The following is a 57,671-nucleotide window of genomic DNA, read 5'->3' on the forward strand; positions in this document are numbered from 1 at the left end:
CGGTCATGAATTCCTCACTCTTTCCGGTCACGGACACCGGTCACCGGTGTCCCCACGACAACGCTGTCGATGTTACTCGGCGGTAGGTCCGACGCCGAACTCGCCGCCGATCAGTAAATTCTGGCATCGAGCGATCAACGCCGAGCGTAGAGGTGCCGCTTCGCTGGACAATTCCCCCTGCGCGCGCACGTATTCTGCTCGACCGGCCGCGGTCTCGATCCGAATGGGTTCGAGGTCGTAGTCGCTCAAGTCGTACGGACTCGCCCGCATGTCGATCGTTCGGGCATGCAGAGCGAGCTCGAAGCAGTCGGTGAGGAACTCGGAATCGATCAGCGGCCCCAACTTGTAGCACCACTTGTACAAATCCATCGAGGCATGAATGCAGCCGGGTTGTTCGGATGTCAGACGCGACTCCGAGGACAGCGCGAGAGCATTGCGCGGCGCGGCATCGGGGGTGAAGAACCGAAAGGCGTCGTAGTGGGTGCACCGCAACGTCATCGAATCGACCACGGCATCGGTCCCGTCGTGTCCGAGCCGCAGCGGCACCTGCTCGTGCCGTTGCGCCGAGGTGCCCCCGCGGTAGACCATCGCCCACTCGTGCAGTCCGAAGCAGCCGAGAACGGGTGGTCGCTCTCGGGTGGCAGCGAGCAGTCCGAGGGTGAATTCGATGCTCGATCGGCGTCGCTCCACCAGGTCCGATCGCACTCGGTAGCCCGGTCCGTCGTCGGTGTCCACGTGTTCGTAGGACGCGAACTCCGCGAAATCTCGCGCACGTTCACCGGTGAGGACGATGCCGTGACCGGGATTCCACCGGCGCAGCTGGCCCGGGCGGTGACTGTAGTAAGTGAACAGGAAATCGAGCACAGGATGAACGCCGCCGTGGCCCCGATCGGTGAGATAGTCGCCGACGAGGTTCTCCACCCGTGCCGCGTGCGCGGCGCGCCGAGTGGTCCACTCCGCCTCGGTCAGCAACGTCGAGCCGTGCATTCACGCGTTCCGTGGGGGAGCGGTCACGGACTCGACGCTCGGCGAGGATTGACCCGGGCGAGGACCGGCCACCCGGTGCGTACCGTCGCGAACCGTGCCGACGAATTCCTCGACCAGGTCCTCGAGCGCGACGATGCCGACCGTGGCACCCGTCGCGTCGTGTACGGCACCCAGATGGCTGCTGGCACGACGCAGCTTGGTGAGGGCGTCGTCGAGCACCGTGTCGATGGAGACCATTGGCAGGGCCCGCACATCGCTGCGGGGAATGACCGTGTCCGGTCCCGCCGCTTCGTCGGCCATGTCGTCGAGTACGTCCTTGAGATGCAGGTAGCCGACGAGCGCGCCCGAGGCGTCGCGCACTGGATAACGGGAGAATCCGGTTTCGATGACAGCGCGTTCGACGGAGCCGAGAGTGGGTCCGAGGGTGTGATCGGGCCCGGACAGCTCGATGCTGCGAACCTGCTGGGAAGGAATCAGAACCTCACCCACCGTTCGCCCGGACGTCTCGAGCGCCTGCCGCAGCCTGCGATGTTCCTCGGCATCGATCAATCCCTCGGATCGCGATTCGCCGATCATCTGCGACAACTCGACCGCCGAGACCGAAGAACTCAGCTCGTCCTTCGGCTCGATACGCAGCAGCCGAAGGGTCAGGTTGGCGCACAGGTTGTAGAACGAGATCAGCGGCCGCGCCACCTTGATGAACAGGAGATGGATCGGCACCAGAATCATGGCGGTGCTTTCCGGACCCGCGATCGCGATGTTCTTGGGCACCATCTCGCCGACCAGAATGTGCAGAACGACCACGAGGGTCAACGCGATGGCGAAGGCGATCGGGTGCAGGAACGACTCGGGAATGCCGACCGCTTCGAGCGGAACCTCGATCAAGTGTGCCACCGCAGGCTCGGCCACACGACCGAGAAGAATCGAGCAGATCGTGATGCCGAGCTGGGCGGCGGCAAGCATCTGCGAGAGGTTCTGACCGGCCTCGATGACGCTCTGGGCACGCTTCTTGCCCTGTGCAAGTAGCGCCTCCAGGCGATCGCGGCGGGCCGAGATCAGGGCGAACTCGGCACCGACGAAGAACGCGTTACCGGCGAGCAGCAGAACGGCGAGAGCGACTCCGAAGACATCACCCATCGATCTCACCTTCCGATCTCATCCGAGCCACAGCCGCCGCGTCGACGGGCAGGAGCACCACCCGGTCGATGCGACGACCGTCCATCCGAATCACTCGTGCCACCCATCCGCCGTCCCGTTCCAGCGGATCCTCGTTCGCCGGGGGAGGCAGCAGAACTGCGTCCCCCTCGCTCGGGATCCGACCCAACTCCGTCAGGACCAATCCACCGATGGTTTCGTACTCGCCCTCGGGCGCGGAATATCCGGTGGCCGACGCGACCTCGTCGATGCGCAGCAGTCCGGCGCAGTCCCAGCCGTCTCCCGAGCGGGCGACATCGAGCTCCGGCTCGTCGTGTTCGTCGCGCACATCACCGACGATCTCCTCGATCAGATCCTCCATCGTGACCATGCCCGCTGTGCCGCCGTACTCGTCGACGACGAGCGCGACCTGCATACCGTCGGCGCGTACCCGTTCCATCACCGCGTCACCGTCGAGGCTGGACGGTACGACGGGAACGTCGCGCGCAAGGGACTCGACCGTCGTCGTGCGACGGTTCGCTCCCGCAACGGTGAACGCATGCTTGATGTGGACGACGCCGACGGTGTCGTCCAGGTCGCCGTCGACCACCGGAAAACGCGAGAATCCGGTGCGTGCAGCCGTTTCGATCAGATCGGCCACGGTTGCGTCCGTGGCGAGCGTTTCGATCTTGACTCGCGGCGTCATCAGCTCCTCTGCCGTGCGGTCGCCGAACTGCAACGAGCGATCCACCAGTCGGGCGGTGTTCTCGTCGATCGATCCCTGCCTCGCCGACGTGCGAACCAACGAACCCAGTTCCTGCGGAGAACGCGCGGATCTCAGCTCCTCGGCCGGCTCGATGCCGAGTCGGCGTACCAGCCAGTTGGCCGAGCCGTTGAGACCGTTGATGGCCCACTTGAAGATCAGCGAGAACCCGGCCATCGCACCGGCGGTGACACGAGCGGTCGACATCGGTTTCGCGATGGCGATGTTCTTCGGGACCAGCTCACCGAAAATCATCGAGAACGACGTGGCCAGGATCAGCGCCACCGCCAGAGAGATGCCGGCCGACAGGGTCTCGGAGGCACCGAGCGCGTCGGCCACCGGCCGAATGAAGCCGGCCAGTACCGGTTCGGCCAGATATCCGGTGATCAGTGTCGTGATGGTGATGCCGAGCTGCGCGCCGGACAGCTGAAAGGACAGCGTCTTGTGGGCGTGCAGAACCTGGCGCGAGCGCAGGTCTCCGTTCTCGGCCTGTGACTCGACCGCGCTGCGTTCGAGAGCAGTGAGGGAGAACTCGGCAGCGACGAACAGCGCGGTGCCTGCAGTCAGGGCGACGAAACCCAGCAGGCTGACGATGGTGATGATGGTTGCCACGGCTCAGCGCCGCCGAAGTTGAGACAGGAGTACGGCACCGCCGGAATGCACGTGGCTGTCGAATCTGGTGTCGCCGGGTTTCTCTCCCGGCTCGATAGAGGATCCCTCCGAAGTGGAACCGTCGTCGTGCTGCTCTGCAGTTGCCGAAACGGCAACCGAAATAGTGGGTGCCTCGGGCACCTGATTCCCTTCTGTCGGTTCGCGTTGCGGTCCCACTCGCCGTGGATCCGACCGCTCGGCCGGCCATGGAGAATCGAATGCTCGATTTTTGATGGCCGGCCCGCGCGAACTGCTGTGTCTGCTGTAGGAGAGTCTAACCGTGCGTGCCCGTCACCACCCGGAGGGCAGGGGCCGTCCCTCGGCGAATCCGGCCGCGGACTGAACTCCCAGAACTGCTCGTTCGGCCAACTCCGGGAGGGAACGGGCTCCGGCATACGTGCAGGTGCTGCGAACTCCGGCGCAGATGTGGTCGATCAGATCCTCGACACCGGGCCGATCGGGATCGAGGCGCATCCGAGAACTGGAGATTCCTTCCTCGAACAAGGCCTTGCGAGCCCGGTCGAACGCTCCGTCGGTGGCGGTACGGGCGGCAACGGCTCGCTTGGACGCCATGCCGAAGCTCTCTTTGTACCGATTGCCGGACGCGTCGACACGCAGGTCACCGGGGGACTCGTAGGTGCCGGCGAACCACGACCCGATCATGACGTTCGCAGCACCGGCAGCCAGTGCCAACGCAACGTCACGCGGGTGGCGCACACCGCCGTCGGCCCACACCGAAGCACCGAGTTCGGCTGCAGCAGCGGAACAATCGGCGACAGCCGAGAACTGCGGGCGCCCGACGCCGGTCATCATTCGTGTCGTGCACATCGCTCCTGGACCGACGCCGACCTTGACGATGTCCGCGCCCGCCTGCACCAGATCGCGCGTGCCCTGGGCAGACACCACGTTGCCGGCCGCCAGGGGAACGCCGAGATCGAGTGAGCGCACAGCAGCGAGGGCTTCGAGCATCTTCTCCTGATGCCCGTGAGCGGTGTCCATCACGAGCACGTCGGCACCGGCCTCGACCAGCGCAGTCGCCTTCTCCGCCACGTTGCCGTTGATGCCGACGGCCGCCGCGATTCTCAGCCGCCCCGACGCATCGACTGCAGGTGCGTAGATACCGGTCCGAACCGCGCCGGTCCTGGTCACGACACCCGCCAGCGTGCCGTCGTCCTCGACGACGACGGCGAGGTGTGCATGTGCTGCCTCGATCTGCTCGAACACTTCCTTGGGGGACGCATGGCGGGGGACGCGGACGAAGTCGGTAGACGCCACGGAACTGAGCCGGGCGAATCGGTCGACGTCGGTGCAGGCGCTCTCGGTGACGACTCCGATGGGCTTGCCGTGTTCGACGATGACGACCGATCCGTGTGCGCGCTTGTGCACCAGCGCCAATGCGTCGGACACGGACGCATTGGGGCCGAGGACGACAGGTGTGTCCGCGATCAGGTCACGACTCTTGACGAATGCGACGGTCTCGGCGACGGCCTCGGTGGGGAGGTCCTGCGGGATCACGGCGATCGCTCCGCGGCGTGCGACGGTCTCGGCCATCCGCCGGCCCGACACAGCGGTCATGTTGGACACCACGATCGGGATCGTCGTTCCCGAGCCGTCGACCGTACCGAGGTCGACATCGAACCGCGACGTGACGTCGGTTCGGCTGGGGACGAGGAAGACATCGTCGTAGGTGAGGTCGTAGGGCGGATGATGACCATCGAGGAACTGCACGTTGATCGAGACTACCGGTCGGGCGCAGCCGACGGTGCCGACGCCCCGGCCACCGACTCCGATTCGATGCGCGTCGACGCCTGGGTCCGCGACAGCAGAATCGTCGTGACGAGCATGACGGACACCGCCACGGCAATGGTGGGGAGTGCAGCCCCCTCGGTTCTGATTCGCTCGTCCAGGACCGTGATGCCGATGAACGCCGCACCGAGAGGCTCGCCGATCGTGACGGCCGGCAGTGACGCCGACAGCGGCCCGACCTGAAATGCGCGCTGTTGCAGATAGAACCCGATGACTCCTGATCCCACCAGCGCGTAGGTCTGCCAGGCACCCAGTGCTCCGAGCAGGTCGCTCTCGACGAGATCGGTGACGAACTTCGTCAGAGCCGCAGCCAGACCGAACAGCAGACCTCCCGCAGCCCCGAGCAGCAGAGCTCGCGCGCCGGGATTGCTCACCAGCAGCCCGACCACGGCAGCGTTGCCGATCACCACAGCGGCGCAGATCAGCGGCACGATCCAGTCGGAGAGAGGGGCGTCGGCAGTGCCCTCACTGGGATCACCGACGACGATGAACACCGCAAGGGCGGCGGCCAGAAGGACAGCGAGCGCCCATGTGGAACCAGGCAATACACGGCCCGCCAGTTTCGCCGACATCGGGAGTGCGAACAGCAGGGCAGTCACGAGCAAGGGCTGCACGACGAGAACGGAACCGACCCAGAGCGCAGCGATCTGCACCGCAAAGCCGCCCCCGTCACCGAGTACGCCCACCCACCATCGCGGACTACGGATCAGCGCCGAGAACAAGGACGTCCCCTCGGGAACCGAGGCTGCGGCGCTCTGCTGCGCCACCGACGCGCAGGCGAACAGGAATGAAGACACCAGGGCGAGCGCGACAGACAGCCACGAGGCGGTCACCCGCGTCGTCCTCTGCTTCCGCCCCGCCTGCCCCCGGTCCGGCCGCTCCGCTCGTGGCGGACGGAGCCTGCGCCGCGCCGTGAACCGCGCGGCGGCGGTGGTTCCGCTGCCTGCGGCGGCAACGGCCGGCCGATAGGGGTACGCGCGCCGGTCAATCGACGCCAGGAGGTGGGATCGGTCTCGGTATCGACCACCGTTGCCGAGACACCGGCATCGTCGGCCATGGCGCACACGTGCTCGACCTGTTCGTCGGTTGCCAGCGTCACGACGATTCCGCTGGCACCGGCGCGTGCAGTTCGGCCTGCGCGATGCACGTAGTCCTTGGAGTCGAGCGGAGGGTCGACGTGCACCACGAGGGTGACGTCGTCGACGTGTACCCCCCTGGCTGCGACGTCGGTTGCGATCAGTGCAGTCGATTCGCCGTCCCCGAAAGTGGCGAGCGAACGTGTTCGATGCGCCTGAGTCTTGTTGCCGTGCAACGACGATACCGGTACACCCAGCCGTCGACAGTCATCGGTGAGTCGATCGACCGCATGGGTCGTGCGGACGAACAACAACGTGCGACCGTCTCTGTTGGCAAGTGCGGCCGCCACGTCGGTCTTGCGTGCAGCGTCGATCCTGAACACGTAGTGCGCAATGTCGGGCTCACTGACCGACTCCGCTGTGGAATGCTCGGCCGGATCGGTCAGGAACTTCTCGACCAGACGGTCGACGTCCTCGTCCAGGGTCGCCGAGAACAGCAACCGCTGGCCGACGGCCGGTGTCGCGCCGAGAAGCGACTCGATCTGAGGCAGAAATCCCATGTCGACCATGCGATCCGCCTCGTCGATCACCGTCACCTCCACGCGATCCAGAGCGATCGAACGTCGCTCGAGCAGATCGTTGAGACGACCGGGGGTGGCGACAACGATGTCGATTCCGCGCTGAATCTCTCGGACGTTGCGCTCGAGCGGAACCCCGCCGACCACACCGACGCTGCGCAGGCCGAACGTCGCACCGTGGACGTCGAGGACTTCGTGGATCTGGAGCGCCAATTCACGAGTGGGTGCCAATACCAGTCCGCGCGGTGCACCGGGCTCGCTGCGACGGCCGGCAAGCCGAACGAGAAGCGGGAGTCCGAACGCCAGCGTTTTCCCCGACCCGGTCGGAGCACGTCCGAGTACGTCGCGACCGGCAAGCGCATCGGGCAGGGTTGCGGACTGGATCGGAAACGGCTCGGAGACACCCGCTTTCCTGAGCGAGTGGACGAGAACCACAGGCAGTCCCAGGTCTGCGAACGATCGAACGGATTGACCCGGCATGGCTGTGACCCTACCGCTGCGTCGATCACGCGTCGGAATCTTCTTGTCGGTACCCGACGCGATACTCCGTGTAGAACGCACGTTCGAGTCGCGTTCGACATCGCGATTGCCGAGGGGGCGATCGCACGCAGAGGGTGGGGGAGCTATGTGCAAGATGTGTCAAGGCTTCGGCGTCGACGAGTACATCGGTGACGTCAGGCGCACCATGGAGCAATTCGGGTGGGCTCTGCAGTACGTGGAATCCGAGGTCGACCGGGAGGGTATCCACCCGGCGTTCTGTTACACCGTCGGCCTCACCGACTTCGGGAGTCCGGAAATAGTCCTGACGGGGCGTGGGCCGACCGAGTCCTCTCGAATACTGAACGCGCTCGGCGCGTCGGTGGCTTCGGGGATGCTGGAACTCGAAGCCGGAATCGGTTGCTCAGCAGCAGGATTCGAGTTGTTCACGATCGATGTACCGGAATGTGCAGACATCCTGTACACGGCATCCGACGTGTACGGCAAGGGCTGCTTCAGCGCCGTGCAGGCGGTGTGGATGGATCTGGAAGGTTCGTTGCCCTGGGAGGGCATTCCGTCGACGGTGGTCCAACCGGTCCTCGGGCCGGTGCCCATCTGACCGAATTCCCGGTGGTGCATCGGGGGCGCTGCGTACTGCACGCAGCGCCCCCGATGGACAACGGTGGGTCAGGCTTCGACCTCGGAACGATCGCCACTCCACAGAGTGTGGAACTTGCCTTCCGAGTCGGTTCGCTCGTAGGTGTGCGCCCCGAAGAAGTCCCGCTGTCCCTGCGTCAGAGCGGCCGGTAGACGCTCTGCCCGCAATGCGTCGTAGTAGGAGAGCGAGGACGCGAACGCCGGCACCGGAATGCCCAGCGAGGCCGCGGTGATGACGACCCGGCGCCAGCTGTCGATGGCGTTCTCGATGGCATCACGAAAGTACGGAGCCAGGATCAGGCTGGGAAGTTCGGCGTTGTCCTCGTATGCATCCTTGATGCGATCGAGGAACCGAGCGCGGATGATGCACCCACCACGCCAGATGGTGGCGAGGTCACCGGGGTGCAAGTTCCAGTCGTATTCTGCACTGCCCGCCGCGATCTGGTCGAAGCCCTGCGCATAGGCGACGATCTTCGATGCGTACAGAGCCCGGCTGATGTCGTGTGTGAACTGCTCCGCGTCGGTGGGCTTGTCGGCAAGCGATCCCGAAGCGAGTCCGACGGCTGCCTTGCGCTGAGCCCGTGACCCCGACAGCGCCCGAGCGAACACCGCCTCGGCGATGCCGGTGACGGGAACACCCAGATCCAGGGCCGCCTTGACGGTCCACCGGCCGGTGCCCTTCTGTTCCGCAGCGTCGACGATCACATCGACGAGAGGCTGACCGGTCTTGGCGTCGACCTGGCGGAGCACCTCGGCGGTGATCTCGACGAGGTAGCTCTCGAGGTCCCCGTTGTTCCACTCGGTGAACACGTCTGCCACCTGGGCAGGCGTGTAGCCGAGGGCGTCGCGGAACAGGTTGTATGCCTCGCCGATGAGCTGCATGTCGGCGTACTCGATGCCGTTGTGCACCATCTTGACGAAGTGGCCGGAGCCGTCGGGGCCGATGTGGGTGCAGCACGGTGTGCCGTCGACCTGTGCCGCGATGGATTCCAGCAGCGGACCGAGTGCCTTGTAGGACTCGGCCGGACCACCCGGCATGATCGACGGGCCGTTGAGCGCGCCTTCTTCACCGCCCGAGATGCCGGCACCGACGAAGAGCAGCCCGCGCTCCTTCATGGCCGCCTCGCGGCGAATGGTGTCGGTGTAGAGAGCGTTGCCACCGTCGATGATGATGTCGCCCTCCTCCATCGCGCCTGCAAGCTCCTCGATCACCGCGTCGGTGGGGTCTCCTGCCTTGACCATGATGAGCACTCGGCGCGGCTTCGCGAGAGCGGCGACGAACTCTTCGATGGTTTCGGTGCGGATGAAGGTGCCTTCGGAGCCGTGCTCGGAAATCAAGGCATCGGTCTTGGCGACACTGCGGTTGTGCAATGCGACGGTGTGGCCGTGGTTCGCGAAGTTGCGGGCGATGTTGGAGCCCATGACGGCGAGTCCGGTGACTCCGATCTGAGCCAGTTCTGTCGGTTCTGCTTCTGAGGTCATACAGACAGCTTTCCCTGCCGAGCAATTTCGCGCGAGCCAACCCCCCGGGTCTGCGTCGAACCCAGTCCGACAGAACGACAACGGGTGCCGCATTCGCGAAGAATGCGGCACCCGTTGTTGCAGTTCCGGTCGGATCACGACCTCACGGTGACGAACCGATCAGTGGCTGCGAGCCGGACCGTCGAAACCGTCGTACGAACGGCGTTCCGTGCGGCTGCGGAAGCCTCCGGAGCGGTGCTCGTCCTGGCGGGGGCCGGACGCGGGACGACGGTTGTCGGAGCCACGGTACGAGCTCGAGTCGGAGCGACGCGGACGGTCTCCCTGGTAGCCCTCGCCGCTGCGCGGGTTGGAGCCCTGGTAGCCGCCGCCGCTGCGGGGATTGGAACCCTGGTAGCCCTCGCCACGCGGGTTCGAACCCTGGTAGCCGGTGCGGGGACGGTCTCCCTGGTAGCCCTCGCCGCTGCGCGGATTGGAGCCCTGGTAGCCGCCACTGCTGCGGGGGTTCGAGCCCTGGTAGCCGCCACTGCTGCGCGGGTTGGAGCCCTGGTATCCGCCGCCGCTGCGTGGGTTCGATCCCTGGTAGCCGGGACGGCTGTTCCGGTCACGGGGAGCGGACTCGGCGCGCAGGGGCTCACCGGTCGGCTTCTTCGCCCCGGTGATGCTGTTCAGCTCGGCCGAACCGGGCGAGACGTTGACGGCGGTGGCCTTGACGCCGGCCATACCGGTCAGACGCAGAACCTGACGACGCTGGTTGGGGAGCACGATCGCGACAACGGTGCCCTTTTCCCCGGCGCGTGCTGTGCGTCCTGCGCGGTGCAGGTAGTCCTTGTGGTCTGCGGGCGGGTCGACGTGAACGACCAGGTCGATACCGTCGACGTGGATTCCGCGAGCAGCGACGTCGGTGGCGACGAGAACGGGGGTACGGCCGTTCTTGAAGCGCTCGAGAACGCGGGTGCGCTGATTCTGTGCCTTGCCACCGTGGAGTGACTCCGCGGCGATACCGAGCGCACGCAGACGGTCGGTGATTCCGTCGCAGCCCAGCTTGGTACGCGCGAACATGATGGTGCGGCCGCCTTCGCGGGCACCGATCTCGGAGAGAACCAGATCCTTCTGACCCCGGTCGACCATGAGTACGTAGTGATCCATGGTCCGGACGCTGGCTTTGCCGTCCTGGGTGGAGTGCTCGACGTGATCGGGCAGGAACTGGCGAACCAGCGACTGAACCTCACGGTCGAGGGTTGCCGAGAACAGCATGCGCTGTCCGTCTGCCGGAGTGTCGGCGAGGACGGCACGCACCTCGGGCAGGAAGCCCATGTCGGCCATCTGATCGGCCTCGTCGAGGGCGGTGATCTCGATGGAGTCCAGGATGCAGGTGCCCTGACGAAGGTGATCGGCGAGGCGGCCGGGGGTGGCGACGAGAACGTCGACTCCGCGTCGGAGCTGCTCGACCTGCTTGTTGAACGGGGTGCCGCCGACGGCGGGCATGACTCGCAGGCCCTGCGCATTGGCGTAGGGAGCGAGAGATTCGACGACCTGGAAGGCGAGCTCGCGGGTGGGAACCAGCACCAGTGAACGCGGGCGCTTCGCGGCCGGTCGGTCGGTGTGCAGCGACAGTCGTTGCAGGATCGGCAGGCCGAAGGCAAGGGTCTTGCCCGAACCTGTCTGCGCGCGACCGAGGACGTTCTTGCCGGCGATCGCGTCGGGGAGCGCCTTCTCCTGGATGGGGGAGGGCACGGTGATCGAGTTGCGCGCCAATGCGGCGACGACTGCCTCGGGCAGTCCGAGATCGGCAAAGGTGAAGGCCGGTGCCGCTACGGGCGTCGGGACTGCCGTGGCGTCGGAAGTGGTGGAAACGGGTGTGTTGGAAACAGCGTGGGTCACGCAGTAAAGCCTCTCCGGATTACGGGCACGCCAATAAGCCCGAAGCTGAGAGCACCCGAAGAACCGGGAAACACGAAAAACAGCCAGAACACATTGATACGAGCCAGGGCACTGTCACCTGGCCATCAGAATGCAGCTGAGAACTGCATAAAGTGGGGCTGTTTGTGCCATTTCGATTGCTAGGTCGCGATGGCGACCGGTCTCTACTGTACGGGACGTATCGCGAATTGTTCGACTCGAGTAGATGTGACCTGTGCGACCCCGATCGCGTGCCGACTCACCCGACGAGCTTGCTCAGTTCCTCCAGCCACGGCATGGCGACGTAGATCGTGGGGAGAACGAGGATCACCACGGCCGCTGCGTAGGCAGCCGCGGCAATGCGTACATCGCTGCCCGGTCCGCTCAAGCGTTGAACACGGATCAGGGTGTGCGGTCCACCGGCCGCCATCGCACCACGCGGTGCGGTGGACCCGGCACACGTGACCAGTGCCCTGGCCAGCGGAGTGGGGCCGGTCACCTTGACCGCCGAATCGTCTGCGAGCAGCTCGACCAGCAATTGCACGCTGCCGAGGGCGGATTTGCTTCGGACGATCCGCGGAAACGCTTCGTTGACCGCGGTGAACGCCTCGAGGACCAGGTCGTGGCGGGCCCGAAGATGGGACCGCTCGTGACTGAGTATGGCGGTCACTTCTGCCTCGGAGAGGCTGGCCAGTGTTCCTCGACTGAGGACCACCCGCTGGCGCAGACCGGGCAAGCAGTACGCAATCGGTTCGGCCGCGTCGATCACTCGAATGTCGGCATCCCGAAGACCACGAAAAGGGTTCTCGCCCAAGTCACTTCGATCCAGGAGATCTACGAGTACGCGGTGCCTGGACCGGCGGCGGCGAGTTCTGATCGCTACCTGAACGACAGAGAACATCAGTTTGGCGCCGATACCGAGCGTGATCGCGAGGACGACGACGTAGAGGATCCACAGAGGGAGACCCAGTGCGTCGATCTCGTCGGTCGGGGCCGTCGTCGGACGGCCGTCCGGACCGGGAACCAACAGCAGTCCGCCGATGGCGAGGCCGGAGCTGAATGCAGAGAGAACAGCAGCGAGAGCAATCGCCTGCCACAGCACGAGGGCGGCGCGGGGTGACCGGTACGGCCACGTCGCCCGAGCGAGCACCGCTGGAACCGGCCCCGCCAGAATCAGCGCGAGTACCGCAAAAACCAGGGCAGTCGTCGAGTTCATGTCCTCACTTACTACGGCGAGCGTCAGTCCCTCGGACGGCTATCTCCAGCCGAAGGGGACTCTGTAGTCGATTGTGCCACTTCCAGCGCGGCAAGTGCCTCACGGAGTGCGGCGGCCTCGTCGGCCCCCACCTGCCCGACGAAGTGCACGAGAGCCGCTGCGCGTCCACCCGATGCCGGTGCCTGCGACAGAGCGTCGACCATGAGGCTTGCTACCAACTCGTCGCGGCCGTGCAACGGCGCGTACCGGTGTGCTCTGTCGTCGCGTTGCTGGACGACCAACTTCTTCTTCGCCAGCCGCTGCAGCACGGTCATCACCGTCGTGTACGCGAGTTCGCGATGCGTCGCAAGCGCCTCGTGGACCTGTCGAACGGTCTGGGGATCCGACGACTCCCACAGATGGTCCATCACTGCGCGCTCTAGTTCACCAAGACCAGCCATTCGTCCGAGTCTACGGCTACTCCGACGCTGATGCGTACTACTCGTAGTAGTACCGACCTGTCGGGTGGTGTGGGATCGGTCATAGTCGCTGCCGCCCGATTTCGGCGGGTCCCCACCGGCGAGGTGTCGTGGACGAATATTCTGACGACAGTTCGTGCCGCATCTCGGTCCGAATCCGTCAGACGAGCGGAGCTTCACGTGGATTGGTTCGATTCCCTTTCTTTGATCGACGGACCGTTACCTGTCATCGTCGCAGTGGCCGGAGTTCTGGGCGGTGTCTGGCTGCTCGTCTCTCGCTCGCGGCGATACATGACACGTGGGCTACCGATAGTGGCAACGGCGGCCGTTGTGGTCACCGTGATCGGTTACGTGGTCGTCGAAAAGGTGTGGCGACCGCTCCCGGATCCGATCGAGACGTCCATCTATGTCTGGATCGGGGTCGGCCTCGCGGCCCTGATCGCGGTGATCCCACGTTCGATGGCGGCGCACGGGGTTCTCGGTACGCTCGCGTCGTTGGTGGCGGCCGTGCTCGTCGTGGCAGTCTCTGCGCTGAACGTCAACCTGAAGTTCGACGCGTATCCGACCGTGGGTACTGCGCTGGGGGTGGAGTCCGCGACCCGCATTCAGTTCTCCGACGTTCCTCCAGCGGTTTCTCGAACCGTCACCGGAACGCCGCTCGATTCCGTCTGGACCGCACCAGCGGGAATGCCGTCCGCGGGTCGCCTCACCTCGGCTGCCATCCCTGCTACGGCATCGAACTTCTCTGCCCGAGACGCTCAGATATATCTTCCCCCTGCATATTTCTCGGATCCACGTCCTTTGCTGCCGGTACTCGTACTCCTCGCCGGGCAGCCGGGTGACCCGGAGGACTGGCTCAACGGCGGCAAGCTCGCCGAGACGATGGACAACTTCGCCCGCGACCACGCCGGCCTGGCACCGGTTGTGGTCGTGGCCGACGGCACCGGTTCGCCGATCGACAACCCGCTGTGTGTCGACTCTCCGCTCGGCAACGTCGACACGTACCTGTCGCGCGACGTACCGGACTGGATCGACAGTGCTCTTCAGGTCGATCCGGATCGCGCACAGTGGGCGATCGGTGGACTGTCCTACGGCGGAACGTGTTCCATCCAGATGGCGACGAATCATCCCGACGTCTATCCCACCTTCCTCGACCTGTCGGGTCAGACCGAGCCCAGTCTCGGCGACAGGGATCGCACCATCCGCGAGGCTTTCGGCGGAAATCCGGCAGCGTTTGCTGCCGTCAACCCACTCGACCTGCTGAAATCGCGTCAGTACCCCGATTCGGCCGGTATTTTCGTCGTGGGGTCGGACGACAACGACTACAAATCCGGTCAGCAGGAGATGTACAACGCTGCGAAGGCCGCCGGGATGGACGTGCAGTACGTGGAGGTACCGGGCGGGCACAGCTTCGCGGTGTGGTCGGAAGGGCTCCGCCGTGAGCTCCCATGGCTGGCAACGAGAACAGGGTTGATTTCGTGAACGTGACCGATCCGGAACGACCGTCTGCGGCGGACGCCGAACCACCCACGCACGCCGAACCGTCCTGGGTGTCCGAGCGCACGGAATCCCTGAGGTCGGGTGCGTCTGCAGTCATGCGCCAGCTTCGGCGGGTGTGGGCGCTCATCGTGTTCGGTGCCGTGGGAGCACCGGTGAGTTTCACCTTGCTCGCCCTCGTCTGGGTGATGGGCATCGTCGCTGCGGTCGTGGACAACCGGGGCGAGATGGACAAGTACTTCGCCGTGGGCATCATGCCGTTCGAGCACTGGCACCTGTGGACCCCGCTCACCTCGGGTCTGACGGCGCCCAACATCGCCGGTTGTGTGGTGGCCACAGTCGGGGTGCTGCTCGCCGCCGCACCGATCGAGCGCCGGATCGGATCCCGTCGCTTCGCCGTCGCAGCATTCGTGACGCAGGTGGCCGGCTCGCTGCTCGGTCTCGGTCTCGCGGCCCTGGCCAAGACCTTCGACGCGGACTGGGGCTTCCGGTTGCACGTCGGAACCGCTGTGGGCCCGACGACCTGGATCTTCGGCGTGGTCCTGGTCGCGACCTCGCGAATGGATACGTTGTGGCGCAGGCGAATCCGCGTCGGCGTGCTGGCCCTGCTGGTGACGTTGGCCTTGTTCGGTGGACACCTGCAGGACGTCGTTCGGCTCGCTGCGGCGGTGATCGGTCTGATCGTCGGACCATGGATCGTCGGGCGATCTGCCCGCGGACCTCGATTGGCGGGTACCCAACGCGAAGGTCGGGTGTTGGTTGCGCTGATCGTCGCCGCGAGTGCCCTCGGCCCGGTGCTGGCTGCCCTGAGTCCCAACGCTGTCGGGCCGTTCGCGGTACTTCGTGATGTAGTGCGGGGAGTGCCGTACACGGCGGCCGAGGTGCGCGAAATCTGCTCCGACGCGACCACCGACCCGGTCGAATGCCGTCGTGGTCTGCTCGATCTCAGACTCGGGGGAGTCGGCCCGACGATCCTGAGCATCATGCCGTCCTTGTTCCTGCTCGTGGTCAGTGACGGCCTACGTCGAGGCAGGCGTTTCGCGTGGGCGATGGCGGTGGTCTCGCAGGGAATTCTGCTCGCACTGTCGGTGGCCAACTTCGCAATCCGGTTCCTCGAGTCCGGTGACGATCAGTCCCTGTTCTACGGATTGGAATCGCCGACGGCGTACCGCACTGCGGTCCCGTTCCTGCTGCCACTGATCGTGCTGCTGGTCCTGGTCGTCACGCGCAAGTTCTTCGACGTCTCGGCACCTTCGGGTACCTACCGTCGATGGGCGGCCTCGGTGGTCGGAGTGGCGGTCGGACTCGCCCTGATCTACTCGATCGGTGGGTATCTGGCCCGCGACGGGTTCGCCGATTCGGCGTCCTTCGGCGGGTTACTGGCGGACTTCCCGCAACGATTGATTCCCCCGGTCTATCTGCAGTGGCTCGAACCCGCCCTGCTACCTCAGAGCACGCCGACGACCCTGCTCTTCGAGTGGACCGGCGTGGTGTTCTGGGTGGTGGTGTGCGTGCTCGCCGCCAGCACGTTCCTCACCCCGGTGTACGGCACCGAGACCGATGCCACCGAACGCGCGCGCGGATTGCTGATGTCGAGCAGCGGGTCTGCTCTGTCGTGGATGACGACCTGGCGCGGCAACAAGTACTGGTTCGGTCCGGACGGCCGTAGCTACGTCGCCTACCGAGTCATCTCCGGTGTGGCACTGACCACCGGCGATCCCGTCGGTCCACGGGAGTCCCTGCGGGACAACGTCGTCGACTTCGCGGAGTTCGCGTCGAGGAACGGATGGATTCCATGCTTCTACTCCGTCACCCCCGACGTCCGCCGCAGCACCGATTCCCTCGGCTGGGGCGGAATTCAGGTCGGTGAGGAAACGGTCCTCGACCTGGACGGAATTGCCTTCACCGGCAAACGATTCCAGGATGTGCGGACTGCACTGAACAGAGCGAAAAAAGCCGGCGTCGTCGCAGAGTGGATTCGTTTTCCTTCTGCTCCGCTGGCGATCACGGACCAGATCACTGCCATTTCGGAGGAGTGGGTCGCAGACAAGGGCATGCCCGAGATGGGCTTCACCCTCGGCGGTCTCGAGGAGGTCGACGACGAGAACGTGCGGTGCCTGATCGCCGTCGACGAGCAACGGACCGTGCACGGCGTGACCTCGTGGATGCCGGTCTACGAGGATGGAGTCATCGTCGGTTGGACGCTCGATTTCATGAGACGGCGATCCGAAGGGTTTCGACCCACGATGGAATTTCTCATCGCATCGGCCGCTCTGCTGCTCGAACAGGAGGGGGCCAGATTCCTCAGTCTCTCGGGAGCGCCCCTGGCCAAAGTCGACGAGAAGCAACCCGAACACGTGGCCAGTGCCGAGCAATCGACGCTGTCGGGACTGTTGGAGCGGCTGCTCGATGTCCTCGGAAGCACCCTCGAACCCGTCTACGGATTCCGTTCCTTGTTGGCGTTCAAATCGAAGTTCCAGCCTCGCTACGAACCGATGCACATGACCTTCGCGGATCCGGCCGCTCTGCCCAGTATCGGCAACGCGATCGGCCGCGCATATCTGCCGGACGTGTCGATCGGTCAGGGTGTCAAGCTGGTGCGCACCATGATCGAGCGGTGACGCCGGCTCGTCAGTTGGTGGTGAACGGTTCTGCAGCAGAACGGTGCAGTGACTTCACCGGCCCGCCGACCGACCCGTACACGTGCCGAGTGCCGATCGGAACGACGAGTGGGCGATCGGACATCGGGTCCTCGATCACGGCGGCTTCGAGGCCGAATACGTCGAGCAGAAGCTGCTCGGAAATGACGTCCTGCGGCCGACCCGAGGTGACGATCTGTCCCTGCTTCATCACGATCAACCGGTCGCTGTAGCGAATTGCCAAGTTGAGGTCGTGCAGCACCATCACGATGGTGCGGCCGAGTTCGTCGTGCAGCCGGTCGACGAGGTCCAGGACTTCGATGGAGTGCGCCAGATCGAGGTACGTGGTCGGCTCGTCGAGGAGCAGAATGTCGGTGCCCTGGGCCAGCGCCATCGAGATCCATGCGCGCTGCCGTTGGCCGCCGGACAGTTCGTCGACGGGCCGGTCGGCGAGATCTGCGACTCCGGTCAGTTCCAACGCGTTCGCCACCTCGGCCTCGTCGTCCGAGCTCCACTGCCGGATCCACGACTGGTGCGGATGGCGACCGCGCGACACCAGATCGGCGACAGTGAGCCCCTCGGGAGCGGTCGGTGCCTGAGGCAGCATTCCCAGTGTGCGAGCCACCTCCTTGGTCTTCATCGACGAGATCGCCCGACCGTCGAGCGTGACGCTGCCGGCCTTGGGCTTGAGCAGGCGGCCGAGCGAACGAAGCAGGGTCGATTTTCCGCAGCCGTTGGGACCGATGACCGTGGTGATGACACCGGTGTGAATTTCGAGATCGAGGTGCTCGACGATGATGCGATCGCCGTAACCGAGGCTGAGGTCTTCCGCGATCAGGCGCGAGGTGTGGCCGATTGTCATATGGAAGCCTTTCGATTACTGCGAACGAGAAGGTAGAGCAGGAAGGGCCCACCGAGGGCGGAGGTGACGATTCCGACCGGGAGCTCCACCGGCAGAATGGTGCGCGCGATGAGATCGCTTGCCACCACCAGCAATCCACCCAGTAGTGCCGAGGCGATGATCGGCGGGCCCGGCGTTCGCAGAATCCTCAGCGCGATCTGGGGGGCGGCCAGCGCTACGAATCCGATGGGTCCGGCCGCGGCGGTGGCGATCGCCGCGAGCGCGACAGCAGCGAGCAGCATCATGGCTTGGCTGTGTTGCAGGCGCACGCCGAGCGATCGCGCGTTGTCGTCACCCAGGCGTAGCGCGCCGAGGGTGAACGTCGCGATGACGGTGCCACCGCCGACGAGTACGACAGCCGCCGCGACCGGCCAGACCGAGGCCCAGTTGGCACCGTTGAGCGAGCCGTTGAGCCAGACCTGAGCGCGCGAGACGTCGTTGATGTCGGCGCTGATCAGTAGCCAGCCGATCACGGCCGTGAGCATGGCGTTGACGGCAATTCCCACAAGAATGAGCCGGAAGCCGTCGACACCTTTTCGCCAGGCGAGGGTGTAGATCGCGATTGCGGTGAGCAGACCGCCGATCAGGGCCGCGAGTGGCAGGCCAAGAGTAGCGAGCAGACCGCTGAAGCTGCCGCCTCCGCCGAGCACGATCAATGCGACCGCTGCGGCACTGGAACCGGCGGTGATACCGAGGATGTCGGGGCTGGCGAGCGCGTTGCGGGAAATCGACTGGGTGATGGCCCCGGATATACCGAGTGCGGCTCCGACCAGCAGCCCGGTCAGAGATCGCGGCAGGCGCAGGTCCATCACGATGAAGCGCTCGATCCTCGAGCCACCACCGAGCAGGACGTCGAGGACCTGAGCTATCGACAGCGGAAAGTCGCCCCGGCCGATGTTCACGCACATGACCAGCACCAGTGCCACGGCCAGCAGGGCGGTGGTCAGAACCATGAGCGGCCGTCGGACGGTCGAGATCGGGCCGAGGCGAAACGGAGGCCGAGTGCGAACCGCGCCGGTACCGGACGGGGGCGCGGGGGACCGTACATCGGCGGTCACAGGCCGACCAGCTTTCTGCGTCGAACGAGGGCGATGAAGAAGGGCGCTCCGATCAGGGCCAGAACGATGCCCACCTGTAGCTCGCCCGGGCGCACCACGACGCGTCCGATGACGTCGGCGATCATCAGCATCACTCCGCCCATGAGCCCCGCGTAGGGGACCAGCCAGCGGTAGTCGGGTCCCGTCACCGCCCGAGCGATGTGCGGCACGACCAGGCCGACGAACGCAATGGGTCCGCACGCGGCAGTCGCTGCGCCGGTCAGCAGCGTGATGGCGAGGATTCCGACAGTTCGGGTGATCGCGATGTTGGTCCCGAGCGAGCGTGCGACGTCCTCACCGAGGCTCATGACATTCAGGCCGGGAGTGCTCGCGAGTGCGATCAGAACGCCGATCACCAGGAAGGGCAATACCTGCCACAGCACATCGAGGCCGCGTCCTGCGACCGATCCGACCACCCAGAAGCGGTAGCCGTCGAGGCTGGTCTGATCGAGCAGTACGACTGCGTTGGTCATCGCCGAGAGAAAGAACGCGACGCCCGCTCCGGCCAGGGCCAGATTGATCGGACTCGATCTGCCCGATCCGATCGACGACAGTCCGAACACGACGACGCTCGCCACCGCAGAGCCGGCGAACGCGAACCACAGGTACTGACTCGGTGAGGTGAATCGGAACAGGTAGATGGCCATCACCACGAAGAACGCCGCACCGGCATTGAGGCCGAGCAGGCTGGCGTCGGCCAACGGGTTGCGCGTGTGCCCTTGGATGAGGGCACCTGCGATACCGAGCGCGATGCCGACGACCAGTGCGAGCACCGTGCGGGGAATCCGCAACGTGCGCACGATGATGTCGGTGTCGGTGCCCGTCGAATTCAGCAGGGCGTGCGCGATCTCGGCGAACGTCAGTGGCCGGGCACCGATGGCGATGCTCGCGAGTATCCCGGCCACGAGAGCTGCGACCAGGACTGCCAAGCCGAGCAATCTCCGCCGTCGAATGGCTGCGACCGAACCGTCCTTGGGGATGGGCTCGAACCCGTCCGCGACAGCCGTCTTGTCACGCACCACCTCGGACGATGCAGCACCTATGCGGAACTGGCGTCCGAGGGCACGCCGCGCGCCGATCGGGTCGTGCGTGGTGCTGTCACGCAGCGTCAGGCCCATCCAACGTCGACCGGTGCTCTGGCCTTCGTTGCCGTCGCGGTATCCGCGGTTCCAGACGAACAGAGCCAGCGCGACGCATACGGCGATCGTGCCGAACACGAATCGGTCCGCCTGGCCGCCACCGTTGTCGTCACGGAGCGCGTCGACGATCGACCAGCCTACGAAGAGCGGGAGCAGCACGATCAGGGCATCGATCGCAGCAGCGGCGATGCGAGAACTCCGCGGCGGCGGTCCCGCGGGCACGTCCTGGGTCCCGTACTGCTCGTCGGGAGACCGGCGAGCGCCGTGGGGGCCGAGTAGCGGAGCAGTTGTCACTGTGGTCGTGACTCCTCGCTGTATCGAAGGGACTCGGTTTAGGTTACGGAACCCTTGCTCGCCGCGTGAGGCGAGGTAAGGATAGCGGTACCTGTCCCGTTTTGAGATCTGGTTAGGCTAACCTACACACAGGGGCCGAGGTGCGATGCGTGCACCCGCCACGAACTGCGAGGAGATTTCAGGTGTCAGTTGCAACCGCGGAATTCACGGGCTGGGCCGATATGCATCGATTCTCGAATCGATCCGGCGCGGCGACGTTGTTGGCCGACTCGTGTGCAACCCTGCGCGCGCTGAATCCCGATTATCCGCGGATGTACGCGGTGGCAGCGATGGCGAACGAGGGAAAGCGACGCTGGTGGCAGTTGGCCGTGGGCCTCGACGACGGCCGCGTGGAGCAGATGTACCGACGGTCGCTCGAGGATCTCGATGTTCCGGAGGCCGCGGCAGTGCAGGTCGCGACGGCCTTGATCCACGCCGTCGTCGGCCGCGTGACCGCGCTGCTGGTTCTGGAGGCACGCGCCTGGGATCCGGGCATCGACAATCTGTGGATCCACATGGACAGCGACGGCGGAATCGATTGGGCGGGAGTAGGATCGCCGATCCTGAGAGTCCTACCGGAGGACCCGGCTGCGGGTGAGCCCGGCACGGTCACGCTCCCATGCGAACGGGCCTTGTTGGTCTGGACGGCGCACCGCTGCACGACCTCGCTCGGTGCGGTCCACCGCGCGGTGTCGGAGCGCGCACCGCTGGACGCGCGAGTCTTCTGGGCTCTGGTGGGCGACGCCATCCTCGGGGCCTCGACGTACGTGCCGATTCTTGCGGGGGCGGGCGCATCTGCCGGTGCGCGCAGAGGTCAGATGTTGCTCGACGCGATGGTCGCTGCGGGGGCTCCCGTCCGGTCACGCGTCGGGGTGCCTGGCCGGGTGCGGCTGCGGGCGTCGTGACTCCCTTGCGCATCAACTAAGGTTTGCCTATGCTTACTTGGTACCAACGGACCGCGCCGGAGTCCTGAGGGCTGCAGTGACTCCCGGTCCTTGCCACGGTGGGCCTCTCGTTCTCAGCGAACGAGAGGCCCACCGATTTTCGTGGGTCGATCGTCGTGTATCTCTGAGTCGGAGTCGACAGTCGAGTCGGCCGGACCATTTCGACGCCACCGGAGGCAGAGCTATGACGGACTCGAACGGCATTACTGGGGAGAGCACCTTCGACACCATGACGCCGGAGCAGCTCACAGAACTGTGTGCACGAGGATTCGACGGGGTAGTCGGCCTGCGATACCTCGAGGTGTCCGGCGACGAGGTGCGCGCGGAATGGACCGTCACCCCGCAGCTTCATCAACCGGCCGGAATCATGCACGGGGGCGTGCTGTGCTCGGTGGTCGAATCGGTGGCCAGTATCGGTGGATCGGCGTGGTTCGGCGCGCGCGGACACGTGGTCGGAACCAACAACAACACCGATTTCCTGCGCGCAACGCGCTCGGGAACCCTGACCGCGCATGGACATCCGATTCACCGGGGTCGCACCCAGCAGCTCTGGCAGGTCGACATGACGGACGAGAACGGACGCCTTGTCGCCCAGGGCAAGGTCCGGCTCGCGAATGTCGAAAACACCGCGCATCTGGGACAGTGAGGCCCATGACCGGACACAGCGACAACGCCGAATCCTCCTCCGAGTCCAGGGGCACCGCATTGACCCCCGACGCGTTCGATCGCCTGGAGTCACTGTTCGGTCCCATCGATGACGAACTGGCACAGCACTATCCGGGTGACCGAATCGGCGGTCAGCCTTCGCACACCGTCTACGTATCGGCCGCGGACGCTTCGGCTGCCGTGCCGGACGAATGGGGCGCGGCCGCCCTGGCCATCCTGGACGCCAACCCCGAGGCATTCGCGGGACTCGACACCGCCGACGCACTGCCCCTTGTGCGTGACCGGCTCGGCAGTGCTCCCGTTCAAGATCTCAGATTCGACTTCGAGGACGGCTACGGGTGGCGGTCGGACGCCGTCGAGGACGGTCATGCGCGCGCAGCCGGTGCCGCGCTGTCGGCGTTGGCGCTGGATCCAGCGGGCCCGACATGGCTCGGAGTACGCGCCAAAGGGCTTGCTGCACATGAGCGTCGGCGTGGTATTCGCACCCTCGAGCTCGTTCTGGAGGGAGCCGGGGGAGTGCCCGACGGCTTCGTGTTCACCGTACCCAAGCTGCGCGCCGTCCAGCAGGTGGCCGCAGTGGTGGCTGTGTGCGAGGAACTCGAGCGGGCCCATGGTCTACCGGATCGCGCGCTTCGGTTCGAGTTGCAGATCGAGAGCCCACAGGCGGTGATCGGGGCCGATGGCACGACGACGCTCGCGCGGGCGATCGCTCGGGCGGACGGCCGCTGCACCGCCCTGCACTACGGGACCTACGACTACAGCGCCGCCTGCGGAATCACTTCTGCGCAGCAATCATTGGCGCATCCGGTGGCAGACCATGCGAAGAACGTCATGTTGGTGGCGGCGGCGCAGACCGGGGTATGGGTGTGTGACGGCTCGACCCAGGTGGTGCCGACCGGCGATCCCGATCAGGTCGCGTCATCCGCTCGGCGGCATTTCGATCTGGTCACCAGATCCCTCGAGCGCGGTTTCTATCAGGGGTGGGACATGCATCCTGGGCATCTGGTGACACGGTGGCTTGCCACCTTCTGCTTCTTCCGTCAGTCCATGCCGGTCGCTGCTGCTCGGTTGGGCAGCTACCTCGATCGTCAGGGTGGTGAGGTGATGGACGAGCCGGCGACGGCGCAGGCGTTGGCAGGCGTTCTGGTGCGGGGTCTGGATTCGGGCGCGTTCGGCATCGCCGAGCTGCAGAACGTTGCTGCCGGCATCGACCGAGACGTGCTGCGCGGACTGCTCGATCGATCGGTGACCGTGCCGCTCGGATGAGGTGCGTCGGCGCACTCCGCTGCCGACGGGTCGCAAGCGTGTCAGAATTGCCGGGCACCATCACCGATCGGGACGGAGAACTCCAATGCGGTTGTCTCCGCACGAGCAGGACCGACTGCTCGTCAGTTACGCGGCCGAACTCGCTCGCCGTCGTCAGGCACGCGGCCTGAAGCTCAACCACCCCGAGGCGATCGCGGTCATCACCGATCACCTCCTCGAGGGTGCCCGCGACGGCCGATCGGTCGCAGACCTGATGTCCTCGGGTCGTGAGGTTCTCGGTGCCGACGACGTGCTCGACGGGGTTCCCGAGTTGCTCCCCGAGGTGATGGTGGAAGCGACTTTTCCGGACGGTACGAAGCTGATCACGGTGCACGAGCCGATCTCGCCGACGCGGGGTGACGGCCACCTGATCCCGGGCGAGATCATCACCGTCGCAGGCGACATCGAGATCAACGAGGGTGCCGAGGTGATCTCGATGATCGTCGTGAACGCGGGAGATCGACCGGTACAGGTGGGTAGCCACGTGCATTTCCCGCAGTCCAATGCAGCTCTGCAGTTCGACCGTGAGCGGGCATACGGTTGCCGGCTCGACATACCCGCAGGCACAGCGGTGCGTTTCGAGCCCGGCATCGAACAGACGATTCGGCTCGTGCCCCTCGGTGGCACGCGCGAGGTACACGGATTGAGCATGACACCTCCCGGAAAGTTGGACAGCTGATGGCGCGCATGAGTCGCAGTCGATACGCCCAGTTGTTCGGCCCCACCACGGGTGATCGAATCCGCTTGGCGGACACCGATCTTCTGATCGAGGTCACCGAGGACCGCAGCGGCGGACCCGGCAACGCCGGTGAGGAGGCCGTGTTCGGCGGCGGGAAGGTGATCCGTGAATCGATGGGTCAGTCCCGAGCCACCCGCGCCGACGGTGCTCCCGACACGGTGATCACCGGGGTGGTGGTTGTCGATTACTGGGGAATCATCAAGGCCGATCTCGGTATTCGCGACGGACGCATCGTGGCGCTCGGCAAGGCGGGCAACCCCGACACCATGACCGGCGTGCATCCCGATCTCGTCATCGGCCCGTCCACCGAGATCATCGCGGGCAACGGGAAGATCGTCACAGCAGGCGGCATCGACTGCCACGTCCACCTGATCTGCCCTCAGATCAAGGAAGAAGCTCTCGGCGGAGGCATCACCACCGTCATCGCAGGAGGAACCGGCCCCGCCGAAGGCAGCAAGGCCACCACCGTCACTCCTGGCGCGTGGCACCTCTCCCGAATGCTGGAATCGCTGGACGACTGGCCGATGAACATCGTGCTCCTCGGCAAGGGCAACACGGTCAATCCGAACTCGATGTGGGAGCAATTACGAGCGGGCGCATCGGGATTCAAACTGCACGAGGACTGGGGATCGACTCCGGCCGCGATCGACGCGTGCCTGCGAGTGTGCGAGGACGCAGGCGTTCAGGCAGCACTGCACTCGGACACCCTGAACGAGGCCGGTTTCGTCGAGACCACCCTCGATGCGATCAATGGACGCGGAATTCACGCGTACCACACCGAGGGTGCGGGCGGTGGGCACGCACCCGACATCATCACGGTGGCGGCGCAGCCACATGTGTTGCCCAGCTCGACCAACCCGACGCGTCCCCACACCGTCAACACCCTGGACGAACATCTCGACATGCTGATGGTGTGCCACCACCTCAGTCCTTCCATTCCGGAGGATCTCGCCTTCGCCGAAAGCCGCATCCGACCGTCGACCATCGCGGCCGAGGATCTGCTGCACGACATGGGTGCGATCTCGATGATCGGTAGCGACGCCCAGGCGATGGGCCGGATCGGTGAGGTGGTTCTGCGAACCTGGCAGACGGCACACGTGATGAAATCTCGCCGTGGGTTCCTGGCCGGTGACAACGGAGCCGACAACAACCGTGTCATGCGCTACGTCGCGAAGTACACCATCTGCCCGGCCGTCGCACACGGCCTGGATGACGAGATCGGTTCGATCGAACCGGGGAAGCTCGCCGACCTCGTGCTGTGGGATCCGGCGTTCTTCGGCGTACGTCCCCACATGGTGATCAAGGGCGGCATGATCGCCTGGGCTGCCATGGGCGATGCCAACGCGTCCATCCCGACCCCGCAGCCCGAACTGCCGCGTCCGATGTTCGGGGCGTCGCCGAAGGCGGCCGCCGCGACCTCACTGCATTTTGTTGCCCCACAGGCGATCGAGGACGGACTCGCTGGACGTCTCAACTGCGATCGACGGCTGGTTCCGGTCAAGAACGTGCGCGGCGTCAGGAAGTCGGACATGGCACACAACGACGCTCTGCCCGATATCCGAGTGGATCCCGACACCTTCACCGTGCGGATCGACGGTGACGTGTGGACAGAGCAACCGGCCACCGAACTGCCGATGGCGCAGCGATATTTCCTCTTCTGATGTCCGATGCCCGACTACGAGTGACGACGCTTCTCTCGCTTGCCGATTCCCGCCTGCCCACCGGTGGCCACGTGCACTCCGGGGGAGTCGAAGAAGCCATCGCCTCGGGCTTCGTTCGAGACATCACGACGCTCGAGGCCTTCCTACGACGGCGCATCAGGACTTCCGGTGCCACCACGGCGTCCATTGCCGCATCATTGGTGCACGGGTCGTCGAGCACGGACGAGGCCGATGCCGAATCCGACGCACGAACTCCGTCCCCGGCAGCCAGGTCTGCCTCGCGTGCTCAGGGCCGTGGATTGCTTCGGTTGGCCAAATCGGCGTGGCCGCATCATGATTGGGCGTCGATCGGGCGGAGGCCACACCTGGCGGTTGCCGCTGGGCACGTCGGACTCGCGGCGGGCCTGTCGGTTGCCGACACGGCCGCGGTACAGGTGTACATCACCATGACCGGGTCGGCGATTGCAGCACAGCGTCTCCTCGCGCTCGATCCGGCCGAGGTCGCGGCGTGCACCATCCGGTTGGGCGAGTTCTGCGACGACGTGACGGCCGCGGTGTGTCGATGTCTGCCGGAGCTGATGGAGTTGTCGGATCCGTTGCTGGACATGTTCGCCGAAGCCCACGCCGTCCGCGATCGGCCGTTGTTCGTATCCTGATTACGGTTCCATTTTTTCTCTAGTGACAAGGAGTTCGACATGCCCCCGCACCTGATCGACGGTGAGCCCCACGACCACGGTTTGGATCGGCCCAAGCGCGCACGGGTGGTAGGCGATGCGCTGCGCGTCGGGATCGGTGGTCCCGTCGGGTCCGGCAAGACGGCGTTGGTGGCTGCCCTGTGCCGCGAGCTGCGCGACGAACTCTCACTGGCCGTACTCACCAACGACATCTACACCACCGAGGACGCGGATTTCTTGCGTCGGCACGCGGTATTGCCCGACGAGCGCATCACGGCGGTGCAGACCGGTGGCTGCCCGCACACCGCGATTCGAGACGACATCACGGCCAATCTCGACGCCATCGACGATCTGATCGAGAACAACCCGCCCCTCGATCTGATTCTCGTGGAATCCGGTGGCGACAATCTGACGGCGACGTTCTCGTCCGGTCTGATCGATGTACAGATCTTCGTCGTCGACGTTGCCGGGGGAGACAAGGTGCCGCGGAAGGGCGGTCCCGGTGTCACGTTCTCCGACCTGCTGGTCGTCAACAAGACGGACCTCGCCCCGTACGTCGGAGCCGACCTCGGTGTCATGGAGCGCGACGCGGCCCAGGTGCGCGAGGGACGACCGACTGCGCTGATCTCCCTCACCGACGATCCGGCGGCGACCATGGTGCTCGAGTGGGTGCGGGAGCAGCTGAAGGTGATCGCCGACGCCGACGCGCATGCCCACACGCACTGAGCGTCGATGCACACCGAGCTCTGCATCGACGCGAGCCGCACCCGGAGCCCACGCATCACCTCGGTGGGAGGGCTGGCCGGCCGACAGACGGGACCGGACACGGTTCACCTGATCGGAACGGCGGCAACGCCTCTGGGCGGTGACACCATCACCGTGAGAATATCGGTGGCGGCCGGCGCCCACCTGGAGGTGCGCAGTGTCGCTGCCTCGTTGGCGATGCCCGGTGGGCTGCATCGTCACTCCTCCGCGCGGTGGCACTTCGAGGTCGGAGCGGGCGCGTCGTTGATCTTCGATCCCGAACCGATGGTCGTGGTATCCGACGCCTCGCACTCGGTGGTCAATACCGTTGCACTGGAGCAGGATTCGATCCTGTGGCTACGTGAGCGTACGCAGATCGGCCGCTTCGAGGAAGCGTTGGGACACTGGAGCAGTGCGATGCGATGCGACGTCGGCAACAGCCCGTTGTTGCGTCACCGAGTGGAACTGGGTGCGGGATCGGTTGCGCACGACGCGCTGTCGGCTCCGCTGTCGATGTCCAGCACCTTGCAGTATCCCGATGACCGTTCGTCCGAGGTCGATCTCGCCGACGGAACCGTCCGGCTGTCGCTGGCAGGAGGCGGTTCGCTCAGCACCTCGGTGGGACACCGACTGCAGCCCGCCGGAGCCGATCTGTGAGACCCGCACACTTCGAAACGAACAACGCATCGGCCGACGGTGTCCCGTCGGCCGATGCGTGTTCTCGAACACTTCGGTCGGTGGCCGATCAGCCCGCTGCGTCCTCGCGTTGCCGTTCCACCTCGGCGGTGCGCTTGTCCACGTCACCAGCACGTTCGATGGAGTTGAGTTGCTCGATGGCCAGTCGCGCGAACACCTGCTGCTCGGTCGACGCCATCTGAGCCCGACCGCGGCCGAGGAACGTCACGAACCACGAGATGACGGTCGTGATGCGGCTGCGGTAGCCCACGAGGTAGTAGAGATGTAGAGCGAGCCACATGAGCCAGGCGATGAAACCGCCGAATTCTAGCTTTCCGACCTTGGCGACCGCGTTGAAGCGCGACACCGTTGCCATCGAACCCTTGTCGAAGTACTTGAACGGGGCCCGCTGGGCGGGATCGTCCTGGCCCTTGACCGACGCCTTGATCAGTTTGGCCGCGTAGGTCGCTCCCTGAATGGCGCCCTGCGCCATGCCGGGAACGTCCTTGACCGACATCAGGTCGCCGATCACGAACACGTTCGGATGGCCCTTGACGGTGAGGTCCGGTTCGACCAGCACGCGTCCGGCGCGATCGGTTTCCGATCCGGATTGGTCGGCGAGCTGCTTGCCGAGGGGGCTGCCCTGCACGCCTGCAGACCAGACCTTGCACTGCGACTCGATGCGACGCGTCGTGCCGTCCTTCTCCTTGACGGTCAGGCCGTCGTTGTCGACGTCGGTGACCATCGCGTTCAGCTGGATTTCGACGCCGAGCTTCTCTAGCCGCTCGGCGGCCTTGCGGCCCAGCTTCTCGCCCATCGGCGGCAGCACGGCGGGCGCGGCGTCGAGCAGGATGACGCGGGCGTCACGCGGATCGATGTTGCGGAAAGCTCCGTCGAGGGTGCGATCGGCGAGCTCGGCGATCTGCCCGGCGAGCTCCACGCCGGTGGGACCTGCGCCGACGACCACGAAGGTCATGAGGCGGTCCTTCTCTTCTTGATCGTCGGAGAGTTCGGCCTGCTCGAACGCACCGAGGATGCGTCCGCGCAGTTCGAGTGCGTCGTCGATGGTCTTCATGCCGGGCGCGAACTCGGCGAAGTGATCGTTGCCGAAGTAGGACTGTTGTGCGCCCGCCGCGACGATCAGGCTGTCGAACGGAGTGACGGTGATGCGTTCGAGGAGCTTGGACGTGACCGTCTTGGCCTCGAGATCGATGTTCAGCACGTCTCCGAGCAGCACCTCGGCGTTCTTCTGCTTGCGCAGAATGACGCGGGTGGTGGGGGCGATCTCGCCGACGGACAGAATTCCGGTCGCGACCTGGTAAAGGAGAGGCTGGAAGAGGTGGTGTGTCGTCTTGGCGACGAGGGTGATGTCGACGTCGGCTTTCTTGAGCGCCTTGACGCCGAACAGACCTCCGAACCCGGAACCGATGACGACGACGCGGTGACGCTTCGATTCGAGCGGTTGGATGCTCATTACCTGCTCCCTAACGATTGCTGTGTGAGGTCAACGGTAGTCGCCATCCATCGCGACGTCTCGGCGAGGTCGTCGTGTCTGTGGTTGCATCTCACACCTGTCGGCCGGCTGCGGCGCGCTTCGCCAGTTCCACGGTCGCGGCCCGCAGTTCGGCAGCCGAGTCGATCGGAGTCGCATAGCCGACCCTTGTGTACGCGATCCCGCGTGGCGTGAGCACTTTCAGATCCAGTCCGTACCGGTCCGCGGCCGTGCACTCGGCGGATGTGGCGTCGGGAAAGCCGCCCAATTCGCGAGCCATCGCGTTCAGCGACGACGCGTGGTCGGCGTTGAGGTGCTCGATTGCGTACGCCGAGGTCGGCGATACCGGATCGGGCGCGGCCTCGGAATACGCGTCGGCAGTTGCCGAATCCATCCGGCCGTATCCGCCGACCCAGCGGACTCGATGCACGCGCATGATCCAGAGCGTGAAGTCGCTGTAGTCCAGGTAGTACTTCGCTGCTGGTACGCCGTCGAGATGCGCCGCGCGTGCTGCGGTCAATTCGTCCCCGTCGGGCCGTTCCACCACGCCGGCCAGCGTGATGCGGCCCGACGCCAGTGGATCGGTCTGCGATTGCGGTGCCACGATCGACAGGCTCATCCGTTGGTCGCCTGCGAGGTTCCGTCCGTGCTCGGCCATCCGGGAGACACACAGAACCGGAGCGCCGTCGAGCAATCCGTACGTGACGAACGATGCCCAGGGATCGCCGTCCGCGGTCAGGCTCGCGAGGGTTGCGGTGTTGGTGGACGCAGCGATCGTGCGCGCTTCCTCGGCCGCGGAGGGACGACGGTCGTGGACCACCGGTGCCAGGGGAGGAGGGACGGACGGGGCGTCACCGGGATCGCCGTGATCGAGTGCCATGCGGAGAAGCTTACGGCGACGACCTAGACGAGGTCTCCGGCATGAATCAGCGCGTCGGCGACGAGTGCGACACCGAGCACGACGAAGATGACGCGCACCGTCGGCGGGCCGTACCGCATCAGCGCCCGCACGGTTGCCGTGAACGCGCGTCTGGAACGTCGACTCTTCCTCGACGCCAGAATCAGAACGAGGATGGGCGGTAGTAGCCCGATCAAGCAGTAGACGACGACGATGGCCGGCCACCACGGCGGCCGGGGATCGTAGGTCGAGAGCATCGTCAGCCCGGCGAGATAAGGCACTGCCGTCGGGCCCTGCACCAAACCGATCGTGAGTCCGGTCAGGGCGACGACGGGAATGCTCGAGCCGGCTCGAGCTGCCCACGCCGGTGGGCGCCGTTCGGCGGTGCGCAGAGCACCGAGAGTGATCAGCACCAGCCCGATCACGAGCTCGGTGCGATACCGGACCGTAGGAGTGATGGTGATGTCGAACAGATCGGTGAAGAAGTCGATGCCGAGAACGGTGAGTATGCCGAACGTGGTCGTCGCTGTGAACACTCCGCCGACGAAGGCCAGCCCGGCTCGGAAAGGAGACCGGCGGGTGGTTCTCGCGTGCACCGCGATGGCAGCGGTCACGCCGATCAGCAGCACGTCGAGCGAATCGAGCAGTGCGAATCCGACGAGCGCAAGCAGCAAGGTCACCATGGAGTGTCCAGGATATCGGTCAGCCGAAGGTGACCTTCTCGGTGACGACGGCCACGGCAGTCCGGCCAGGAATCGGTGGCACGTCAGCTCCCGACGTACGCAGCCAGGTGCTGGCCGGTCAGAGTCGAACCGTCCGCGATCAAATCGGAGGGCGTTCCCTCGAACACGACGAGTCCGCCGTCATGGCCGGCACCGGGACCTAGGTCGATGATCCAGTCGGCGTGGGCCATGACGGCCTGATGATGCTCGATGACGATCACCGACTTGCCCGAGTCGACCAGGCGGTCCAGCAGCCCGAGGAGTTTGTCGACATCTGCAAGGTGCAGTCCGGTGGTGGGTTCGTCGAGCACGTAGATCCCGCCCTTGTCGGCCATGTGTGTAGCCAGCTTGAGGCGTTGCCGTTCTCCACCCGACAGAGTCGTCAACGGCTGGCCTATCTTGAGGTAGCCCAACCCGACATCGTTCAGGCGCTGCAGAATCTTGTGTGCCGGGAGCAATTTCGCTGAGCCGTCGGAGAAGAACTCCTCGGCCTCGGCGACCGACATCGACAACACCTCGTCGATGTTGCGACCGCCGAAGTGGTACTCGAGTACCGATGCCTGGAATCGCTTGCCCTCGCACTCCTCGCACACCGTGGCTACCCCGGCCATCATCGCGAGGTCGCTGTAGATGACGCCGGCGCCGTTGCACGTCGGGCACGCGCCCTCCGAATTGGAGCTGAACAACGCAGGTTTGACGGCATTCTCCTTGGCGAACGCCTTGCGAATCGGTTCGAGCAGCCCGGTATAGGTTGCTGGATTGCTTCGACGCGACCCTCGTATCGCCCCCTGATCGACCGACACCACATCGTCTGCACCCGAGAGTGATCCGTGAATGAGCGAACTCTTGCCCGAGCCGGCGACGCCGGTGACGACTACCAACACACCGAGTGGAACGTCGACGTCGACGTCGCGCAGATTATGGGAGTCCGCGCCGCGAATTTCGAGCACATCGGAGAACTCGCGGACGGACTCCTTGAGAGAAGCCCGGTCGTCGAAATGCCGACCGGTGACCGTGTCGCTCTGACGCAATCCGTCGACGGTGCCCTCGAAACAGACGTGTCCGCCTGCGCTTCCTGCACCGGGACCCAGATCGACGACGTGGTCGGCGATGGAGATCGTCTCGGGCTTGTGCTCGACGACGAGCACGGTGTTTCCCTTGTCCCGCAGCTGAAGCAGCAGATTGTTCATTCGCTCTATGTCGTGGGGATGCAGACCGGTGGTCGGCTCGTCGAACACGTAGGTCACATCGGTCAAAGACGACCCCAGATGGCGAATCATCTTGGTGCGCTGGGCTTCTCCACCGGAGAGTGTTCCCGACGGGCGATCCAGGCTCAGGTAGCCGAGCCCGATCTCCACGAACGAGTCGAGGGTCTCACCCAGCGTGGTCAGCAGCGGTGCCACCGACGGTTCCTTCAGGCCACCCACCCACGTCGCCAAATCGCTGATCTGCATCGAACACGCGTCGGCGATGTTGACGCCCTTGATCTTCGACGACCGAGCGCCTTCGTTGAGCCGGGTGCCGTGGCAGTCCGGGCAGGTGGTGAACGTGATCGCGCGTTCGACGAAGGCGCGGATGTGGGGCTGCATCGCCTCGACGTCCTTGGACAGAAACGACTTCTGGATTTGGGGCACGAGCCCCGAGTAGGTCACATTGATGCCCTCGACCTTGACCTTCGTCGGCTCGCGATAGAGCAGATCGTCGAGTTCCTTCTTAGTGAACTTCGAGATCGGCTTGTCCGGGTCGAAATACCCACAGCCGCGGAAAATTCGGCCGTACCAGCCCTCCATGCTGTAGCCGGGGATCGTGATCGCGCTCTCGTTGAGTGACTTGCTCGCGTCGTACAGCGCGGTGAGATCGAAATCGCTGACCGAGCCTCGGCCCTCACAACGCGGGCACATGCCACCGGTCACGGAGAACGACTTCTTCTCGGTGGTCTGCCTGCCGCCCTTGTCCACCTTGTACGCGCCTGCACCGGACACCGACGCCACGTTGAACGAAAAGGCCTGTGCGGAACCGATGTACGGCTTTCCGACTCGGCTGAACAGAATGCGGAGCATGGCGTTGGCATCGGTCGCGGTCCCGACGGTGGAATGGGGATTGGAGCCCATGCGCTGTTGATCGACGATGATGGCCGTGGTGAGTCCATCCATGACGTCGACGTCGGGTCGGCCGAGCGTCGGCATGAATCCTTGGACGAAGGCACTGTAGGTCTCGTTGATCATGCGCTGCGATTCGGCGGCAATCGTACTGAACACCAACGAACTCTTTCCGGAGCCGGAGACGCCGGTGAACACGGTCAGTCGCCGCTTGGGCAACTCGACATCGATGTCCTGAAGATTGTTCTGCCGGGCCCCCTGTACCCGAATCACATCGTGACCGTCGGCAGCGTGCGGTGCCGTGTCCTGCGTGACCTTCTTCGTCGCCATGAGGGCTCACGCTAGTCGTACCGGAACGTGCACGCCTGTCGATTCCTGATCGATTCCGGTGGCCGACAAGGCGTCGTCGAGCCGACCCAATTCACCCACGGAGGACTCGAGCAGAGGGCGCCGCACGGTCGCGTCGGAGATGACGCCGATCCTGACGAGCGCGGCCTTGGCCATGATGGCACCCTGCGTCGTACGCATGATCGCGTCGGTCAACGGCAGGAGCGATCGCTGTACTGCGATCGCCCGATCCAGGTTGCCGACGCGGACTGCCGCGATCAGTTCGGCGTAACGGTCTGCCACCACGTTGCCGGTGACACTGACCAATCCTGTTGCACCAGAGGCAAGGTAGGGGAGCGCAAGTTCGTCGATTCCGCAGTAGTAGGCGAGGTCCGTCGATGACATGACGGTCATGGCCTCGTACAGATCACCCTTCGCGTCCTTGACGGCACCGATGAGGGGGTGGCGGGAGAGTTCGATGAGCGTCGACGCCTCGACCGCCACACCTGTCCGCGCAGGGACGTCGTACACCATGACGGGCAGCCCACCAGCATCGGCGATCGCGACGATGTGCTCCGTGATGCCGGCCTGGGTGGGCCGCGAATAGTAGGGAGCGGTGATCAACAGTGCGTCGGCTCCGGCTGCTGCTGCGGACCGGGCCATCTCGATCCCCGTCGAGGTGTCGTTGGTGCCTACTCCCGCGATCACTCGAACAGCGTGATCCGAGTGCCTGCGAGCCCGAGCGATCAGCTGCGAGGTCTCGTGGTTCGTCAGGGTAGGTGCTTCACCGGTCGTTCCGGCGACGACGACGCCATTGCATCGTGTTGCCATCAGGTGCGTGAGAAGCGCATCGACGCCCGCTCGGTCGAGCGATCCGTCGGGGTGCATGGGGGTCGCCATGGCGACGAGGTTCGTGCCGAAGATCGTCGAGGCCGGCGACGGAGTGGTGATCATGGTCCGAGTGTGGACCGCTCGATAGGTGAGGTCCAGCGATGCATTTTCCGCATTACTACGTACTGTTGCTTCATGATCGACGTGAGTGCACTACATGCCCTGCGCGCTGTGGCAACCCTCGGCACTCTTGCGCGGGCCGCCGATGAACTCGGCTACACCTCGTCGGCGATTTCTCAACAGATAAAGCGACTCGAACGGCAGGTCGGCACTTCGGTACTTGCACAGGCCGGTCGGGGCGTCGTGCTCACCCCCGCAGGTCGGGCGGTGGTCGAGTCCGCGGGGGAGGTGTTCGACGCTCTCGAACGGTGCGTCGAGGCGGCTCGATCCGCCGACGAGGGCGTCGCACGTGGGGTCGTTCGGCTGGTCGGCTTCTCGACCGCGGTACGGGGTTTGCTGGCACCCGCGCTGATCGAGCTGAATCGACGGTATCCCGACCTGACGGTGCACATCAGCGAGGAGGATCCGGACCGTGCACTGCACAGCGTGTATTCCGGCACCGCAGATCTGGCGCTGGTGCACGACGCCGACGGAGTTTCGGTGCCCACTCCTCCCTCGGTCGTTCGGCAACCGATTCACACGGATTTCGGCGACGTGATCATGAAGCGAACCCACCCACTCGCCCGACGCGAGACCGCGTTGGCCCACGCCGAACTCGCGCGATACCCGTGGGTGACGAGCCCGGCCGGGACGGTGTGTCACCAGTGGTTTCGTCGGCTGTTTGCCGAAACGTCCGCCGAGGTCGACGTTCGCCATCTCGTGGACGACTTCTCCACGCAACTCGCGCTGGTCGAAGCGGACGATGTACTCGCTCTCGTGCCTCGTCTCGCGCGTCCGTTGCTCGGTGCCGGTCTCGTGGCGGTTCCGCTCGAGCGCGCTCCCGCTCGTCAGGTGCAGGCCGCGTGGCGGCGCAGCGCCGACGCCAGCCCGGCAATTCATGCTGTGCTGGACGTTCTCGATTCGGCGTCGCACTGAGTGGTCAGAACCACCAGCTGTCCGGTTGCTCGGGTCATCGCCACGTAGGTGTCGACGGCACCGGCGATTCCCGATCCGAACGAATCCGGGTCGATCAGGACGACCAGATCGAATTCGAGTCCTTTCGTCAACTGTGGTGTCAGTGAGCGGATGCGCTCCGAAGACGGGAACGCAGGATCGCCTACGACGCAAGCGATTCCGTCGACGTTCGAGTCCAGCCATCGATCGAGAATCGACGACAGATCTGCCGCGTCGCCGTACTCGACGGGCACACCGGTGCTGCGGATGGAGACCGGAACATTGGCGTCCGGCAGCGCCGCGCGGATCACCGGCTCGGCTTCGGCCATCACTTCTCGTGGGGTGCGGTAGTTGACGCCGAGGGTGGCGACGTTCATGTGGTCGAATCCCACTCTTCCGAGGCGTTCGAGCCAGGACTCCGCGAATCCCCGCCGCGCTTGTGCGCGGTCTCCGACGATCGTGACGCTGCCCGACGGGCATCGGCGCAGGACCATCTGCCACTCCGCGTCGGTCAACTCCTGTGCCTCGTCCACGACGATGTGTGCGAACGGCCCGGCCAACGGATCCGAGGGGACATCCTCGAAGCCAGCCGAATCGACGAGCGCATCGCGAATTCCGTCCTGCCGCAACTGGGCGGCCATCATCTCGTCGTCATCGGCGGCCATGAGTTCGTCGACGACGCGGTCCATTCGCGAGCGTTCGTGTACAGCTGCGAGCTCCCGACGCCGAGTGCGCCGCGCATGCTCTGGATCTCCGAGCCGCATCCGTGCGGTGTCGAGCAGCGGTAGATCGGCCACCGTCCACTGTGCCGAGTCGGGTCGCTGCAGCGCACGTACCTGCTCGGAGCCGAGCCAGGGAGCGCACCTACGGAGATATGCCGGCACGCTCCACAGATCGGCCACGAGGTCGGCGGCGTCGATGATGGTCCACGATCTGTCGAGCTCCTTTCGTAGATCTACGTTGCGCTGCAAAGACGTTCGAACTTCGACGGGATTGTCGCCGTCGTACCGGTCCGTCAGAATCGACAACAGTAGATCCCAGATCTGCTCCCGGGCCTCGTTGTGCGGCGTGTCGGGCGCGGGTGCCGAGAATGCCTCGATCCAATCGTCGGGAGTGAGCGTCAGATCGGCCCAGTTCGTTTCCACGATGATGTTCCGGGTCGGCGGCTGCTCGTAGAACGCGACAGCAGCCTCGATCGCCGTATGCATCTCGGTGGTCGCCTTGAGCAGCGCTACCGCCGGATCGGCTTCCTCCAGGGCTTTCGCTCCCTCGTCGACGAGGTCCCGGAGAGTGCAGGTTTGCACACCGTCCTCACCCAAACTCGGTAGAACATCGGATACGTAGGCGAGGTACGGCTCGTGTGGGCCGACGAACAACACTCCACCGCGGTTGTGTCCGAGACGCGATTGTGTGTACAGCAAGTACGCGGTGCGGTGCAGAGCAACGACAGTCTTTCCGGTTCCAGGCCCACCGTCGACGACCAGTGCGCCGCGGGCATCCGCTCGGATGATCGCGTCCTGATCTGCCTGGACGGTGCCCAGCACGTCTCGCATTCGCGGTGAACGTGCGGTGCCCAGACTGGCGATGAAGGCCGACTGATCGTCCAGCGCAGTGTCGGTGATCGGTCCGGTCAGGTCGAACACCTCGTCCCAGTAGTCGGTGATGGAGCCGTTCGTCCAGCGATATCGACGACGACTCCGCAGCCCCATTGGATTTGCGTGAGTGGCACCGAAGAAGGGTTCGGCTGCGGGGGAGCGCCAGTCGACGAGGAGTTGCTCGCCCGAGGTTCCCAGCAGTCCGAGTCGTCCGATGTACACCGGCTCGACCGAGTCGGCGACGACCATGCGGCCCAGACACAGATCGACCCCGTAACGATGTAGGGAGCGAAGGCGTGCGTTCAGTCGATGGATCTCGAAGTCACGCTCCATCACTTCCTGCCCCATCCGACCCATCGACTTCTGCACGATCGTCAGACGTTCCGCCGTATCTGATCGAGACTTCTCGATACTCGACTGTATTTCCGAAAAGTGTTGCTGATCAACCCCTATCGCATCAGCGGTGTTCTTGTGAGTGAGGATTTCCGGGAGCGCGAAGATGGGTGGTCGCTCAGGTTGCACAGGACTCCGATCGATGACTACGTGGTTGCAGCGAGCCATTCTGAGCCCTGTACGGGGTCTTGCCGCAAGCCCCGGGGTGCGCTATACCTTGAAAGGGAAAGGGGGGACAGGCCCTTTCCGAACCCATCCCGCACCGGTGACACCAGGCGACGCAATCTCTGATCCGATATCGGATCAGGCCGTCAGCCCCATGCCGCGGTGAAGTTCGAGTCGATAGATCACGCCGCCGAACAGAAGCAGTTGCAGTGCCTCGTCGGCGAAGTAACTGTCGATATCGTTCGGCTTCAGTCCCGGATGGTCGTCGAGGTGGTCCCGAAGAGTTGGTAGAACGGTGTCGACACCGACGACGAATCGTTCGCCACCGACGTCTGTGATCACCGCGCGGCCGAGGCCGTCCCATTCGTCGACTCGAGCCCAATGTCGAATTCCGCATCCCTCGACGGCCTCGATCAGAAGACGCTCTGCGAAGGGCAACAACGACTTTCGATCGGCGTGGGCGGCGCGTACCGACGCCAGAGCCTGACGATAGGGGAGTGTGTGCGCCCTCGCATAGGTCCGCGCTGCGCGCTTGTCTGCGTGGTTCTTGGTCATGAGAGTTCCAATCCCTGTGTGCACCAGTCCCGCGCACTGCTGCACCGGTCGGAAACCATGAACACGGCGTGCAGATAGAAACCAGCATTGTCGATCGCAGATCCGTGAAGGACCTTGCCCGTGGAACGCTGACGGAGGCGACGCGGGTGCCTGCTGCAGCTGGGGTGGCTATGCGAGTAGCTCTGGTTGGGCACGGTATCACGAACGTCGGGACGGCCCGGGATTCATCGATCGCCGAGAAGCAGATCGGCAATGGCGCCGGCCCCGACCGGTCGGCCCAGGAGGTATCCCTGCGCGAAGTCGCAGCCGGTGGCGGCCAGTGCGTCCAGTTGCTCCTCGGTTTCGACGCCCTCGCCGACGACGGTGACGTCGAATGCGCGAGCGAGCGCAACGATGGCCGAGATAATCGCACGAGCCCGAGGGGCAGGCAGCCGGGCAATGTACGACTTGTCGATCTTGAAGCACTCGAACATGGGGTAGCGGTCGAGATACGACATGGAGCTGTGGCCTTTGCCCATGTCGTCGAGTAGTAGAGCTACCCCCATGGCGTGCAGGGCCGAGACGGTGTCGGCGACCCGCTCGGTGTCCGCGACCCACACGGTTTCGGTCACCTCGAGTCCGAGAGCGAAGGCAGGCAGTCCAGTCTCCGTCAGTACCGACGCGACCTCGGTGGGAAAGTCGGGATCGCGGAGTTGAAGTGCGCTGACGTTGACGCGAACCACGATGTCGGAGAACGTTCGCCACCGCGCCGCGGCCGTGCATGCGGTACGTAGCGCCCACGCGCCCAACGGTGTTGCAAGACCGGTTCTTTCGGCTACGCCGACGAACTCGCTCGGTTCGATGGGCCCGAGTTCGCGGTGATTCCAGCGGGCGAGTGCCTCCACCGCAACGATTTTCCGCGTGGCGATGTCCACCAACGGTTGATAGGCGAGAGTGAGCTCGTCGGCTCGCAGCGCCGCTCGCAGATCGATCGACAGTGACCTGATGCGGTCCGCGTCGTAGAGATCGGTGGGATCGAACACTGCATGCCCACCGGTCCCACTGTCTTTCGCACGGTACATGGCCAAGTCGGCGCGGTGAATCAGCTCGTGCCGGGTCGAATTCGGTTCGGACACAGCGATACCGATGCTGGCACTCAAGGGGATGGGCACGTCCTCGGCCGAGAAGGGAACGGCGATGGAACTCGTGATGTGTCGTGCGAGTTCCTCCGCATGGGCAACGCTATCCACTCCCTCGCAGACGATCAGAAACTCGTCTCCGCCCAGGCGCGCGATGGTGTCGGCGTCTCGGATTGCCGACGCCAACCGTTCGACGAACTTGACCAACGCCCTGTCTCCGGCGTCGTGTCCCAGGCTGTCGTTGATGATCTTGAAGTCGTCGATGTCGAGCAGCAGGAGCGCGACGGTGCCCGACTGTTGTCTGGCTCGGTCCAGTGCCGAATCGATGACCTCGTATGCAAGGGTGCGGTTGGGCAGACCGGTCAGGGCGTCGTGCGTACTCCGTCGTCGCAGTTGGAGTTCGAGGTCGATGCGTCGTATCGCTGCCGATACGATGCCGGCCACCGAGCTGAGGAATGACACTTCCTCGTCGCGGTAGAGACGGGCTTCGACACTGTGGATGGAGAGAACTCCCCATGGTTTTCCGGCGGCGGTGAAGATGGGAACTCCGACGCCGCTGCGGAGGCCGAGCGAGATCATCGTGTCGGTACGGAAACGCTTCTCGGCGTGACTGTCGCTGCACACGACTGGCTCCGAGAGCGTCAGGGTGAATCCCACCAACGAACCGTCCCCGGACGGAATGTCCTGACGCCTGCCGAGTGCACCGCTGGCGGCGTCCATGGTCAAGTACGGGTCGGTCGGGTGTTCGAGATGCGCGATGGCGGAGTTTCCCACGCCGATCAAGGTGGCGGCAGTGTCCGTTGCTGCAGTGAGCAATCTGGGTAGCTCGGCAATGACGGCGAATCGGCTCAGATCGGCGAGGGCCTTCTGCTCCTGAGCGTGACGACCCGCGATCACCGCATCTGCCGCAATCCTGGCACTGCGCTGCTCTACCGTGTGTCGGTGACGAATGGTGGAGGCAACCAGGTCGGGGCCATCGTCGTGACGATTGATCACATAGGACGAGACCACCACCGGGATGCCGGTGCCTGTCACGTGATGGCGAAGCTCGCAGTAGCCCTCCCACTTGCCTTCGGAGAGCAGACCGGCGGCGATGTCGCCGGTGAGATCGACTCCGTCCGGGGTCAACAGTTCCAGGGCAGACAACGTGCCGAGATCGGCCACGTCCGTGACACCGATCAGCTCCGAACCTGCCGGATTGATGTACAGAATCTTCCCCGTGAAATCGGCCAACGCGACGAAGTCCGGAGAACGTTCCAGGAAGGATCGAAGACTTACCGGATCGTCCGGAAGATCGAACATTCGGCCCTCCGATCCGTTCAGCTCGGGATACGAGCGGCACCGGGCCCATGGTATTCGGCGTTCGTGGTCCTCGTGCTCGAACAGTCGTCGAAGTGCATGTGCGGGACGGACAGAATCGCTTTCAGCTGCACATCAGTCGGCACGTTGCTGTGCGTCGAGGGGATTCTTGGCGACGAAGAGCGCCACATTGCCCACCATCGTGACGTCGACGTGCTCGAATCTCTCGGACAGAAGCTGCCGTAAGCCGGGCAGATCGTCGCACCGATTACCGAACGCACCGATCCTGTTGTAAGCGAACATCAGTGCCGCACCGAGTGTCGTGTATTTCTGATCGACGCCGATCACGGTCGATCCGAACAACACGCCATCGGGGGTCAGCACATCGGCCAGGTTCGTCAGCGCTAGGGACTTGGTCGACCAGTCCCCGGGGAGACAATGCAAGACGTAGTTGATCGACGCCGAATCGAATGTGTCGACGTTCTCGGGCAGCTGCAGCATCAGATCGTGTTCGATCAGTGTCGGCGAGACGTCGAGACGCGAGGCGGTGTGCTCGAGTGAGTTGGCATTGAGATCGACGAGGGTGAGGTCGATATCGGAGGGTAGGTCGATGTTGGCAAGGACCCAGCCCGATCCGGGGCCGACTTCGAGGTGGCGGCGACCGATGTGCTCACGATACAGGTCGACGAAATGTTTTCTGTTGCAACGCCACCCGTAGTCATTCGAGAGTCTGATCACCCACAGGTCGTAGATGGCGAGGAACAGCTTGCTGTACGGGGCAGCGCCGGGTCGGGTGGATGGCGCGGTCATCGAATCGTTGCCTCGGAGCCGTTGGGTTCGGCCACATCTTGCTCCGAGGTGCTCGTGCGAGGGTGATCGATCGACGCCTGCAGCCGGGACACTCGGACGGTGGGATCGATGGGCATGGTGGGCAGAGTATCGCGTCGACCGTACTGCCGGGCACCTACGCTGAGCTGATGATGATGCCGCTGTACGCGGGGCGAAAGGACCTGCGGCTGGGCGGTGCAAACACTGTCCGGTGACGTCGGGGCCCATATCGACTCTCGCAGAGAAAAGGGAAACGTGATGATTGCTCGCAAGTCTGTTGTTCTGGTCGCGACTGTGTGCGGGTTGGCTCTCGGCGGTTGTGCGAGTGGCGATTCGGATACCAGTGCCGCGCCGGACACGACGTCCGTGCCCGTAGGGACGACAACGTCGGCTGTGGGGACGACCACAGAGTCGCCAACTCGGCTGGAGGTCGAATCGCCACAGGAATCGGCAGTTGCTCAGCCGACTCGAACGCCGGAGGAAGCAGCGGACCTGGTGCCCGGTGGTGGCGGTGCAATCTTGCAGCCGTCGGGCGACGAACCAGGCAACGTCGATCCTGCGACGTTCCGGACGGGGAGTGATAAATACAACTTCACATCGCCGACGGGCAACATTCACTGCGGCATCTGGGACGCCGATGGACCCGAGGGGCGAGTGGGATGTCAGGCCGTGGACGGCAGGAATCCTTTCGAGGGACCCCAATGCTCGAATGCCGAGAACGACAAGGTCGCTGTTCGCGTGACCGCCGCGGGTTCGGAAAGCATGTGCACGACGCAGGGCATCTATGTGGATGCGAACGCGCCGGTGCTCGAGTTCGGCCAGGTGCTGTCGGTCGAGGACGTGGTGTGCCGGTCCGGGCCCGACGACATAATCGGCTGCACCGCACCAACGGGCGGATTCACGTTCTCCCGAGGTATCAACTACACCTACTGATTCGGACGTTGCAGGGTGTCAGCCCACAGGCCACACTTGGACCCACCATGACGAACTACGATCTGCGCGCGAATCCACGGAAATTGCGGCCGCGGCCGGCGGTCCCGCGCGAGGTGGCGGTCGAGTTGACGCCCAGTGGGGTGCCTGTTGCCGAGCGCGACTTCTTCATCGAGGAATTCCGAGGGGTCACGATCGTGATTGCCCTTCCCCTGGTGAGCATCGCTGCGCTGGAAGCAGCGGAACGTACGGTCGGTGAGTTCGTCACGGGCGACACGCGATTCATCTTCGTGGTTCCGGCCGATTCCGTTCCGGAGGTCACCACCGCGGTCGGAGGTGTGGCCATCGACGGCGTGACGGTCTGGAACGACGAGTCCGTCGCCCGTCTGTGGCTCGCAATCGCAGACTCGGAATGTGTCGTGATCGGTACGAAGGCAGCCGCAGTCGCACGAACCGCCGGCACTGTGTCTGCGAGTGTGCGGGCCTCGAAGATGGTGCTGACCGATCCGGGTGGGGGTTGGGGTGATCCTCCTCGCAGCTTCGCCGACATCGACCTGCACCGCGAGCGCCTGGTCGCCCACCTGGCCGAACGGGGACTCGACGATTTCCCGCACGCGGCCGAGGCGGCACTTGCCGGCGGTGCATACAGCGTAAATCTCTGTCGTGCTGAGGATCTCGAATTCGAGCTGTTCACATTCGACGGCCGGGGGACCGTTCTGACTCAAGGACGCTACCTTCACTTGGCCTCGCTGCAGGTGGACGATTTCTCTGCAATCGAGGCGCTGGTCGCACAGGGAGTACGAGAAGGGGTTCTCAAGCAGCGCAGCCGGATCGAGATTGCCAGGATGGCGGTCGGAGGGCTCGGCGCACGAGTGCTACGAACCGGGCACCTCGCCGGCATCGTCGGACTCGAGGTTGACCTTTATGCCGGAACAGGATTCGCCGAAGTATCGGGTCTGATCACAGTCGCCGAGTTTTCCGGACTTGGAGCGGGTGGCCTACTGATGGACGGATTGTTGGAGGTCTGCCGCACCAGGGGTATCGCGAATCTGTTCGCGGTGACCGTCAGTGGTGAGGCCGCAGAATTCTTCGGTAAGCGCGGCTTCGTCGAGGTCGAGCGCAAGGCCGTGCCCGCAGCGAAATGGGAAGACTACGACGCTGATCGACTCGAGTCTGCTCGTTGTTTTCTGCGATCAGTAACAACCACCGAGAAGACCAGACAGTCGGCACCGTAGCGGACGCTTCCGAACCAGCCTTGGAAGAGTCGGTCATCGATCACGATGCTCCACAAGGAAGTTGAGCACGGGCCGGGGACAGAAACCTAGACCTCTCCGAGGCGTTCCTGTGTCCGTGCGGTGCAGGCTGTCGCAGGAGCGAGAAGGTAGGCGAAGAGGTAGCTCGACGCTGTCACGGCCGCCTGTGCGATCCACCAAGGCGGGAATTCGTCCGTATCGGTGGAGATTTCACCAGCGGTCACGGCCAGCCAGCACAGGGCCGCAGCGGTCACCAGCGTGACCGCTGCCGCGGTGCACGTGGCGAATCGGTGTCGCCAGCTGCGGTGCGATCGAGCGGGCCACACGCGATTCGACCACAACGCGTAGCGGCCCCCGCCGACCGCGATCACGCCGACCAACAGCCCGGCCAGAGCACCACAGAACGCAGGAATCAGCAGCAGCGCCAACCAGGACATGGACCCTTCCAGAGCCCAGGGGAGCATGACAGCCACACCTGTGCAGGCACCGGTGAGAGCAGCGACCCTCAGTTCCTTCTCGACCCAGTCCACTGTTCCACTAGAACACGTCGGCTGTCGCTTCGGCCTCGAAGTCGCTGTCTCGCCGCTCACGTTCATACATAGACCAGTTCACGCCGGACAGTGCATATTGCCTCGACTCGAACTGTCGATCAGGACTGCCGCTCGACGCCCCTTGCAAGTCCCTCGTACGTCTCCTACGGGTTCATGCGTCCATGATCGCTGTCACTTGTGCGGCGAAATGTACGAAGCCCGGTCAGGATTGCGGCCGCAGCAAGCAAACAAGCAGCCACCCATGACCAGGCCGAAAACTCACCGTCCTGAGTTCGAATCACCGAAATAACGGCCCACAGCAACGCCTGCGCCGACCAGAAGAGAACCCACCATTTTCCGCTCGGAAAATTCACCCTCAACTCCTCGCATTCTTGAAGAGATCCCATGCACTGTTCACAGAGAATTGTGGTCGTTCCATCACAACAAGCAAACGGCGATGCGAGGCCGCTCCGCAGGAGATTACGAGACGAAATCCGCGAGCCCGGGGGGCACCTGCAAAATTACAAGCTAGCCGCCATCCAGCGTTCGACCTGACATAATGTTGATTATCGGCAAAACTACGACCTGCAGTTCGACGACCTCAGGCCTCGAAGTTGTCGATTCGACTGCAGCGCTGCACTGTTCATTTTTCGAGTCGATGTGACGCGGCTCGGCGGTGTTGGAATCTTCGAGAGCAATGTGTCGCGCATCCGGTGATCGGCTCTCGCGGCAGGTCCGTTGTTCGTCCGATGCGATGAGATCGGCACACTCGAATCGGGTTGTTCGCACCACCCTTCCCGTCTCTGCCAGCCAAGGTTTCGTCACTGTGACAAAAGCAAGTAATCGCCGGGTCTCGATGTTTACCGTCGCGTTGGCCGAATGTGCTGGCTACCGCACACTTACTCTCGTTAACATTCGTCGATGGTCGCATTTGCTGAGACATCCCGTCGCCGGAGCTCGAACCGCCGAGTTGCTGCCGTGGCGATCGGGCTGTTCGCCGTTCTCGGCCTCGTCGGTTGCTCCGACGGCTCGTCCGCAGACGCCAATTTCGAGGGTCTGACATCGGGTCAGCGCGTCTACGACCGAACGGGCTACTCGCTGGATCCAGCGCAGACCGCGGACATCCAACGTCAGTTGGAGAACTTGAAATCCGAAACCGGCGCGGATGTGATCACGTACGTGCGTGAACTCGACGCGGATTCGGATGACACGTTGGATCAGGTCGAAGCCCTTCAGCAACGATGGGTGTCCACGGCAGGTATCGACCAGGACACCGCGGGCGCGATCCTGATAAACCGGGAGCCTGGACAACTCGACGAGGCTCGTGCGGGCATCTTCCTCGGCAGCACGTACGACGACGGCAACGTTCCACGGGACGAACAAGAGGCGATCGTCGAGGATGTGCTGATTCCGCCGCTGCGAGATGGTGACGTCGCGGGCAGCTTGACCTCAGGGATCGACCGCCTGAGGTCCGACATTCGTAACGGTCCACCGGTGACGGCCCTGGACAGGTTCGCCGACGGTCCCGGTTCGACCTGGCTGCCGTGGGCCGGGTCGGTGATCTCGATTGTGGGACTGCTCCTGGTGGCAGCGCTGTTCCGCGGTCGCGCGAAATCGACTGTCTCTCGACAATCTCCGACCACAGTGCGACCGGACCAGGCCACCGATGCCGCGTACGCGACCGCCCTCGTACACCGCAGCGCGCAGCCCAGCGGTATGCCGGGAACGGTACTGGCACTCGCCGCCGCCGACGCGCTCACCTTCGAGCCAGACAAGAAGCCGGGAAAGTTCGACAAAGGGACCGTCAGGATCAGGCTTCTGGATCGAACACGTGCCCGCGGAGAGGTTCAAGAGGCGGTCTGGTCGATGCTTGCAGATCGTGCCGAGGACGATGTCGTACCCGGTGACGAGTTGAAGAAGGTCGCGCGGGGTCCCGGCGTGACGAAAAATCTCGTGGACACAAGACTGCGGGCCGGCGGATTCGTTGCCGATGGCACGGGCCGACGCCGGCTAGTTCTGGCCGGTCTGGGCGTGCTCGGTGGCGTCGTCGCCGTCGGTGGAATCGCCGTTGCCACCTCGGGAGCCCAGGCAATGTGGTTCGCAGTAATGGCATCGGCCCTCCTCCTCGTTGCAGGGCTGTCGACGGCGATCGTGTACTCCCGGTTCTCGGTCGCCGGACTGGACGCCTCTCGCCCGTGGGAGGCCTACCGCGACGGATTGAAGCAGGCCGCCAAGGACGACGACGAGTCGGTCGATTTGAACGCCGCCCTTCCGGATATCGTCGCGCTCGGCCTGGCCCCGGCTTTTCGGAAACGGCTCGAGGCCGCAACCGACCCCGGGAGTGACACGCCGCTGCGAGCCTTCACCTCACCCGCGGGTGCCAACTACGCGGCGGGAGACCCGGTGGTCCTCCCCTGGGCTGCGTTCTCCGGGGTGTTCGTCTCCAGCGGTAGCGGATCCGTTGCTTCGGGTGGAGGTGCAGGTGGAGGAGGCGGAGCGGCAGGCAGTACCTGATCGATCGGTCGACGAACCACCTCGTTCGGCTCGATCGCGGTTCGGCGGGCCGCGAACCAGGAACTGAACATCGGGAAAGTCCGATCCTGGTCCCCGCTTCCAGCTACCGTGCTCGGAGGCTCACAATCTCTACCAGGGGTTCTCATGATCGCGGTACGCGCACTCTTCGCTGAGTCGGTTCACCCGTCCGAATCTCGACGGGAAAATCCGGTCGTGCTGGACCTCGATGCCGGTCGAGTCAAGATCACGCAATTCTTCATCGGTGCGGCCACAGTCGTCATCGGGCTGATCGGACTGCTCAGTGCGCCCAGCGAAGAATACGACGGGATCGGTGTCGTCGTCGTGGTGCTCGTCAGCCTCACGACGTTTCCCGTGTCACTCCGATGGTTCATCGGTGGGTGGCCGACGCCGAAAGCGCTCGTTGCCTACGTGGTCTATGCCGACGTATCGATCGGTGCGTGCCTGCTGCTCAAACAAGATCTACTCACCGCAATCGGCGGCACCGTGCTGTTCGCAGTGGTCACCATGTTCGCAGTCATCGCCGTGCGGCCGCTCGTGTATTGGATCCACATGGCCGCAACCGTCCTCGTTCTCGCGATCGTGTGCGTCAGGGCCGCCCTGAACGATGCCGCCAGTGGGTGGGTCGTGATTGCTCACTCACTCACCATGCTGCTCATGTTCGGAGCACCGATGATCCTGGTCATCTACGTCAGTGAATTGCGCTCCCGTGCACAGCAGTCGTTGGTCGACCCGCTGACCGGCCTGCGTAATCGTCGTGGGCTCTTCGCCGCGGTCGAAACAATTCTCCTGACTTCGCACAAAGATCGATCTGCCCAGATGAGTGCTGTGGTACTCGACGTGGACGGCATGAAGCACGTGAACGACACGTTCGGTCATCACACCGGCGACGCCGTTCTGGTCGATCTGGCGCAACATCTGCGGGCAGTCACCTCACACAGCTGGGTGGTTGCCCGACTCGGCGGCGATGAGTTCGCCTGTGTATCCGTGGCGGAACCGGGGACCACGGAGCCGCGCATCGATGCCCTGGCGGCTGCCTTGTCCGACACACGAGTGATGTCGGGCCTCTCGGTCAGCGTGGGGTCGGCTACCACCGAAGTGGGCGTCGGCGATTCGGAACAGGCCATACTGCTCCTGCTCCGAACCGCCGACGCCGAGATGTACCGCGCGAAGAGCGCCAGAAAACAGAGTGGCGACTACCGCGGTTCTGTGCAGGGCTGACTACTCCCCTGCGGCGTTGTACGGCGTGCGCAATCACTGGGTGCAGATGTAGGACTCGCCCCGCAGGCTCATCTGGTGTTGTCCGGCAGGTGCGGCTCGTCGGACTCGGGTTCGACCGCGTCGCCTACGGGACCTGGTGCACCTTGTCCAACTTGATCCGCGAGCTCCAATCCCGCGCCTGCGTACACGTTGAATGCGATGTCCACACCGTGTTCCTTGGCCCACTGCACTTCGTCGTCGTAGCGAGCCACAGCTGCAACGGTTCCACTGAACCCGGATTCGCGCAGACAGGCGAGTGCCGTGACATTGGCTCCGTGACGCGGCATCGCGAGTACCGCGATCCGCACGGACTCCGAGTGCCGCAGTTGATGCCAGAAATCGAGGTCGGTGGCGTCTCCTTCGATGACGCGGAAGCCCTGAGCGGCGAGGCGTCGGATACGAGGCCCGTCGTAGTCGACCCCCACCACGTCGAGACGGTAGTGATCGGTGAGCCGCTCGTACGCCGCGAACCCCACTCGCCCCATTCCGATCACGACGACCTCGGCGTCACCGGCATCACCGGAACGTTCTTCTGGGTGCAGGCTGCGCTCGTCCTGCTCGGGCAAACGTGTCGCGATCTTCTCGACCATCAGGTGCCCACGACCGTTGACCAGAGCCGACGCAACGAAACTCAGCGCCACTGCGATCGACATCTCGACCAGCCAAGCCGGGGCCAGAAGGCCGGTCGTCACCCCTACCGAAACGACGATCAGACCGAACTCGGAGTAGTTCATCAGGCTCAGTCCGGCAAGGAGCGCGGTGCGATACCGCAACTTCATCATGGCGAACAGCGCCACGTACAGCACAGATTTGAGTGGCAGTAGAAGCACCATGAGCAGGGCGACGCCAAGACTGGGCAGGTCCGGTAACCCGGACAGACCGATCGAGACGAAGAAGCCCACGAGCAGCAGTTCCTTGATGTGGAACAGCGAACGCGACAGTTCCGACGAGGCCGAGTGCGATGCCAGCAACACGCCGATGACGAGTGCGCCCAGGTCACCCTTCAGCCCCAGGGCGGAGAACAATGCGTAACCGGGGACCAGCGCCATCACGATGCCGAACAGCGATTGCATCTCGCCGTGGCCGAGCCCGCTCCATATCCTTCGAAGGACCCGCGTCAGTGGCCACAGAAGTACGAGCAGCAGCGCCCAGGGGCTCGGCAGCGTTCCACTGGTGACGGTCAGGAACACCACGGCAACGATGTCCTGCATCACCAGCACGCCGATCGCCACGCGCCCGTACAGAGCGTGCGACTCCCCTCGCTCCTCGAGTACCTTGACCACGAAGACAGTGCTCGAGAAAGACATGGCGAAGGCAAGCAACGCGATCGTCGTCAGGCTTTGCCCGGACAACATGGCCAGTCCTGCGACGGCAGCCAGCCACAGGACGGTGGTGCCGACCACGATGCTGACCACCAGATGGACCGAGGTCGTCAACCACACTTCTCGGCGCAACAGGATACGGACGTCGAGTTTGAGGCCGATGGCGAACAACAACAGGGTGACGCCCAGATCTGCCATCAGTTCGAGCTGGGGCAGCTCACCGACGTCGAGGGCATTGATGACGAATCCGGCAGCGAGAAATCCGACGAGAGGAGGTAGACGAACCACCATGGCGAGTCCGCCCAAACCGAAGGCGATGACGAGGTAGATCGCGGCAACTGTCATGCACGGTCCCTTGGCTGGTGGACGGCAACCGGACCTCCAACGGATCGACGACATCGGCGGATGCCGTCGGAGTTGTCACCAGTATCCCGGCAATCCGGATATTTCACAGCGAACGGCACCGAACGGGAACGGCGATCGACGAAGTGCGTGCTTCGTCGATCGCCGTTCCGAGATCAGCTGCTGCCGAACCCCGGTCGGGGCGGTATCAGAGCTCGAATTCGGCCGGATCGATTCCGACCGCGAAGCACGCGTTGCGCACTGCTGCCTTTTCGTGATCGTCGAAATGACCGTCTGCGCCGCCGATGATGATGCCGATCTGGATGACCGCCCGCGCCTGATCGGGCTTCGCCTTCAACTTGCCGATCGTCGCTGTCGCCTCGACCTTTCCGAAGTCGAAATCTCCCTGCAGCTTGTCGCAGTACCAGTCGAATTTCTGCCGAAGTTCGTCGGGCTCGAACACCCGCAGAGCCTCGTTGCCGGCGATCAGAGATGCTGTCTTCTGACGCTCGGCAGGATCGATGGTGCCGTCCGCCGCCGCGATCAGCGCACACATCGCCATGCTGCCGTTGGCGAACTCCTTGTTCTTGAACTGGCTGGTCTTGGTCTGCAGCTGCCCGTTCAGTTCCTGTGCCTTGGACTTGAGTTGATCCCAGAACGCCATGGAGCTCCTCACTTGTCGAAGCCCGCGCAGTCGCGCGGACCTCGGACCATTGTCCATGGAGTCGGTGAACGGTTGGGCAACCCCAGTTCAGCGCAGTCGTTCCGCGTCGCGCGCTTTGGCCAACAGTTCGACACACAGCCGGTGCAACTCGGTGGCGTCGGCCCCTTCGACGACTGCGGTGCTGACGTCCTCGGCTGCACATCGCACCTCGAACGCACGGTCGGCTGCCGCGGACGCCTCCTCGGCGGTCAGTACGACGGCGTCGTCCGGAATCGAGGTCCCTTTGGTCGAACTGCGCTGTTCGTACGCGCGTTGGCGGCAGGATTGACGGCAGTATCGCCGTTTACGGCCGGTGCCGGTGTCGGCAACCGGGCGCCCGCACCAGGCGCACGTCTGCTCACGGCGGGTTCTGACGGACATGGTCGTTCAGCCTACTGCGACCCCGAGGTAAGATTCGTCGACAAGCTGCGCCGATGAGACCGCACAGGAGCTCATCGGCTCGGGAACGAACCGACGCGCGGCGACGTTGAAGATCAGTGGGTAGACGGTGTAGTTCGATGTCGACGGATGACCTCGATGCACCTACCTACTATCGATGGAGAGGACTTCACCATGGCAGATCGTGTACTTCGAGGTAGTCGACTGGGAGCGGTCAGCTACGAGACCGATCGTGATCACGACCTGGCACCCCGGCGCGTTGCACGGTATCGGTGCGACAACGGCGAGGAGTTCGACGTACCGTTCGCCGACGATGCCGAAATTCCCGGAACCTGGGCGTGCCGCAACGGTCTCGAAGGCTCGCTGATCGAGGGCACCGCCCCCGAGGCCAAGAAAGTCAAGCCTCCGCGCACTCACTGGGACATGCTGCTCGAGCGTCGATCGGTCGACGAGCTGGAGGAACTGCTCAAGGAGCGCTTGGACCTGCTGAAGGTGAAGCGCCGCGGCGCATGATCGCCGTCGACTGCACCGCCTGATCGAAAACAATCCGGCGGTGCAGTTTTTTTATTCTTTTCGGGCTTTCTGGATGTTTTCGATCGCTTTGTTGCATTGATTGTCGCTCGGTCACGAGTTCCAATACGATCGAGTGGCGGTGTCGCAGGCCCGGTGTCATCATCGTGTATCGATTTGTCACAAGTGTGGCGGTTCGCACATGGGTCGCCGTAACAGTTGTCGGAAAATACCGATAAACCCCAGCAACTGAAGACGAAAACATCAGGGGGCATTAACTCGTGAGCCAGGATTCTGATCAGCGCTCCTCCGACGCTCTGCGTACAGCTGCCTCCGAAGCAGAATCGGAAGGTCATCGCGCAGTCGGCGAGCAGAAGCTTGCGGAGTTGCGCCGCGAGTTGGACGGAATCGACGAAGTGCTCCGCGCTGCAATTCGAGATCGCATCGATGTGTGTGTACGCGTTGCACACGTAAAACGCGACCATTCCATTCCGATGATGCAACCCGGCCGCGTCGGACTCGTGACCGAGCGTGCCCGCGAATTCGCGTCGGCCAACGGTCTCTCCCCCGACTTTCTCGAGGAGTTGTACCGATCGATGATCGCCGAGGCGTGCCGAGTCGAGGATTTGATCATCGATTCTCCCAAGTCCGGGCTCGGCCTCGACAGTGAACGGTAGAGGCACGCGATGACGCTCAACACGCTCCTGGTGGACAATTACGATTCCTTCACCTACAACCTGTACAGCCTCCTCGCGGAGGTGAACGGTCGTCCGCCCACGGTGGTCAAGAACGACGTCGAGTGGAGTTCTCTGGACTTCGACGCCTATGACAACATCGTCGTTTCTCCCGGTCCCGGTCGCCCGGATCTGGAGCAGGACTTCGGCATCAGCGCACGTGTGATCCTCGAATCCGATCTGCCGATACTCGGCGTGTGTCTCGGGCATCAGGGCCTGTGTCATCTGTTCGGAGGCAGCGTCGACCTCGCGCCTGCCCCGATGCACGGCAGGATCACCGACATCACTCATACCGGGGTCGATCTGTTCGCCGGAATTCCATCGCCGTACTCGGTGGTGCGGTATCACTCACTGGTGGTGACACGAACCCCTGCCGAGTTCGAGGAAGTTGCGTGGACACCCGACGGCCTGGTCATGGCGGTTCGGCATCGCAGCAAGCCGATGTGGGGCGTTCAGTTTCATCCCGAGTCGATCAGTACCGAATACGGACGCGAGTTGCTCGCCAACTTCCGCGACCTGACGCTCGCGCAGTCGAGCGCGCCGAGTGCTGTGGGTACCCAGGACTCGAAGTTCACCATCGAAACACGCTCGCTCGACGAGGCTTTCGATTCCGAGGAGGTATTCGGTGCGCTCTTCGCGAACGGCTCGAAGAGCTTCTGGCTGGACGGAAGCGCTGCACTGGAGCCCGAATGCAGGTTCACCGTCATGGGTGACTGTTCGGGTCCGCACGCGGAGTACGTGACCTACTCGGTTGCCGAGACCACGGTGACCGTGCAGGGTGCCGATGGAAGAACCGAGCACATCCACTCCACCTTCTTCGATTACATCGATGCTCAGCTGCGCGAGCGGGCTACTCCCCCTCGCCACGACCTGCCGTTTGCCTTCGGACTCGGATACGTCGGGTACCTGGGATACGAACTCAAGGCCGATACCGGTGGGCAGCTGGTACACACAGCTGCGACACCCGACGCTTCGATGGTCTTCGCCGACCGCGCGCTGGTGTTCGACCATGAGGCGGGCACCCTCTATCTGATGGGGTTGGCCACCACCCCCGGGGACCCGGTGTTGGCTCGGTGGTTCGATTCGGTCACCGCCACCCTGCGCGGGCTGTCCGGACGAACTCCCGCGAGCGACCGTTCGGGTGCGCCGTCGTCCGGGACTCCGCTGCTCGGGGCCGATCGATCGCTCGAACCCCGCCTCCGCCACGATCGCGACCACTACCTGGATCTGATTGCCCAGTGTCTGGCGGAGATTCGGTCCGGTGAGACCTACGAGGTCTGCTTGACCAACACAGCGACGGTTGCCGGTTCCATCGACGCAGCAGCCACGTACTCGTACATGCGCGAGATCAACCCCACTCCCTACAGCGCCCTGCTGCAGTTTCCCGAGGTGTCGGTGTTGAGCGCGTCCCCGGAGCGCTTCCTGCGCATCGACGCCGACCGTATCGTGGAGTCCAAGCCGATCAAGGGAACACGTCCCCGTGGAGGCACCGCGGAGGAAGACAACGCTCTCAAGGCCGATCTCGTCGCGAACGAGAAGGACAAGGCCGAGAACCTGATGATCGTCGACCTCGTACGCAACGACCTGGCACAGGTCTGCGTGCCGGGGTCGGTACACGTTCCCAAGCTGTTCGACGTCGAGACCTACGCTCCCGTACACCAATTGGTCTCGACGGTTCGTGGTCGCCTGCGTGAGGACGCGTCCGCAGCGGATTGTATTCGCGCCGCGTTTCCTGGCGGATCGATGACCGGTGCGCCGAAGATCCGCACCATGGCGATCATCGACAAGCTCGAAGACGGTCCGCGCGGTGTGTACTCGGGTGCCATCGGCTACTTCTCGATCACCGGTACCGCTGATTTCTCCATCGTGATCCGCACGATCGTGGCCACCGAACACGAAGTGACGTACGGGGTCGGTGGCGCGATCGTCGCGCTGTCGGATCCCGACGAAGAGTTCGAGGAGACAATGGTCAAGGCTGTGTCGATGCGCCGTGCACTGACCGGTAGAACGACGAAGAGCGAGTAAGGCGCACGCGCCTCACCCGCTCTTCGTCGTGCATCGGCTCGACGCCGACGTGCCTTACGGAGTAGCGAAGTACTCGAAGACGGCAGGCTGCGCCTGCGGATTTCCGTTGGACGTTCCGATGACTGCGCCTGCGACCGTACCGATCACGGTTCCGATGATGCACCCCGAGATGAAGTTCGGGAAGATCGAGACACAGCCGATGGCGAAACCGAGGCCCGCGCCGATCGCTGTGCCGACGCCGCCGCCGTTGTTCCAGCCGATAGCGAGCTGATTGACCATGTTGTCGAATGCCTGCTGCTTGGTCTGCGGGCCCGCGACCTCGGCGACGGGAACCGTCTGCGGCGTCAACGTCAACTCTCGACCCTCGGCCCCGATCAACGGTGCGATCGAGTAGACGGTGCCGTTGACGGTGTACTCCAGCGGAACAGAGGCGATCGTTGCACCGGCCTGGTCGATGATCGACACGGTCTCGCTCGTGGCGTCGACCCGGAACAGTCCGGCGTCGAGGATGGTGGTGACCGTTCCGTCCGGGTTGACCGAGGTCTCGTAGTTCACCGGATCCGACGACGGGTCTGCTACGGCGTGGCCCGCTCCGGTGGCTACCGCAGCGGTCAACGCCACCGCGACCGTTGCTGTTCTGATCAGTTTCACTGTGTCCCCTGGTAGTAGTGATTCGCGTTCGACAGCATTCGCATCGAATGCCGATGTTATTCGTACTCGTGCTCTTCGAGGTGAAGAACACACCAAACGTTATTCGGGTGTATTGCCGAGATGTGAATCGACTACCGGACCGATCACCGTGGCAGCATCGCCATTGGTCATCTCGTTGTGGAAAACGTCGACATCGTGGATGACGATATCTCCTGTCACATACGGACGCCATTCTTGCGGGGATCGAACAATTCCATCGCTTGCGCCCTTAGTTGCGGAAAAGAACAAGACATCTCCGTCGAACACGTCGGGGATGAACTCGGCCATTATCCGAGTCGAGTTCTCGAATCCCGCACTGATACGCCGGAGGTGGTCGGCGGAAACTCCGGTCGTCTGGCCCAGCGACTCGTCGAGTAGCTCCACACCTCGCTCGTAGGTCAACGGCTCGGTCGACGGCAGACCCGTCAGGTCGAGCCCCAACCCGGCAAGCAAGTTCTCGACGCTCAATCCCCCATCGGCGGTGTCGTCACCGTGGCCTTCGACGTAGCTGTCCAGCAGCGCGAGTGTGCCGACGTCGCTGCCGGTGCTGCGCAGTTCCACTGCTATCGCATGAGCGAGCGAGCCGCCGAGCGACCATCCGAGTAGGTGATAGGGACCCACCGGCTGGACCGCGCGAATCTCGTCGGCGTACCGGTGTGCCAGGTCGCGAATCGAGCCGAAGCTCGACCCTTCCACGATGGACGGCAGTTGCAGCCCGTACACGGGACGGTCATCGCTCAGGTGCGAGACGAGCCCGGCGTATCCCCAGGACAAACCGATTCCGGGGTGAACGCAGAACAACGGAGCCTTTGCCCCCGTCCCGCGCAACGGAATCACCACGCCGAACACCGAATCGAGATCGGCACCGCCGGCGTCCGCATCCGCGGCGACCCGTGCGGCCAACCCGGCAGGCGTCGGATCGACGAACAACGCTTGCAGCGGGACCCGGACTCCTATGGCGTTCTCGATGGCGGGCACGATCTTCGTGGCCACCAGCGACGTTCCGCCCAGCTCGAAGAAGTTGTCGTCCATGCCGACCCGATCGACCCCGAGAACCTGAGCGAACGCGTCGGCGATCGCAGACTCCACGTCGCTGGTCGGTGCCCGATACGGAGTTGTCGACGTCGTCAGCTCGGGAACCGGCAGTGCCCGGCGATCGAGCTTGCCTACCGGAGTCAATGGAATGTCGTCGAGCTCGATGATCGCCGACGGAACCATGTGGCGTGGAAGCATTTTGGCGACGCGATCGCGCAGCCCTTCGGTGTCGAGCGATCCGCCGTCCGCTGCGAGAACGTAGGACACCAGCACCGTGTCACCGGATGCGGCCGTATGTCCGATCGTGGCGGCGAATCCGACCTGCTCGTGCTCGGTGAGCGCGGAGTCGATCTCACCGAGTTCGATACGGAAGCCGCGCACCTTGACCTGGAAATCGCTGCGTCCGACGAACTCGACGACCCCTGCGCTCCCCCAGCGTACGACGTCGCCGGTTCGGTACATCCGGTCTCCCGGGGTACCGAACGGGTCGGCGACGAATCGCTCGGACGTGAGTCCGAACCTGCGCAGGTAGCCGCGTGCAGTGCCGGGTCCGGCGATGTACAACTCGCCCGAGACTCCCGCCGGTACCGGCCGCAGACGTGCGTCGAGCACCATGAACCGGAAACCGGTTCCCGGCCTGCCCACGTCCACCGTGCCACCGGGGATCAACGGTCCGCCGACACTTGCCTGAATGGTGGTCTCGGTAGGACCGTAGCCGTTGAACATCTTGCGGCCCGGCGCCCATTTCGCCACCAGTTCCGGAGTGCATGCCTCACCGCCGACAGCAAGGACGCGAACGGTACCGAGTCGTGACTCGTCGATCGACGACAATGCCGCGGGTGTCAGGAACGCATGCGTGACGTGTTCTGCTTCGAGCAGGTCGGCCAACTCGCCGCCGCCGAAGACCCCCGGCGGAACGATCACCACGGTAGCTCCCACTCCGAATGCCATCGTCAGCTCGTAGATCGACGCGTCGAAGCTCGGCGACGCGATGTGCGAGACACGTGAATCCCGGGTGGGACGGAATCGCTCGAGCACCTCGGCCTGGAGGTTGGCCAAGCCACGGTGTCGTACTGCGACGCCCTTCGGCCGCCCCGTCGAACCCGAGGTGTAGATCAGGTACGCGGGGTGGTCGACATGCAGCGTCGCCGTCCGATTCGCGTCGGTCACCGCATCGGCCGGGTAGCGAGACAACTCGGCCGATATCTCCGGATCGTCCAGAACCAGCCACGGGATGGTGTCGGGCAGCGATCGGCTGCTGTCGATATCGGTGAGACCCATTGCCGCACGGGAGTCCTCGAGCATGTGCTCGATTCGGTCTGTCGGGTAGTTCGGATCGACAGGCAGGAATGCTGCGCCGGTCTTGGCCACTGCCCACACCGACAGCACCGACTCGATCGATCGAGGCAGCGCCAACGCGACGAAGGTCTCGGGTCCGACGCCGTAGTCGATCAGCTTCCGAGCGATCCGGTTGGACCAGCTGTCGAGGTCGGCATAGGACAGGCTGACGCCTCGGTAGGTGATGGCAACCGCATACGGGTCGAGAGCGACCGACGCCGCGAGCATTTCCGGCCACGTCCGGACTGCCGCATCGGCGTTTCCTCGCGCCGGTGCCAACGCGTGCTGCTCGTCGGTGCCCAGAATCTCGATGTCCCCGACCACCGTGCGAGGATCGCGCCCGACGGCAGCGAGAACGCGGATCAGTCGAGCCGCAATGGCCTCGACGCTGGCTGCATCGAACAGTGACGTGGCGTAGTCGAACGCGGCCTCGAA

Annotated in this window: 49 protein-coding genes (2 of these 49 cut by a window edge); 19 read left to right on the top strand and 30 right to left on the bottom strand. The window is 64.3% G+C overall.

Annotated elements, in window-relative coordinates; genetic code table 11:
* The 7 genes from MTX35_RS17380 to MTX35_RS17410 form a co-directional block, all read right to left on the bottom strand.
* Positions 1 to 7: the 5' end (the start) of a malate synthase G gene (locus MTX35_RS17380; RefSeq protein WP_243596168.1), read on the bottom strand. Its footprint begins 2,168 nt before the window's first position; only the first 7 of its 2,175 coding nucleotides appear in the window; the start codon lies at positions 5 to 7; its stop codon lies off the left edge, out of view.
* Positions 8 to 72: 65 nt separating this feature from the next.
* Positions 73 to 987, bottom strand: coding sequence for a 3-methyladenine DNA glycosylase (locus MTX35_RS17385; RefSeq protein ID WP_243596169.1), 915 nt, complete (start codon positions 985 to 987; stop codon positions 73 to 75).
* Positions 988 to 2,124: a hemolysin family protein gene (locus MTX35_RS17390; RefSeq protein ID WP_243596170.1), complete on the bottom strand. Its 1,137-nt coding sequence runs from the start codon at positions 2,122 to 2,124 to the stop codon at positions 988 to 990.
* Entirely contained in the window at positions 2,117 to 3,496 is a 1,380-nt protein-coding gene (locus tag MTX35_RS17395) for a hemolysin family protein (RefSeq protein WP_243596171.1), read from the bottom strand. The genes MTX35_RS17390 and MTX35_RS17395 overlap by 8 nt, the downstream gene beginning before the upstream one ends.
* Before the next feature lie 330 nt (positions 3,497 to 3,826).
* Positions 3,827 to 5,263 carry a GuaB1 family IMP dehydrogenase-related protein gene (locus MTX35_RS17400; protein ID WP_243596172.1) on the bottom strand — a complete coding sequence of 479 codons (1,437 nt, stop codon included), beginning with the start codon at positions 5,261 to 5,263 and terminating at the stop codon, positions 3,827 to 3,829.
* An 11-nt stretch (positions 5,264 to 5,274) separates the two neighbouring features.
* Positions 5,275 to 6,174, bottom strand: a complete 900-nt coding sequence (locus tag MTX35_RS17405; RefSeq protein WP_243596173.1) for a DMT family transporter — start codon at positions 6,172 to 6,174, stop codon at positions 5,275 to 5,277.
* Positions 6,171 to 7,475, bottom strand: a complete 1,305-nt coding sequence (locus MTX35_RS17410) for a DEAD/DEAH box helicase (RefSeq protein WP_243596174.1) — start codon at positions 7,473 to 7,475, stop codon at positions 6,171 to 6,173. Before MTX35_RS17410 ends, MTX35_RS17405 begins: the two co-directional genes overlap by 4 nt.
* Positions 7,476 to 7,620: 145 nt before the next feature.
* Between MTX35_RS17410 and MTX35_RS17415 the strand changes: the two genes are divergently transcribed.
* Positions 7,621 to 8,091 (top strand): DUF4262 domain-containing protein, encoded by a 471-nt coding sequence (locus tag MTX35_RS17415; RefSeq protein WP_243596175.1) that lies wholly within the window; start codon positions 7,621 to 7,623, stop codon positions 8,089 to 8,091.
* Between the two features lie 68 nt (positions 8,092 to 8,159).
* On the opposite strand, the gene gndA is transcribed toward MTX35_RS17415, so the two are convergent.
* The 4 genes from gndA to MTX35_RS17435 all read right to left on the bottom strand — a co-directional run bounded on the left by gndA (position 8,160) and on the right by MTX35_RS17435 (position 13,166).
* Positions 8,160 to 9,611 (bottom strand): NADP-dependent phosphogluconate dehydrogenase, encoded by a 1,452-nt coding sequence (gene gndA, locus MTX35_RS17420; RefSeq protein ID WP_243596176.1) that lies wholly within the window; start codon positions 9,609 to 9,611, stop codon positions 8,160 to 8,162.
* A 159-nt stretch (positions 9,612 to 9,770) separates the two neighbouring features.
* Entirely contained in the window at positions 9,771 to 11,492 is a 1,722-nt protein-coding gene (locus MTX35_RS17425; protein WP_374230318.1) for a DEAD/DEAH box helicase, read from the bottom strand.
* Between the two features lie 277 nt (positions 11,493 to 11,769).
* Positions 11,770 to 12,726: a M56 family metallopeptidase gene (locus MTX35_RS17430; RefSeq protein WP_243596177.1), complete on the bottom strand. Its 957-nt coding sequence runs from the start codon at positions 12,724 to 12,726 to the stop codon at positions 11,770 to 11,772.
* Between the two features lie 23 nt (positions 12,727 to 12,749).
* Positions 12,750 to 13,166, bottom strand: a complete 417-nt coding sequence (locus MTX35_RS17435; RefSeq protein ID WP_243596178.1) for a BlaI/MecI/CopY family transcriptional regulator — start codon at positions 13,164 to 13,166, stop codon at positions 12,750 to 12,752.
* Positions 13,167 to 13,364: 198 nt separating this feature from the next.
* On the opposite strand from MTX35_RS17435, the gene MTX35_RS17440 reads away from it, so the two are divergent.
* On the top strand, positions 13,365 to 14,666 hold the full coding sequence (locus MTX35_RS17440; protein WP_243596179.1) for an esterase family protein: 1,302 nt from the start codon (positions 13,365 to 13,367) through the stop codon (positions 14,664 to 14,666).
* A 113-nt stretch (positions 14,667 to 14,779) separates the two neighbouring features.
* Complete coding sequence (locus tag MTX35_RS17445; RefSeq protein WP_243596214.1) at positions 14,780 to 17,302, top strand: bifunctional lysylphosphatidylglycerol flippase/synthetase MprF; 2,523 nt, start codon at positions 14,780 to 14,782, stop codon at positions 17,300 to 17,302.
* A 10-nt stretch (positions 17,303 to 17,312) separates the two neighbouring features.
* Here the strand turns inward: MTX35_RS17445 and MTX35_RS17450 are convergent, their stop codons facing one another.
* From MTX35_RS17450 to MTX35_RS17460, 3 genes are all read right to left on the bottom strand, one after another.
* Positions 17,313 to 18,182, bottom strand: coding sequence for an ABC transporter ATP-binding protein (locus MTX35_RS17450; RefSeq protein ID WP_243596180.1), 870 nt, complete (start codon positions 18,180 to 18,182; stop codon positions 17,313 to 17,315).
* Positions 18,179 to 19,174, bottom strand: coding sequence for an iron chelate uptake ABC transporter family permease subunit (locus tag MTX35_RS17455; protein ID WP_243596181.1), 996 nt, complete (start codon positions 19,172 to 19,174; stop codon positions 18,179 to 18,181). The genes MTX35_RS17450 and MTX35_RS17455 overlap by 4 nt, the downstream gene beginning before the upstream one ends.
* Before the next feature lie 101 nt (positions 19,175 to 19,275).
* Positions 19,276 to 20,751, bottom strand: a complete 1,476-nt coding sequence (locus MTX35_RS17460) for an iron ABC transporter permease (RefSeq protein WP_243596182.1) — start codon at positions 20,749 to 20,751, stop codon at positions 19,276 to 19,278.
* 221 nt (positions 20,752 to 20,972) lie between these two features.
* On the opposite strand from MTX35_RS17460, the gene MTX35_RS17465 reads away from it, so the two are divergent.
* The 8 genes from MTX35_RS17465 to MTX35_RS17500 all read left to right on the top strand — a co-directional run bounded on the left by MTX35_RS17465 (position 20,973) and on the right by MTX35_RS17500 (position 28,180).
* Positions 20,973 to 21,695: a hypothetical protein gene (locus MTX35_RS17465; protein WP_243596215.1), complete on the top strand. Its 723-nt coding sequence runs from the start codon at positions 20,973 to 20,975 to the stop codon at positions 21,693 to 21,695.
* A 223-nt stretch (positions 21,696 to 21,918) separates the two neighbouring features.
* Positions 21,919 to 22,380 (top strand): PaaI family thioesterase, encoded by a 462-nt coding sequence (locus MTX35_RS17470; protein ID WP_374230319.1) that lies wholly within the window; start codon positions 21,919 to 21,921, stop codon positions 22,378 to 22,380.
* Between the two features lie 5 nt (positions 22,381 to 22,385).
* Positions 22,386 to 23,666, top strand: a complete 1,281-nt coding sequence (locus MTX35_RS17475) for an aldolase/citrate lyase family protein (RefSeq protein ID WP_243596183.1) — start codon at positions 22,386 to 22,388, stop codon at positions 23,664 to 23,666.
* 85 nt (positions 23,667 to 23,751) lie between these two features.
* Complete coding sequence (locus tag MTX35_RS17480) at positions 23,752 to 24,384, top strand: urease subunit gamma (protein WP_243596184.1); 633 nt, start codon at positions 23,752 to 23,754, stop codon at positions 24,382 to 24,384.
* Entirely contained in the window at positions 24,384 to 26,105 is a 1,722-nt protein-coding gene (locus MTX35_RS17485) for an urease subunit alpha (protein ID WP_243596185.1), read from the top strand. Before MTX35_RS17480 ends, MTX35_RS17485 begins: the two co-directional genes overlap by 1 nt.
* Positions 26,105 to 26,761 (top strand): urease accessory protein UreF, encoded by a 657-nt coding sequence (locus MTX35_RS17490; RefSeq protein WP_243596186.1) that lies wholly within the window; start codon positions 26,105 to 26,107, stop codon positions 26,759 to 26,761. Before MTX35_RS17485 ends, MTX35_RS17490 begins: the two co-directional genes overlap by 1 nt.
* A 39-nt stretch (positions 26,762 to 26,800) precedes the next feature.
* The gene (ureG, locus tag MTX35_RS17495) at positions 26,801 to 27,505 is read left to right on the top strand and encodes an urease accessory protein UreG (RefSeq protein ID WP_243596187.1); all 705 of its coding nucleotides are present in this window, start codon (positions 26,801 to 26,803) and stop codon (positions 27,503 to 27,505) included.
* A 6-nt stretch (positions 27,506 to 27,511) separates the two neighbouring features.
* Positions 27,512 to 28,180, top strand: coding sequence for an urease accessory protein UreD (locus MTX35_RS17500; protein ID WP_243596188.1), 669 nt, complete (start codon positions 27,512 to 27,514; stop codon positions 28,178 to 28,180).
* 88 nt (positions 28,181 to 28,268) lie between these two features.
* On the opposite strand, the gene MTX35_RS17505 is transcribed toward MTX35_RS17500, so the two are convergent.
* From MTX35_RS17505 to dapA, 5 genes are all read right to left on the bottom strand, one after another.
* Positions 28,269 to 29,672 carry an NAD(P)/FAD-dependent oxidoreductase gene (locus MTX35_RS17505; protein ID WP_243596189.1) on the bottom strand — a complete coding sequence of 468 codons (1,404 nt, stop codon included), beginning with the start codon at positions 29,670 to 29,672 and terminating at the stop codon, positions 28,269 to 28,271.
* A gap of 91 nt (positions 29,673 to 29,763) precedes the next feature.
* Complete coding sequence (locus MTX35_RS17510; protein WP_243596190.1) at positions 29,764 to 30,570, bottom strand: HugZ family protein; 807 nt, start codon at positions 30,568 to 30,570, stop codon at positions 29,764 to 29,766.
* A 23-nt stretch (positions 30,571 to 30,593) separates the two neighbouring features.
* On the bottom strand, positions 30,594 to 31,271 hold the full coding sequence (locus tag MTX35_RS17515) for a GAP family protein (protein WP_243596191.1): 678 nt from the start codon (positions 31,269 to 31,271) through the stop codon (positions 30,594 to 30,596).
* A gap of 83 nt (positions 31,272 to 31,354) precedes the next feature.
* Positions 31,355 to 33,739: an excinuclease ABC subunit UvrA gene (locus tag MTX35_RS17520; protein ID WP_243596192.1), complete on the bottom strand. Its 2,385-nt coding sequence runs from the start codon at positions 33,737 to 33,739 to the stop codon at positions 31,355 to 31,357.
* Between the two features lie 6 nt (positions 33,740 to 33,745).
* Positions 33,746 to 34,690, bottom strand: a complete 945-nt coding sequence (gene dapA, locus MTX35_RS17525) for a 4-hydroxy-tetrahydrodipicolinate synthase (protein ID WP_243596193.1) — start codon at positions 34,688 to 34,690, stop codon at positions 33,746 to 33,748.
* Between the two features lie 72 nt (positions 34,691 to 34,762).
* Here dapA and MTX35_RS17530 point away from each other — a divergent pair, with 72 nt between their 5' ends.
* A complete protein-coding gene (locus tag MTX35_RS17530) occupies positions 34,763 to 35,662 on the top strand; it encodes a LysR family transcriptional regulator (RefSeq protein ID WP_243596194.1) in 900 nt (299 codons plus the stop codon).
* On the opposite strand, the gene helR is transcribed toward MTX35_RS17530, so the two are convergent.
* From helR to MTX35_RS17550, 4 genes are all read right to left on the bottom strand, one after another.
* Positions 35,623 to 37,836, bottom strand: a complete 2,214-nt coding sequence (gene helR, locus MTX35_RS17535) for an RNA polymerase recycling motor ATPase HelR (RefSeq protein WP_243596195.1) — start codon at positions 37,834 to 37,836, stop codon at positions 35,623 to 35,625. The genes MTX35_RS17530 and helR overlap by 40 nt on opposite strands.
* Positions 37,837 to 37,971: 135 nt before the next feature.
* A complete protein-coding gene (locus MTX35_RS17540; protein ID WP_243596196.1) occupies positions 37,972 to 38,388 on the bottom strand; it encodes a hypothetical protein in 417 nt (138 codons plus the stop codon).
* Positions 38,389 to 38,612: 224 nt separating this feature from the next.
* Positions 38,613 to 40,808, bottom strand: a complete 2,196-nt coding sequence (locus MTX35_RS17545; protein ID WP_243596197.1) for an EAL domain-containing protein — start codon at positions 40,806 to 40,808, stop codon at positions 38,613 to 38,615.
* Between the two features lie 132 nt (positions 40,809 to 40,940).
* Positions 40,941 to 41,615, bottom strand: a complete 675-nt coding sequence (locus MTX35_RS17550; RefSeq protein ID WP_243596198.1) for a bifunctional 2-polyprenyl-6-hydroxyphenol methylase/3-demethylubiquinol 3-O-methyltransferase UbiG — start codon at positions 41,613 to 41,615, stop codon at positions 40,941 to 40,943.
* 756 nt (positions 41,616 to 42,371) lie between these two features.
* Here MTX35_RS17550 and MTX35_RS17555 point away from each other — a divergent pair.
* Positions 42,372 to 42,566 (top strand): hypothetical protein, encoded by a 195-nt coding sequence (locus MTX35_RS17555; RefSeq protein WP_243596199.1) that lies wholly within the window; start codon positions 42,372 to 42,374, stop codon positions 42,564 to 42,566.
* Between the two features lie 47 nt (positions 42,567 to 42,613).
* The gene (locus MTX35_RS17560) at positions 42,614 to 43,798 is read left to right on the top strand and encodes a GNAT family N-acetyltransferase (RefSeq protein WP_243596200.1); all 1,185 of its coding nucleotides are present in this window, start codon (positions 42,614 to 42,616) and stop codon (positions 43,796 to 43,798) included.
* An 86-nt stretch (positions 43,799 to 43,884) separates the two neighbouring features.
* On the opposite strand, the gene MTX35_RS17565 is transcribed toward MTX35_RS17560, so the two are convergent.
* Together MTX35_RS17565 and MTX35_RS17570 are read right to left on the bottom strand one after the other, a co-directional pair.
* Positions 43,885 to 44,346: a hypothetical protein gene (locus MTX35_RS17565; RefSeq protein ID WP_243596201.1), complete on the bottom strand. Its 462-nt coding sequence runs from the start codon at positions 44,344 to 44,346 to the stop codon at positions 43,885 to 43,887.
* 164 nt (positions 44,347 to 44,510) lie between these two features.
* Positions 44,511 to 44,720, bottom strand: coding sequence for a hypothetical protein (locus MTX35_RS17570; RefSeq protein WP_243596202.1), 210 nt, complete (start codon positions 44,718 to 44,720; stop codon positions 44,511 to 44,513).
* 547 nt (positions 44,721 to 45,267) lie between these two features.
* Between MTX35_RS17570 and MTX35_RS17575 the strand changes: the two genes are divergently transcribed.
* On the top strand, positions 45,268 to 46,860 hold the full coding sequence (locus MTX35_RS17575) for a TPM domain-containing protein (protein ID WP_243596203.1): 1,593 nt from the start codon (positions 45,268 to 45,270) through the stop codon (positions 46,858 to 46,860).
* A gap of 213 nt (positions 46,861 to 47,073) precedes the next feature.
* Positions 47,074 to 48,099: a GGDEF domain-containing protein gene (locus tag MTX35_RS17580; protein ID WP_243596204.1), complete on the top strand. Its 1,026-nt coding sequence runs from the start codon at positions 47,074 to 47,076 to the stop codon at positions 48,097 to 48,099.
* Positions 48,100 to 48,167: 68 nt separating this feature from the next.
* On the opposite strand, the gene MTX35_RS17585 is transcribed toward MTX35_RS17580, so the two are convergent.
* The 3 genes from MTX35_RS17585 to MTX35_RS17595 form a co-directional block, all read right to left on the bottom strand.
* Positions 48,168 to 49,805 carry a cation:proton antiporter family protein gene (locus MTX35_RS17585; protein ID WP_243596205.1) on the bottom strand — a complete coding sequence of 546 codons (1,638 nt, stop codon included), beginning with the start codon at positions 49,803 to 49,805 and terminating at the stop codon, positions 48,168 to 48,170.
* A 205-nt stretch (positions 49,806 to 50,010) separates the two neighbouring features.
* Positions 50,011 to 50,466, bottom strand: coding sequence for a tellurite resistance TerB family protein (locus MTX35_RS17590; protein WP_243596206.1), 456 nt, complete (start codon positions 50,464 to 50,466; stop codon positions 50,011 to 50,013).
* Between the two features lie 87 nt (positions 50,467 to 50,553).
* On the bottom strand, positions 50,554 to 50,886 hold the full coding sequence (locus MTX35_RS17595; RefSeq protein ID WP_243596207.1) for a hypothetical protein: 333 nt from the start codon (positions 50,884 to 50,886) through the stop codon (positions 50,554 to 50,556).
* A gap of 192 nt (positions 50,887 to 51,078) precedes the next feature.
* Between MTX35_RS17595 and MTX35_RS17600 the strand changes: the two genes are divergently transcribed.
* From MTX35_RS17600 to pabB, 3 genes are all read left to right on the top strand, one after another.
* Positions 51,079 to 51,417 carry an RNA polymerase-binding protein RbpA gene (locus MTX35_RS17600; RefSeq protein WP_027497120.1) on the top strand — a complete coding sequence of 113 codons (339 nt, stop codon included), beginning with the start codon at positions 51,079 to 51,081 and terminating at the stop codon, positions 51,415 to 51,417.
* A 278-nt stretch (positions 51,418 to 51,695) separates the two neighbouring features.
* Positions 51,696 to 52,091 (top strand): chorismate mutase family protein, encoded by a 396-nt coding sequence (locus tag MTX35_RS17605; protein ID WP_243596208.1) that lies wholly within the window; start codon positions 51,696 to 51,698, stop codon positions 52,089 to 52,091.
* A 9-nt stretch (positions 52,092 to 52,100) separates the two neighbouring features.
* Positions 52,101 to 54,173, top strand: a complete 2,073-nt coding sequence (pabB, locus tag MTX35_RS17610; RefSeq protein WP_243596209.1) for an aminodeoxychorismate synthase component I — start codon at positions 52,101 to 52,103, stop codon at positions 54,171 to 54,173.
* Between the two features lie 54 nt (positions 54,174 to 54,227).
* On the opposite strand, the gene MTX35_RS17615 is transcribed toward pabB, so the two are convergent.
* Together MTX35_RS17615 and MTX35_RS17620 are read right to left on the bottom strand one after the other, a co-directional pair.
* Positions 54,228 to 54,824: a hypothetical protein gene (locus tag MTX35_RS17615; RefSeq protein ID WP_243596210.1), complete on the bottom strand. Its 597-nt coding sequence runs from the start codon at positions 54,822 to 54,824 to the stop codon at positions 54,228 to 54,230.
* Between the two features lie 99 nt (positions 54,825 to 54,923).
* The coding region annotated (locus tag MTX35_RS17620; RefSeq protein WP_374230320.1) for an amino acid adenylation domain-containing protein crosses the window boundary (this coding region is incomplete at its 5' end): on the bottom strand, positions 54,924 to 57,671 show 2,748 of its 17,147 nt. 14,399 nt of the annotated region lie beyond the right edge of the window.

The organism is Rhodococcus sp. ARC_M12, assembly GCF_022810385.1.
GTDB classification, from domain to species: Bacteria; Actinomycetota; Actinomycetes; order Mycobacteriales; family Mycobacteriaceae; genus Rhodococcoides; species Rhodococcoides navarretei.

Excerpts from the sequence above, each read along its gene's own strand:
- MTX35_RS17550 (WP_243596198.1), bottom strand. The coding sequence starts at position 41,615 with ATGACCGCGCCATCCACCCGACCCGGCGCTGCCCCGTACAGCAAGCTG.
- MTX35_RS17505 (WP_243596189.1), bottom strand. The coding sequence starts at position 29,672 with ATGAGCATCCAACCGCTCGAATCGAAGCGTCACCGCGTCGTCGTCATC.
- MTX35_RS17455 (WP_243596181.1), bottom strand. The coding sequence starts at position 19,174 with ATGGTTCTGACCACCGCCCTGCTGGCCGTGGCACTGGTGCTGGTCATG.
- MTX35_RS17485 (WP_243596185.1), top strand. The coding sequence starts at position 24,384 with ATGGCGCGCATGAGTCGCAGTCGATACGCCCAGTTGTTCGGCCCCACC.
- MTX35_RS17475 (WP_243596183.1), top strand. The coding sequence starts at position 22,386 with ATGACCGGACACAGCGACAACGCCGAATCCTCCTCCGAGTCCAGGGGC.
- MTX35_RS17585 (WP_243596205.1), bottom strand. The coding sequence starts at position 49,805 with ATGACAGTTGCCGCGATCTACCTCGTCATCGCCTTCGGTTTGGGCGGA.
- MTX35_RS17530 (WP_243596194.1), top strand. The coding sequence starts at position 34,763 with ATGATCGACGTGAGTGCACTACATGCCCTGCGCGCTGTGGCAACCCTC.
- MTX35_RS17390 (WP_243596170.1), bottom strand. The coding sequence starts at position 2,124 with ATGGGTGATGTCTTCGGAGTCGCTCTCGCCGTTCTGCTGCTCGCCGGT.
- MTX35_RS17590 (WP_243596206.1), bottom strand. The coding sequence starts at position 50,466 with ATGGCGTTCTGGGATCAACTCAAGTCCAAGGCACAGGAACTGAACGGG.
- MTX35_RS17540 (WP_243596196.1), bottom strand. The coding sequence starts at position 38,388 with ATGACCAAGAACCACGCAGACAAGCGCGCAGCGCGGACCTATGCGAGG.
- dapA (WP_243596193.1), bottom strand. The coding sequence starts at position 34,690 with ATGATCACCACTCCGTCGCCGGCCTCGACGATCTTCGGCACGAACCTC.
- MTX35_RS17445 (WP_243596214.1), top strand. The coding sequence starts at position 14,780 with ATGCGCCAGCTTCGGCGGGTGTGGGCGCTCATCGTGTTCGGTGCCGTG.
- MTX35_RS17545 (WP_243596197.1), bottom strand. The coding sequence starts at position 40,808 with ATGTTCGATCTTCCGGACGATCCGGTAAGTCTTCGATCCTTCCTGGAA.
- MTX35_RS17490 (WP_243596186.1), top strand. The coding sequence starts at position 26,105 with ATGTCCGATGCCCGACTACGAGTGACGACGCTTCTCTCGCTTGCCGAT.
- MTX35_RS17520 (WP_243596192.1), bottom strand. The coding sequence starts at position 33,739 with ATGGCGACGAAGAAGGTCACGCAGGACACGGCACCGCACGCTGCCGAC.
- MTX35_RS17515 (WP_243596191.1), bottom strand. The coding sequence starts at position 31,271 with ATGGTGACCTTGCTGCTTGCGCTCGTCGGATTCGCACTGCTCGATTCG.
- pabB (WP_243596209.1), top strand. The coding sequence starts at position 52,101 with ATGACGCTCAACACGCTCCTGGTGGACAATTACGATTCCTTCACCTAC.
- helR (WP_243596195.1), bottom strand. The coding sequence starts at position 37,836 with ATGGCTCGCTGCAACCACGTAGTCATCGATCGGAGTCCTGTGCAACCT.
- MTX35_RS17560 (WP_243596200.1), top strand. The coding sequence starts at position 42,614 with ATGACGAACTACGATCTGCGCGCGAATCCACGGAAATTGCGGCCGCGG.
- gndA (WP_243596176.1), bottom strand. The coding sequence starts at position 9,611 with ATGACCTCAGAAGCAGAACCGACAGAACTGGCTCAGATCGGAGTCACC.
- MTX35_RS17430 (WP_243596177.1), bottom strand. The coding sequence starts at position 12,726 with ATGAACTCGACGACTGCCCTGGTTTTTGCGGTACTCGCGCTGATTCTG.
- ureG (WP_243596187.1), top strand. The coding sequence starts at position 26,801 with ATGCCCCCGCACCTGATCGACGGTGAGCCCCACGACCACGGTTTGGAT.
- MTX35_RS17385 (WP_243596169.1), bottom strand. The coding sequence starts at position 987 with ATGCACGGCTCGACGTTGCTGACCGAGGCGGAGTGGACCACTCGGCGC.
- MTX35_RS17500 (WP_243596188.1), top strand. The coding sequence starts at position 27,512 with ATGCACACCGAGCTCTGCATCGACGCGAGCCGCACCCGGAGCCCACGC.
- MTX35_RS17575 (WP_243596203.1), top strand. The coding sequence starts at position 45,268 with ATGGTCGCATTTGCTGAGACATCCCGTCGCCGGAGCTCGAACCGCCGA.
- MTX35_RS17510 (WP_243596190.1), bottom strand. The coding sequence starts at position 30,570 with ATGGCACTCGATCACGGCGATCCCGGTGACGCCCCGTCCGTCCCTCCT.
- MTX35_RS17470 (WP_374230319.1), top strand. The coding sequence starts at position 21,919 with ATGACGGACTCGAACGGCATTACTGGGGAGAGCACCTTCGACACCATG.
- MTX35_RS17480 (WP_243596184.1), top strand. The coding sequence starts at position 23,752 with ATGCGGTTGTCTCCGCACGAGCAGGACCGACTGCTCGTCAGTTACGCG.
- MTX35_RS17435 (WP_243596178.1), bottom strand. The coding sequence starts at position 13,166 with ATGGCTGGTCTTGGTGAACTAGAGCGCGCAGTGATGGACCATCTGTGG.
- MTX35_RS17450 (WP_243596180.1), bottom strand. The coding sequence starts at position 18,182 with ATGACAATCGGCCACACCTCGCGCCTGATCGCGGAAGACCTCAGCCTC.
- MTX35_RS17410 (WP_243596174.1), bottom strand. The coding sequence starts at position 7,475 with ATGCCGGGTCAATCCGTTCGATCGTTCGCAGACCTGGGACTGCCTGTG.
- MTX35_RS17595 (WP_243596207.1), bottom strand. The coding sequence starts at position 50,886 with ATGTCCGTCAGAACCCGCCGTGAGCAGACGTGCGCCTGGTGCGGGCGC.
- MTX35_RS17465 (WP_243596215.1), top strand. The coding sequence starts at position 20,973 with ATGCATCGATTCTCGAATCGATCCGGCGCGGCGACGTTGTTGGCCGAC.
- MTX35_RS17600 (WP_027497120.1), top strand. The coding sequence starts at position 51,079 with ATGGCAGATCGTGTACTTCGAGGTAGTCGACTGGGAGCGGTCAGCTAC.
- MTX35_RS17415 (WP_243596175.1), top strand. The coding sequence starts at position 7,621 with ATGTGCAAGATGTGTCAAGGCTTCGGCGTCGACGAGTACATCGGTGAC.